General features: G+C 42.8%; 61 protein-coding genes. 11 read left to right on the top strand and 50 right to left on the bottom strand.

Annotated features, from left to right (window positions below; translation table 11 throughout):
- Positions 1-61: 61 nt before the first annotated feature.
- From E2R51_RS18405 to acpS, 16 genes are all read right to left on the bottom strand, one after another.
- Positions 62-532 carry a SprT family protein gene (locus E2R51_RS18405; protein ID WP_133378553.1) on the bottom strand — a complete coding sequence of 157 codons (471 nt, stop codon included), beginning with the start codon at positions 530-532 and terminating at the stop codon, positions 62-64.
- Between the two features lie 83 nt (positions 533-615).
- Positions 616-1,029, bottom strand: a complete 414-nt coding sequence (locus E2R51_RS18400) for a hypothetical protein (protein WP_133378552.1) — start codon at positions 1,027-1,029, stop codon at positions 616-618.
- Between the two features lie 17 nt (positions 1,030-1,046).
- Entirely contained in the window at positions 1,047-3,227 is a 2,181-nt protein-coding gene (locus E2R51_RS18395) for a Tex family protein (protein WP_133378551.1), read from the bottom strand.
- Between the two features lie 114 nt (positions 3,228-3,341).
- Entirely contained in the window at positions 3,342-3,935 is a 594-nt protein-coding gene (locus E2R51_RS18390) for a PP2C family serine/threonine-protein phosphatase (RefSeq protein WP_133378550.1), read from the bottom strand.
- On the bottom strand, positions 3,935-4,726 hold the full coding sequence (gene sigB / locus E2R51_RS18385) for an RNA polymerase sigma factor SigB (protein WP_133378549.1): 792 nt from the start codon (positions 4,724-4,726) through the stop codon (positions 3,935-3,937). Before sigB ends, E2R51_RS18390 begins: the two co-directional genes overlap by 1 nt.
- Positions 4,704-5,174 carry an anti-sigma B factor RsbW gene (rsbW, locus tag E2R51_RS18380; protein WP_133378548.1) on the bottom strand — a complete coding sequence of 157 codons (471 nt, stop codon included), beginning with the start codon at positions 5,172-5,174 and terminating at the stop codon, positions 4,704-4,706. Before rsbW ends, sigB begins: the two co-directional genes overlap by 23 nt.
- Complete coding sequence (locus E2R51_RS18375; RefSeq protein WP_133378547.1) at positions 5,174-5,509, bottom strand: anti-sigma factor antagonist; 336 nt, start codon at positions 5,507-5,509, stop codon at positions 5,174-5,176. Before E2R51_RS18375 ends, rsbW begins: the two co-directional genes overlap by 1 nt.
- Positions 5,510-5,582: 73 nt before the next feature.
- On the bottom strand, positions 5,583-6,593 hold the full coding sequence (locus E2R51_RS18370) for a PP2C family protein-serine/threonine phosphatase (protein ID WP_133378546.1): 1,011 nt from the start codon (positions 6,591-6,593) through the stop codon (positions 5,583-5,585).
- Positions 6,594-6,604: 11 nt separating this feature from the next.
- Positions 6,605-7,006 (bottom strand): anti-sigma regulatory factor, encoded by a 402-nt coding sequence (locus E2R51_RS18365; RefSeq protein WP_133378545.1) that lies wholly within the window; start codon positions 7,004-7,006, stop codon positions 6,605-6,607.
- A gap of 4 nt (positions 7,007-7,010) precedes the next feature.
- On the bottom strand, positions 7,011-7,367 hold the full coding sequence (locus tag E2R51_RS18360) for an STAS domain-containing protein (protein ID WP_133378544.1): 357 nt from the start codon (positions 7,365-7,367) through the stop codon (positions 7,011-7,013).
- Positions 7,364-8,194, bottom strand: coding sequence for an STAS domain-containing protein (locus E2R51_RS18355; protein WP_133378543.1), 831 nt, complete (start codon positions 8,192-8,194; stop codon positions 7,364-7,366). Before E2R51_RS18355 ends, E2R51_RS18360 begins: the two co-directional genes overlap by 4 nt.
- 126 nt (positions 8,195-8,320) lie before the next feature.
- Positions 8,321-8,671, bottom strand: a complete 351-nt coding sequence (locus E2R51_RS18350; RefSeq protein ID WP_133378542.1) for a type II toxin-antitoxin system PemK/MazF family toxin — start codon at positions 8,669-8,671, stop codon at positions 8,321-8,323.
- Between the two features lie 4 nt (positions 8,672-8,675).
- Positions 8,676-8,957 (bottom strand): antitoxin endoai, encoded by a 282-nt coding sequence (locus tag E2R51_RS18345; protein ID WP_133378541.1) that lies wholly within the window; start codon positions 8,955-8,957, stop codon positions 8,676-8,678.
- A 155-nt stretch (positions 8,958-9,112) separates the two neighbouring features.
- Complete coding sequence (gene alr / locus E2R51_RS18340) at positions 9,113-10,267, bottom strand: alanine racemase (RefSeq protein WP_133378540.1); 1,155 nt, start codon at positions 10,265-10,267, stop codon at positions 9,113-9,115.
- 68 nt (positions 10,268-10,335) lie between these two features.
- On the bottom strand, positions 10,336-11,352 hold the full coding sequence (locus tag E2R51_RS18335; protein ID WP_133378539.1) for a LolA family protein: 1,017 nt from the start codon (positions 11,350-11,352) through the stop codon (positions 10,336-10,338).
- Between the two features lie 1,084 nt (positions 11,353-12,436).
- Positions 12,437-12,796 carry a holo-ACP synthase gene (acpS, locus tag E2R51_RS18330; protein ID WP_133378538.1) on the bottom strand — a complete coding sequence of 120 codons (360 nt, stop codon included), beginning with the start codon at positions 12,794-12,796 and terminating at the stop codon, positions 12,437-12,439.
- Positions 12,797-12,871: 75 nt separating this feature from the next.
- On the opposite strand from acpS, the gene E2R51_RS18325 reads away from it, so the two are divergent.
- Positions 12,872-13,468 (top strand): rhomboid family intramembrane serine protease, encoded by a 597-nt coding sequence (locus E2R51_RS18325; protein WP_133378537.1) that lies wholly within the window; start codon positions 12,872-12,874, stop codon positions 13,466-13,468.
- A gap of 38 nt (positions 13,469-13,506) precedes the next feature.
- Here the strand turns inward: E2R51_RS18325 and E2R51_RS18320 are convergent, their stop codons facing one another.
- Together E2R51_RS18320 and E2R51_RS18315 are read right to left on the bottom strand one after the other, a co-directional pair.
- Entirely contained in the window at positions 13,507-15,024 is a 1,518-nt protein-coding gene (locus E2R51_RS18320; RefSeq protein ID WP_133378557.1) for a PH domain-containing protein, read from the bottom strand.
- The gene (locus E2R51_RS18315; protein ID WP_133378536.1) at positions 15,017-15,499 is read right to left on the bottom strand and encodes a PH domain-containing protein; all 483 of its coding nucleotides are present in this window, start codon (positions 15,497-15,499) and stop codon (positions 15,017-15,019) included. The genes E2R51_RS18320 and E2R51_RS18315 overlap by 8 nt, the downstream gene beginning before the upstream one ends.
- 251 nt (positions 15,500-15,750) lie before the next feature.
- Here E2R51_RS18315 and E2R51_RS18310 point away from each other — a divergent pair, with 251 nt between their 5' ends.
- A complete protein-coding gene (locus E2R51_RS18310) occupies positions 15,751-16,302 on the top strand; it encodes a hypothetical protein (protein WP_133378535.1) in 552 nt (183 codons plus the stop codon).
- Positions 16,303-16,353: 51 nt separating this feature from the next.
- Here E2R51_RS18310 and cshA read toward each other — a convergent pair whose 3' ends face one another.
- The 4 genes from cshA to E2R51_RS18290 form a co-directional block, all read right to left on the bottom strand.
- Entirely contained in the window at positions 16,354-17,835 is a 1,482-nt protein-coding gene (gene cshA, locus E2R51_RS18305; protein ID WP_133378534.1) for a degradosome RNA helicase CshA, read from the bottom strand.
- A 398-nt stretch (positions 17,836-18,233) separates the two neighbouring features.
- Complete coding sequence (locus E2R51_RS18300; RefSeq protein ID WP_133378533.1) at positions 18,234-18,953, bottom strand: alpha/beta hydrolase; 720 nt, start codon at positions 18,951-18,953, stop codon at positions 18,234-18,236.
- A gap of 293 nt (positions 18,954-19,246) precedes the next feature.
- On the bottom strand, positions 19,247-20,623 hold the full coding sequence (locus tag E2R51_RS18295) for a UDP-N-acetylmuramoyl-tripeptide--D-alanyl-D-alanine ligase (protein ID WP_133378532.1): 1,377 nt from the start codon (positions 20,621-20,623) through the stop codon (positions 19,247-19,249).
- A gap of 8 nt (positions 20,624-20,631) precedes the next feature.
- A complete protein-coding gene (locus E2R51_RS18290; protein WP_133378531.1) occupies positions 20,632-21,711 on the bottom strand; it encodes a D-alanine--D-alanine ligase in 1,080 nt (359 codons plus the stop codon).
- Between the two features lie 280 nt (positions 21,712-21,991).
- Between E2R51_RS18290 and E2R51_RS18285 the strand changes: the two genes are divergently transcribed.
- Positions 21,992-23,179, top strand: a complete 1,188-nt coding sequence (locus E2R51_RS18285) for a dicarboxylate/amino acid:cation symporter (RefSeq protein ID WP_133378530.1) — start codon at positions 21,992-21,994, stop codon at positions 23,177-23,179.
- A 43-nt stretch (positions 23,180-23,222) separates the two neighbouring features.
- On the opposite strand, the gene E2R51_RS18280 is transcribed toward E2R51_RS18285, so the two are convergent.
- The 3 genes from E2R51_RS18280 to E2R51_RS18270 are packed head-to-tail and all read right to left on the bottom strand — an operon-like array spanning position 23,223 to position 24,467.
- Positions 23,223-23,540: a DMT family transporter gene (locus E2R51_RS18280; protein ID WP_133378529.1), complete on the bottom strand. Its 318-nt coding sequence runs from the start codon at positions 23,538-23,540 to the stop codon at positions 23,223-23,225.
- On the bottom strand, positions 23,541-23,885 hold the full coding sequence (locus E2R51_RS18275; protein ID WP_133378528.1) for a DMT family transporter: 345 nt from the start codon (positions 23,883-23,885) through the stop codon (positions 23,541-23,543).
- Positions 23,886-23,906: 21 nt separating this feature from the next.
- The gene (locus E2R51_RS18270) at positions 23,907-24,467 is read right to left on the bottom strand and encodes a TetR/AcrR family transcriptional regulator (RefSeq protein WP_133378527.1); all 561 of its coding nucleotides are present in this window, start codon (positions 24,465-24,467) and stop codon (positions 23,907-23,909) included.
- 144 nt (positions 24,468-24,611) lie between these two features.
- Between E2R51_RS18270 and E2R51_RS18265 the strand changes: the two genes are divergently transcribed.
- On the top strand, positions 24,612-25,700 hold the full coding sequence (locus tag E2R51_RS18265; RefSeq protein ID WP_165967274.1) for an FAD-dependent oxidoreductase: 1,089 nt from the start codon (positions 24,612-24,614) through the stop codon (positions 25,698-25,700).
- A gap of 227 nt (positions 25,701-25,927) precedes the next feature.
- On the opposite strand, the gene E2R51_RS18260 is transcribed toward E2R51_RS18265, so the two are convergent.
- The 7 genes from E2R51_RS18260 to E2R51_RS18230 form a co-directional block, all read right to left on the bottom strand.
- The gene (locus E2R51_RS18260; protein WP_133378525.1) at positions 25,928-26,509 is read right to left on the bottom strand and encodes a CDP-alcohol phosphatidyltransferase family protein; all 582 of its coding nucleotides are present in this window, start codon (positions 26,507-26,509) and stop codon (positions 25,928-25,930) included.
- 19 nt (positions 26,510-26,528) lie between these two features.
- Positions 26,529-27,215 (bottom strand): TVP38/TMEM64 family protein, encoded by a 687-nt coding sequence (locus E2R51_RS18255; protein WP_133378524.1) that lies wholly within the window; start codon positions 27,213-27,215, stop codon positions 26,529-26,531.
- Entirely contained in the window at positions 27,208-28,203 is a 996-nt protein-coding gene (locus E2R51_RS18250) for an ABC transporter ATP-binding protein (RefSeq protein ID WP_133378523.1), read from the bottom strand. Before E2R51_RS18250 ends, E2R51_RS18255 begins: the two co-directional genes overlap by 8 nt.
- Complete coding sequence (locus tag E2R51_RS18245) at positions 28,200-28,997, bottom strand: ABC transporter permease (protein WP_133378522.1); 798 nt, start codon at positions 28,995-28,997, stop codon at positions 28,200-28,202. Before E2R51_RS18245 ends, E2R51_RS18250 begins: the two co-directional genes overlap by 4 nt.
- A 13-nt stretch (positions 28,998-29,010) precedes the next feature.
- Positions 29,011-29,877, bottom strand: coding sequence for an ABC transporter permease (locus E2R51_RS18240; RefSeq protein ID WP_240733138.1), 867 nt, complete (start codon positions 29,875-29,877; stop codon positions 29,011-29,013).
- Complete coding sequence (locus E2R51_RS18235) at positions 29,858-31,108, bottom strand: ABC transporter substrate-binding protein (RefSeq protein WP_240733136.1); 1,251 nt, start codon at positions 31,106-31,108, stop codon at positions 29,858-29,860. Before E2R51_RS18235 ends, E2R51_RS18240 begins: the two co-directional genes overlap by 20 nt.
- A gap of 177 nt (positions 31,109-31,285) precedes the next feature.
- Positions 31,286-32,056: a hypothetical protein gene (locus E2R51_RS18230; RefSeq protein WP_133378520.1), complete on the bottom strand. Its 771-nt coding sequence runs from the start codon at positions 32,054-32,056 to the stop codon at positions 31,286-31,288.
- A 332-nt stretch (positions 32,057-32,388) separates the two neighbouring features.
- Between E2R51_RS18230 and E2R51_RS18225 the strand changes: the two genes are divergently transcribed.
- Positions 32,389-33,570, top strand: coding sequence for an FtsW/RodA/SpoVE family cell cycle protein (locus E2R51_RS18225; protein ID WP_133378519.1), 1,182 nt, complete (start codon positions 32,389-32,391; stop codon positions 33,568-33,570).
- Between the two features lie 68 nt (positions 33,571-33,638).
- Here E2R51_RS18225 and E2R51_RS18220 read toward each other — a convergent pair whose 3' ends face one another.
- Positions 33,639-34,553: a diacylglycerol/lipid kinase family protein gene (locus E2R51_RS18220; protein ID WP_133378518.1), complete on the bottom strand. Its 915-nt coding sequence runs from the start codon at positions 34,551-34,553 to the stop codon at positions 33,639-33,641.
- A 148-nt stretch (positions 34,554-34,701) separates the two neighbouring features.
- Positions 34,702-34,830, bottom strand: coding sequence for an Lmo0850 family protein (locus E2R51_RS20090; protein ID WP_255509769.1), 129 nt, complete (start codon positions 34,828-34,830; stop codon positions 34,702-34,704).
- 250 nt (positions 34,831-35,080) lie between these two features.
- Between E2R51_RS20090 and E2R51_RS18215 the strand changes: the two genes are divergently transcribed.
- Together E2R51_RS18215 and helD are read left to right on the top strand one after the other, a co-directional pair.
- The gene (locus E2R51_RS18215) at positions 35,081-35,485 is read left to right on the top strand and encodes a CBS domain-containing protein (RefSeq protein WP_306462136.1); all 405 of its coding nucleotides are present in this window, start codon (positions 35,081-35,083) and stop codon (positions 35,483-35,485) included.
- Positions 35,486-35,626: 141 nt separating this feature from the next.
- Positions 35,627-37,933, top strand: a complete 2,307-nt coding sequence (helD, locus tag E2R51_RS18210) for an RNA polymerase recycling motor HelD (RefSeq protein WP_133378517.1) — start codon at positions 35,627-35,629, stop codon at positions 37,931-37,933.
- Between the two features lie 288 nt (positions 37,934-38,221).
- Here the strand turns inward: helD and E2R51_RS18205 are convergent, their stop codons facing one another.
- The 4 genes from E2R51_RS18205 to E2R51_RS18190 all read right to left on the bottom strand — a co-directional run bounded on the left by E2R51_RS18205 (position 38,222) and on the right by E2R51_RS18190 (position 41,753).
- Positions 38,222-38,644, bottom strand: coding sequence for an HIT family protein (locus E2R51_RS18205; protein WP_133378516.1), 423 nt, complete (start codon positions 38,642-38,644; stop codon positions 38,222-38,224).
- 46 nt (positions 38,645-38,690) lie between these two features.
- A complete protein-coding gene (locus tag E2R51_RS18200) occupies positions 38,691-41,099 on the bottom strand; it encodes a heavy metal translocating P-type ATPase (RefSeq protein ID WP_133378515.1) in 2,409 nt (802 codons plus the stop codon).
- Positions 41,100-41,183: 84 nt separating this feature from the next.
- Entirely contained in the window at positions 41,184-41,393 is a 210-nt protein-coding gene (gene copZ / locus E2R51_RS18195; protein WP_133378514.1) for a copper chaperone CopZ, read from the bottom strand.
- Positions 41,394-41,405: 12 nt separating this feature from the next.
- Positions 41,406-41,753: a metal-sensitive transcriptional regulator gene (locus E2R51_RS18190; protein ID WP_133378513.1), complete on the bottom strand. Its 348-nt coding sequence runs from the start codon at positions 41,751-41,753 to the stop codon at positions 41,406-41,408.
- Between the two features lie 365 nt (positions 41,754-42,118).
- Between E2R51_RS18190 and cls the strand changes: the two genes are divergently transcribed.
- Entirely contained in the window at positions 42,119-43,567 is a 1,449-nt protein-coding gene (gene cls, locus E2R51_RS18185) for a cardiolipin synthase (protein ID WP_133378512.1), read from the top strand.
- 48 nt (positions 43,568-43,615) lie between these two features.
- Here the strand turns inward: cls and E2R51_RS18180 are convergent, their stop codons facing one another.
- The 6 genes from E2R51_RS18180 to E2R51_RS18155 all read right to left on the bottom strand — a co-directional run bounded on the left by E2R51_RS18180 (position 43,616) and on the right by E2R51_RS18155 (position 50,903).
- On the bottom strand, positions 43,616-44,608 hold the full coding sequence (locus tag E2R51_RS18180; protein WP_133378511.1) for an NAD-dependent epimerase/dehydratase family protein: 993 nt from the start codon (positions 44,606-44,608) through the stop codon (positions 43,616-43,618).
- Positions 44,609-44,715: 107 nt separating this feature from the next.
- Entirely contained in the window at positions 44,716-45,579 is an 864-nt protein-coding gene (locus tag E2R51_RS18175) for a M15 family metallopeptidase (protein ID WP_133378510.1), read from the bottom strand.
- Between the two features lie 161 nt (positions 45,580-45,740).
- Entirely contained in the window at positions 45,741-46,892 is a 1,152-nt protein-coding gene (locus E2R51_RS18170) for a mannitol-1-phosphate 5-dehydrogenase (RefSeq protein WP_133378509.1), read from the bottom strand.
- Entirely contained in the window at positions 46,889-47,323 is a 435-nt protein-coding gene (locus tag E2R51_RS18165) for a PTS mannitol transporter subunit IIA (RefSeq protein ID WP_133378554.1), read from the bottom strand. Before E2R51_RS18165 ends, E2R51_RS18170 begins: the two co-directional genes overlap by 4 nt.
- Positions 47,323-49,425 carry a BglG family transcription antiterminator gene (locus E2R51_RS18160; protein ID WP_133378508.1) on the bottom strand — a complete coding sequence of 701 codons (2,103 nt, stop codon included), beginning with the start codon at positions 49,423-49,425 and terminating at the stop codon, positions 47,323-47,325. Before E2R51_RS18160 ends, E2R51_RS18165 begins: the two co-directional genes overlap by 1 nt.
- A gap of 23 nt (positions 49,426-49,448) precedes the next feature.
- Positions 49,449-50,903 (bottom strand): PTS mannitol transporter subunit IIBC, encoded by a 1,455-nt coding sequence (locus tag E2R51_RS18155; protein WP_133378507.1) that lies wholly within the window; start codon positions 50,901-50,903, stop codon positions 49,449-49,451.
- A gap of 229 nt (positions 50,904-51,132) precedes the next feature.
- Between E2R51_RS18155 and E2R51_RS18150 the strand changes: the two genes are divergently transcribed.
- A complete protein-coding gene (locus tag E2R51_RS18150) occupies positions 51,133-51,558 on the top strand; it encodes an organic hydroperoxide resistance protein (protein ID WP_133378506.1) in 426 nt (141 codons plus the stop codon).
- Positions 51,559-51,818: 260 nt separating this feature from the next.
- Here the strand turns inward: E2R51_RS18150 and E2R51_RS18145 are convergent, their stop codons facing one another.
- Positions 51,819-52,148 carry a hypothetical protein gene (locus tag E2R51_RS18145; protein WP_133378505.1) on the bottom strand — a complete coding sequence of 110 codons (330 nt, stop codon included), beginning with the start codon at positions 52,146-52,148 and terminating at the stop codon, positions 51,819-51,821.
- Positions 52,149-52,264: 116 nt separating this feature from the next.
- On the opposite strand from E2R51_RS18145, the gene E2R51_RS18140 reads away from it, so the two are divergent.
- Positions 52,265-53,404 carry an MFS transporter gene (locus E2R51_RS18140; protein WP_133378504.1) on the top strand — a complete coding sequence of 380 codons (1,140 nt, stop codon included), beginning with the start codon at positions 52,265-52,267 and terminating at the stop codon, positions 53,402-53,404.
- Positions 53,405-53,476: 72 nt separating this feature from the next.
- Here the strand turns inward: E2R51_RS18140 and pcp are convergent, their stop codons facing one another.
- The 3 genes from pcp to E2R51_RS18125 form a co-directional block, all read right to left on the bottom strand.
- A complete protein-coding gene (pcp, locus tag E2R51_RS18135; RefSeq protein ID WP_133378503.1) occupies positions 53,477-54,079 on the bottom strand; it encodes a pyroglutamyl-peptidase I in 603 nt (200 codons plus the stop codon).
- Positions 54,080-54,168: 89 nt separating this feature from the next.
- Complete coding sequence (locus E2R51_RS18130) at positions 54,169-54,426, bottom strand: hypothetical protein (protein ID WP_133378502.1); 258 nt, start codon at positions 54,424-54,426, stop codon at positions 54,169-54,171.
- Between the two features lie 191 nt (positions 54,427-54,617).
- On the bottom strand, positions 54,618-55,376 hold the full coding sequence (locus E2R51_RS18125) for a (S)-benzoin forming benzil reductase (protein ID WP_133378501.1): 759 nt from the start codon (positions 55,374-55,376) through the stop codon (positions 54,618-54,620).
- Positions 55,377-55,496: 120 nt separating this feature from the next.
- Between E2R51_RS18125 and E2R51_RS18120 the strand changes: the two genes are divergently transcribed.
- Complete coding sequence (locus E2R51_RS18120; RefSeq protein ID WP_133378500.1) at positions 55,497-56,063, top strand: maltose acetyltransferase domain-containing protein; 567 nt, start codon at positions 55,497-55,499, stop codon at positions 56,061-56,063.
- A 28-nt stretch (positions 56,064-56,091) separates the two neighbouring features.
- On the opposite strand, the gene yidC is transcribed toward E2R51_RS18120, so the two are convergent.
- Positions 56,092-56,859 (bottom strand): membrane protein insertase YidC, encoded by a 768-nt coding sequence (gene yidC, locus E2R51_RS18115; protein ID WP_240733135.1) that lies wholly within the window; start codon positions 56,857-56,859, stop codon positions 56,092-56,094.
- Positions 56,860-56,891: 32 nt separating this feature from the next.
- Positions 56,892-57,182: a hypothetical protein gene (locus E2R51_RS18110; protein WP_133378498.1), complete on the bottom strand. Its 291-nt coding sequence runs from the start codon at positions 57,180-57,182 to the stop codon at positions 56,892-56,894.
- Positions 57,183-57,671 lie beyond the last annotated feature (489 nt).

Raw genomic sequence — 57,671 nt, 5'->3', positions numbered from 1 at the left:
CCTTTTATTAACCTCTTATCTAATAAAAAATGTGCAGAGGATTAATCCTCTGCACACTCTCTTATTTTGCCTCGCCAAGATACCTTAGTGGTCCTTTGCATTTGCCGCATACATACTTTGTTAGATTCATCCTTACCTTTCGCACAAAACGCTGTTCACATATACTGCACTGATAGACGTGCCTTTTACGTACAGGACGCTTTTTGACCTCCTGGGAAGGCAGAGGTGTGCAAAACCGCGGAGCTGATACTTCTTTGATCAGCTCTCTGAAGTCACGGTCGCGGTGCTTAAACCCTTTGCCTTCTATGTGGAGATGGTAATGACATAATTCATGCTTAATGATGCCGATCAGTTCATCGCGGCCATGTTCGTGCAGGTAATGAATATTCAGTTCAATATTATGAGATGCCAGCATATATCTGCCGCCTGTTGTTCTCAGCCTGGTATTAAAAAAGGCTTTATGGCGAAAAGGCTTATTGAAGAATTCTAAAGAAGTGTTTTCCACAAGGTTTTGTATAGCCTGTTGATCCACCTTCACTACTCCTTACATTGCGGGTGTTTTTTAGATACTGTCACCTTTAGCTGACACTGTGACACTTCAAACACCAGCCAAAACTAAATAAAGATAAAGATGATCGCGATAATTGGGATGGATGTGATCAGCTGCATCGCCAGCAGTGAAAATGACCGAACTTGATTTTTTAATTCCGGCGGCACGTCCTGTTTCATCCGCATGGCCACCTGTGTTATGCCAAAAATCATTGCGGCAAATATAATAACAAGCGGAATCGTTGGCAAGCCGGTATCAGGCCGTTCAACTGACACGTACGTAATGATAATAAGCGCCAGAGGGACCAGTTCAATAATCGCAGTTGCAAAGAAAAACCGTGTCATGGCTGCCTGAACCGTCATTCCTTCCTGCTCCCCATCTTTGCCGATCTTTACAATCGTTCCTAAATGCGCAATGTAATTAAATGTTATTCCCAGTGTAGCTAAGACGGTTGCTGCTGTTATAATCGTATAAAACATGTGATGTCTCCTCGCATTTAATTACTTTCCTGCTGAGCCGGCGGAAGCATTGTCAGGGCTATTCTCCCCTTCTTGGAATCTACCTGCTCCACCCACACTGTAACTACATCTCCTAATGCAACCACATCAAGCGGATGTTTCACAAATCCTTTTTTAAGCTTTGAAATATGAACGAGACCATCCTGCTTTACGCCGATGTCGACGAATGCACCAAAATCGACCACGTTGCGAACGGTACCCTGAAGCTCCATTCCTTTTTCAAGATCCTCCATTTTTAAAACATCCTGTTTAAGGAGCGGTTTGCTTAACTCGTCACGCGGATCTCTTCCCGGGCGGATAAGCGCTTCGATAATATCCTTCATTGTGTGAATGCCAATGCCAATTTCATCAGCCCACTGCTCGGGTGTCTTCTCGATAATCTTTTCCTTTAACCCTTCGCTGCCGATATCAGATGGCGAAGAACCGGTAATTTTCAGCATTTCCTTCACATAACTATACTGCTCGGGATGAATGGCTGTGCGGTCAAGCGGGTTTTTGCCATCTGAAATCCGCAGGAATCCGATACACTGCTCATAAGTTTTAGCGCCTAATCTAGGAATCTTTTTCAGCTGGGTACGGTCCACAAATTTTCCTTCTTCGTCCCTTTTCTTTACAACATTTAATGCTACGGTTTTAGAAAGTCCGGCTACATATTGAAGCAGTGCCGGAGAGGCCGTATTAACATTTACCCCAACCTGGTTTACTGCTGTTTCTACTACAAACGTTAAGGACTCATTTAATTTTTTCTGAGAGACATCATGCTGGTATTGCCCAACTCCAACTGATTTCGGATCAATTTTCACAAGCTCTGAAAGAGGGTCCTGAAGTCGTCTGGCAATGGATACCGCACTTCTTTCTTCTACCTGAAGATCCGGAAATTCCTCACGGGCAATATCCGATGCCGAATAAACACTGGCGCCAGCTTCATTTACGATTAAATAATAAATATCCTGCTTCGCATCACGCAATTGCTCCGCTACAAACAGCTCTGTTTCTCTGGAAGCTGTTCCGTTCCCAATCGCTACGAGTTCAATGGAATAGTCGGATAAAATCTTTTTAAATATTTGAGCTGCTTTTGACGGGTCTTTGGTTGTGTGGGGGTAAATCACATCCACCTTCAGCATTTTTCCGGTTTCATCAACAACCGCCAGTTTGCAGCCGGTCCGGTATGCCGGGTCAACCCCCAGCACCCGCTTGCCTTTTAATGGCGATTGAAGAAGCAGGTTTCGAAGATTTTCGGAAAAGATGTGAATTGCCTGGTTTTCACCCTTCTCCCCCAGTTCATTTCGAATTTCTCTTTCAATGGATGGCTGAATAAGTCGTTTATATCCGTCTTCAATTGCTTCTTCAACAATTTTAGCTGTAAACGCGTTTGGATATTTAATGATTCTTCTCGTTAACTCCCTGACCAGACGGTCGCCATCAGGCTGGATTGACACTCGCAGCACATCTTCCTTTTCCCCGCGGTTTAACGCAAGCACTCGGTGAGGAACAATACGGCTGACTGGTTCTTCATAATCATAATACATTTCAAAGATGCCTTTTTCGTCCTTCTTCGCATCTTTTACCTGAGAACGGATCTTGGCATGCTTAAATGTTTCTTTTCGTATGTATTCCCGAAAGCCTGCATCGTCTGCAATCTGCTCTGCGATAATATCCTGTGCGCCTGCAACAGCCTCTTCAACAGAAGCGACTCCCTTTTCTTCTGACACATATTTCTGCGCTTCCTCTTCTGTCGATCCGTTCCGTGGAAATGAGCGCAGCCACTGGGCAAACGGCTCTAGGCCTTTTTCCTTCGCAGTTGTTGCACGTGTTCTTCTTTTTTGTTTGTAGGGACGATAGAGATCCTCCAGCACCTGAAGTTTGGTTGCTTTTGCAATGGCTGCAGAAAGCTCATCTGTTAATTTCCCCTGCTCATCAATCAGCCTTACCACTTCCTGTTTTCGCTCTTCCAGGTTCATAATGTATTTCCATCGGTCATCAATCTCTTTTATCTGAACCTCATCTAGTGCACCGGTCATTTCTTTTCGGTAACGGGCAATAAACGGGACAGTATTGCCTTCGTTTATAAGCTGTATCACCTGCTCAATTTGTTTTTGGTTTATCTCTGTTTCTTTTGCAAGTTGAGCAAGTAATTGTGTATTTAATTCACTTGACATAGATTTGCCACAGCCTTTCAGTTTAATAGGTGACCATATTGTATCATAAAATCCCCTTCCTCCTCATCAAGGAACGATGGGGATTGGAGAGCACATAAAAAAAAGAGACCACCCTCAAGGTAATCTCCCAATAACAAAAGTTGTATCATCCGCGCCGCTGACAAGCGATTCTAAATGCGCTGAAATATAATCAAGTGAATTCTGAGGCTGCAGTAAAGGCCGGACTCGTGTCAGTTCAAGACCATCTGAATGAATGAGAAAAGAGGATCCGTCTTCAAACGGAAATCGCTGAGTTTTAAACTTCTGCGGCCGGCCGGATAGATATCCTGATACTGGAAGTGGATATGTAAGTTTCCCAGCATGGGAATAAAAATAAAAACGAACATTTCCTACACAGCAATAGTGAACCTCTTTTGTATCAAACATTATCTTCACAATGGCCACCGCTGCGCCCCTTTTTTTTAACAGCGAGCGGTTGCAGCGCTCCATAAGTGATTCAATGTCTTCATCATGATGTATAGAAACTACATCGCAGGCTGCTGCGGATGACTCATGAGCAAACTCTCCACTCCCTAAGCCATCTGCTAATATGCATAAATAATAGTCTTCGGTGGCGATCATGTAATAGCTGTCTCCACAATCACCCTGTCCATTTTTAGCATATTGACCAGCAACAGCTCTGATATTTTCCTGGTGGAGCACATCCATTAAGAAAAGCCCTCGTTCTCATTTTCTTGTTGAATGGCATCACGCAATTTTTTTATCGCGCGTCGCTGCAAGCGGGATACATGCATTTGAGAGATGCCAAGCTGGTCACCGGCATCTTTTTGACTCAAGTTCTCAAGATAGGTGAACTGAATGATTTGTTTCTCTCTGTCTGTCAGCACGTGCAGCACTTTTTCAAGCACTAACCGCTGATCTGTTTTTTCATAGTTATTGTCCATACTGCCAACGATATCAAGCAGGGTTACTGTGCTGCCGTCGGAATCGGCTTCGATCGAGTGATCAACAGACAGCGCCTGATAGCTTTTGCCCATTTCCATCGCTTCCAGTATTTCTTCTTCTGAAACATCCAGATAATCAGCTATTTCATTTACTTTTGGTGAACGCTGCAGATCTGTCGTTAGTTCTTCTACAGTCTTTTTAATTTTTGGACCAAGCTCTTTGATTCGTCTTGGCACATGAACGCTCCACGTTTTATCACGTAAAAAGCGTTTGATCTCACCAATAATCGTTGGAATAGCAAAGGCTTCGAAGCTTTTTCCAAAAGTATCATCGTAACGGCGGATCGCTCCTAGAAGACCAATCATCCCAACCTGCGCAATATCTTCATGATAGGACTTGCCTTTAGAATACTTTCTGGCAATGGATTCAACTAAATTGCGATAATGCACCACAAGATTATGCTGTGCTGAGGCATCTTCATTTTCCTGATATGCCTTTATCCATTTTAAGACTTCGTCTTTGCTAGGTTGATTAGGTTGAGACAGTTTTCGCATCCCTCTCCACCTGCTCTTCCTCAATATACTTAGTCATAAAGACTGTTACACCTTCTTTATGATGAATTTTCACTTCGTCCATTAGACTTTCGATTAAATACAAACCGAGGCCGCCTTCACGCAGCATGTCTACGGATGAACTTTCATCATAAGGACCTACTTCTTCTTTTATTTTCATAAAATCAAAACTGCTTCCATGGTCGGCAACGATCACTTCTAATTTATCGCGATAAAGTGCAAAGCCTACGACAACTTCCCCGTTGTCATCTTCCCTATATGCATGCTGAACTGCATTTGTAATGGCTTCGCTGGACGCAATTTTCAAATCTTCTATATCATCATAGGAAAATCCCATGCGACTTGCAATTCCTGAAATGGTCAATCTCATTACACCTACGTATTGGGCCTTGGCGGGAATCTTCATCTCGATATAATCAAATGATTGCATTACTCCACCCCACCTTTAACTTCCGGATTGATATCCATAATCTCTGCAAGACCGGTAATATCAAACAGACGTTTTAAACGGTCAGACAATCCAACTAATTTCAGATGTCCTCCGTTTGCTTTTAGTCCTTTAAATAATCCGACAAATACACCAATCCCTGTGCTGTCCATATAATTTACTTCTGATAGATTCGCTACAAGATTCAGGTTTTCTTTTTGGGAAAACGAACCAAGTTCTTCTCTTAATTTTGGTGCTGTGAATGCATCAATTTCCCCAGCAATCGCTACATGCACTGTATCTTCTGTTTGTTTAGTGATATTTATATTAATATTCATTTTTTCCACCTCTTCTATATCTAAACGGAATGTACTTGTAACCTACCCTCATCCATTACTTTTAAAACGTTTTTTATTTTGTGCGCTTCATTATAATTAATGTAAAATCATCCCTGAGCTGAAAATGCTGAAGTTTTTCAAGATCACGGAAAATTTTATTAACGATTTCCTGAGGCGGCAGGGTAATATAATTATTAATAAATGAAATGAGCGTTTCCCGCTCAATAAACCCTTCATCTGTACGGCATTCCGTTACACCGTCGGACATCAGGATGATCATATCCCCAATCTCCACCTGCTGCTCATAGCGTTTATAGGAAGCACCTTTATCCACACCCAATAGCAGGCCTCTTGCTTCTAAATCTAAAAATTCTCCAAGCCGTTCTGAATAAAAAAATCCAGGCTCATGCCCGGCGGAGGCAAAGTGCAATATATGTTTCTTCAGTTCATACATACCATAAAACATCGTGATGAACATGGAATCATCGACATTTTGCTCCACTACACGGTTCAGGCTTCCCAAAACCGCACTAGGATCTTTTCTGTATTCAGGAAGGCTGTCCATTGCATATTTGATCATGCTCATGCACAGTGCAGCGGGAATTCCCTTTCCTATCACGTCTGCTATAGCGACGTTGACAGAGTGGTCCCCATCGTGAACGAAATGAAAATAATCACCGTTCATCTGTTTGGCAGGCACACTAATCGCGCCGATCTCCAGACCGTCAACAGTAGGAACAGAGGTCCCAAGCAGCGTTTCCTGCACACTGGATGCAATCTCCATTTCATTTTTAAACTCTTTTTGAGTATCGATCAGACTCTGATATTCTCTGAAGGCAAAGCCGTATGCCGTCATTACTTCAAGCAGAATGTCATAGGAATGCCAAACCTCATCAGGCAGATCCGGCATCAGTTTTTGCATAGCGCTTTTCTGCAAATTAACAATTTCCTCCGGAGGAATTTTTTGTTCCAGTGCCAGTCTGCTGAATTGCTGGCCTGCATATAATGATTGTTCAGATTGTGATTCCATGAACTGCTTAAGTATGTCGATATACTTCTCTTCCATCGTCTTACTAAAATCCATTTTTTACCCTCCTATCGGAGCCACTTTGTCGCGCGGATGTCAGTTCCTTCCCCAGGATTGGAGTCGATGTCAAAATCATCCATTAGTCTTCTAACGCCCGGAAGACCAGCTCCTAGACCTCCTGATGTTGAAAAACCATCTTCCATTACTTTTCTGATATCAGGAATTCCAGGTCCTTCGTCCACAGCGATAATGCGAAGTCCGGTCTTTCCCTGCTCATTTAATCGATCTATACAAAGCTGCCCCTGTCCGGCATATAAGTAGATGTTACGTGCCAATTCACTTATGGCAGTTGTGATTCGTGCCTGGTCGACAGTTCCAAACCCCAGTTCTTTGGCCACATTTCTACCAAGCTGGCGAGCAGCCACAATATCCCATTCATTTAAGATGGTTACACAGGATTGGATTTCCATATGGTCAATCCCCCAATTCCTGTTGAAGTTTCTCTAAACCCTTTTCAAGATCTAAAGCTGTCATCACATCATCTAATCGAATGCCAAGCTCAACTAACGTTATAGCAACTGCTGGCTGAATTCCAGTGATCACAACTTTCGCACCCATAAGCCTTGACATGTTAATTACATCACCAAGCACCTTTGCAATAAAGGAATCAATAAAATCAATTGATGTTATGTCGATAACAACACCGCGTGCATTCGTCTCATGGATTTTCTTTAATAGATCTTCCTGAAACTGAAGCGCAGTCTGATCGTCCAGCTCCCATTGAATCGATACAAGAAGACAATCATTTAATTTTAAAATCGGGATTCTCACAGGGCTCCCTCCAATCCAACAATTTTTCTGTTTGTCATTTCAAGCGCTTTTTCCATTCCTTTTCTCAGGGTGCTTGTGGTAACAAATTTATTTAAGTCAATTCCGAGGTTAACAATCGTCTGTGCAATTTCCGGACGAATGCCAACCAGCATGCAGCGGGCGCCTACTAAGCGCACAGCTTCAGCCGCCTGAATAATATGATGGGCTACCATCGTATCCACGACAGGCACTCCTGTAATATCAATCAGTACTACTTCAGCTCTGTGATCCACTACGCCCTCTAAGAGGTTTTCCATAATAAGCTTTGCCCGTTCTGTGTCAATAGTTCCTACCAGCGGCATAATTGATATATGTTCAACAACTGGAATAAGCGGAGCCGATAATTCTTGTAATGCCATCTTTTGGAGAGAAACCGTCTTTTCCCATGTAGATGCATATGTATGAATAATCTCATTTGACATAGGCGCCATCCATTTATCAAGAAATTCCAAATATTCTCCTTCACGTTCCTTTGAGATGACTCCCTGTGCAATCAGGTCATCATGCACAATATGCGTAAACGTTCGTAGACCGGCTACAACAAATGTCACCGGCCAGCCTAACCGTACCACTTTTTCTGAAAACAGCTGCAGCTTGTCCTGGTAATCAGCTTTTTCACTTAAGCTGAGCAAAATCAAATCAACAAACTCATAGCTCGTCCGTTGAAATACCTGTTCGGATACAACGGTAATCATCCGTTCATCCGCTTCTTCTTTCACCCGCTCAATCCACTCTTCAATGAGTGTCGTTTTACGGTCTTTTATATGAGAAATAATCTCATTATACACATCATCACCTCTAATTAATTCGTTCACTTAAGTAGTATATTTCAAATAGCTATTATCTATTATAAAGTAGGAATCCTGTTGGGTCTATCCATAAGAAAAAAACGCTCCATTAAGAGCGTTTCCACATTAGAGGTCAACTAATCCTAAACTGATCTGTAGAGCCTCATCTACCTTATCCATCATTTCATCATCAAGATGCGTTATTTTGTCTGTTAATCGCTGTTTATCCAAAGTCCTGATTTGTTCAAGCAAAATAACTGAATCCCTTTCAAAACCATTGCGTTTTGAATTGATTTCAACATGGGTAGGAAGCTTTGCTTTCTGGATTTGAGCCGTAATGGCTGCGACCACCACTGTGGGACTAAACCGATTTCCAATGTCGTTTTGGATGATGAGAACGGGGCGGACTCCACCTTGCTCTGAACCGACAACCGGAGAAAGGTCAGCAAAAAATACATCACCACGCTTAACAATCAAAGGGTTATCCTCCGCTTACCAATCGTTCCACGGTATGCTCAGCCTCGTACTCGGCCTGTAATGCTTCCGATGCCATAGAAAGATTAATTTTTGCCATTTCCATGTACCCTCGTCGCATCGCATCTTGAGTTTGTTTCTTACGCCGTTCTCGCATAAACATTTTCGTTGCACGATAGATGCACTCATTTTCGCTTAAATCTTCCTGCTCAGCAAATGCTTCCAATTCCACTAAAAGCTGTTTTGGTAATCGAACCAAAATTTGGGACGTTGCGCTGGATTCCGACACAAACTACACCTCCACCATCATTGCATACCTAATTCAATTGTCATTTCACTATATTAATGTTCGATCATCATCAAGTCCATTTTCATCTTACCATTAAAAAAGAGAAGTGGAAAGCACCATTTAGAAAATATCTGACAATTACCCCAAAGTATTGACTAATTAAGACTGTTTAATACAAAAACAGACTTGTTTTTTTTGCTGTAAATACGAGGTACTCTGGCTGCAATTGCACAAGCAACTTCATAATTAATGGTTTCCAGATGATCTGCCACCTCATCAATCAAAATCGCATCGCCGTTCTGTCTTCCAATCAGCGTCACTTTGGTCCCAACCGGATAGTTTTCCGGCATGCGGATCATACACTGATCCATGCAAACTCTCCCAACAATCGGAACTCTTTTCCCATCAATTAACACTTCAAATCCCTGCATTTTTCGTATCCAGCCGTCAGCATACCCAACTGGAAGGGTGCCGATCCATTCCTGGCCAGCTGCCTCATAGGTAGATCCGTAGCTGATTTTCTCACCCGGCTCTACTTTTTTCACGTGAACGACCGTGCTATGGAACGAAAGAGCAGGTGTTAACCGTGCTGGCAGCTTGTCTGCTATTTCGTTGGAAGGAGACAGCCCGTACATCGATATTCCAAACCGGATGATAGAAAAGAAAGAATCTCTCCGCATAAGTGCAGCAGCGCTGTTGGAGGCGTGAATAAGCGGCGGCTTTACTTTCATGTGATCAATCAGCTTCCGAAAGCGTTCTGCCTGCTCATCTGCATACCGTGTGTCGGTTTCATCCGCCGTTGCAAAATGTGTATAAATTCCTTCGATTTTAATCGTGTCATGTCTTGCTGCTTCTTGTTCAATCTCCCGTAATTCGTCCGCTGTTTTTAAACCGATTCTCCCCATTCCGGTGTCGCATTTCACGTGGATCAAGAGCGGTTTATTTTGAATATGCGGGACGGCCTGTACGACCCACTCTTTTGAATAAACGGTCAGTTGAATTTCATTTGCAGCCGCAATCCCTGCATCTTCAGGTCTTGATGCTCCCAGAACCATTATCGGAGCAGTGATGCCTTGTTTTCTTAAGAATAAAGCTTCATCGATAAACGCAACGGCCAGATGAGTAGCGCCGCTTGCAAGTGCTGTCCGTGCAACTGGAAGATAACCGTGCCCGTAAGCATTAGCTTTCACAACAGCCATGATCGCAACATCCAGACCAATCTGCCCTGCGATCTGTTGAATATTATGCTGTATCGCGTCAAGATCAACCTCGACCCAAGTATCACGGTGAAACTCATTACGACTCTCCATATTTTCCACACCCTCAGAACCATTTGAGGAGCGACTCCCTGGAAGCTGCTCCTCAAACAAAGATGTGGTTATTTTATCATAGTACCTTGAACTGATCGAGCGACTGACACCAATTCTTCCTGCGTTAAATCATTTGAAGCGAGCATGTAATCCACTCCATTAAAGCTCCACTCAACGGATTGCTCTGTCATCGAACCCACCGCAAACCCAAGATCCACGACTTCACCAGGTGCATCGGTTGTTGTAAGCATGACCGGTGCAGCCTCCAGTTTTTCCTGAATAAGTGTGTAATTCTTTTCCCCATTAAAGGTCATGATGACCCGCTTTCCGCCTTCAATTTCCACCTCTTGTTCATCGTGCATCGTTGTTCCTTCCAGCTCTTCTGTCGGATACAACACTTCAAAATTGTTTTCACCTTCTGCACCGTCCCCTAAAACAGGAACCTCAAGCTGAGCGCTCATCATATTTTTCTCTAAATTAAAATCACTTTTCTCAAATGAAGCATCCATATTTACATCTGTGAACGTCAGGCTGATCTTCACATTTCCATCAGCATCTTTCACTTTCACACTTGAAGGAGTTAGCGTCTTTTTATTAAACTTGACCTCCTGCATCGGGAACATATGCTGATGCTTGTACCTTGTTGCTGACTCAAACACATACTCCCCATCTTTTTCGGTAAACTTCGCTTTGTCATCCTCAGAGATATCTTTTACAAGCGATTCAATTAAGTACGCTTGACTGCCATTAGCGGGCCAGTCACTTTGGAATCGAAAGCTCTTATTTAATGCAGGCGTCAATACAAACACACCTTCATCATTGCGAATGATCATCTGGCTCTGCTTTTCTTCAGCATGCTTCAAATGAACACGGTAAAAATTAGGTTTTGAATACCAGACTTCCACATCATATTCTTGCGGCTCTTCACCCGTTTCAAATACCATCTTTGCCGTTGCCTTGTACGCTTCAACATCCTCAACCTTGTCCTTTAAATCATTTGTTGCCTCTTCTTTCGTCGTCTCTCCACATGCAGACAATAAAAGGACCATACAACCGATTAACAACGACCAAGCTAGCTTCTTCATGGCTTCCTCCCCTTTGTTGAGTCAACGCTCCGTTCAAGTCGGTGCCATATGATCATATGAGACAAGCATATTAAATATGCAAACTAAAAGCGGATGCGGCTATTTCAGCGGGACATGCAGATGGTGGCGTGTGATCATTGATTTTCGGAAGGCATCGCGGCTGTTTAATGTACTTTGTTGTGGAGTTTGGCTGGGCTGTGGTGGGGCCCTGGTGCCTGGCTGGACCCTGAAGCCTGGCCCATATATCGATCATCTTTTTCCGTTTATCGCACATCTCAGCGGGTTTATCGATCATCTTTCACAACTTATCTATCTACTTCCCTCGTATATCGGTCTGGCGGGGCTTTGATGGCGATATATCGCACATGTTTTCACTTTTATCGATCATGTTTGTTATTTTATCTATTAACATTTCGGTTTTATCGGCCTGGACGCGCTTGGTTCACACCACCTACAACCGGGTGACCGACATCCAGGAGCCTGGCCATATATCGTTCATTTTTTTCCGTTTATCGCACATCTCAGCGGGTTTATCGAGCATCTTTTACAACTTATCTATCTACTTCCCTCGTATATCGGTCTGGCGGGGCTTTGATGGCGATATATCGCACATGTTTTCACTTTTATCGATCATGTTTGTTATTTTATCTATTAACATTTCGGTTTTATCGGCCTGGACGCGCTTGGTTCACACCACCTACAACCGGGTGACCGACATCTAGGAACCTGGCCATATATCGTTCATTTTTTTCCGTTTATCGCACATCTCAGCGGGTTTATCGATCATCTTTCACAACTTATCTAACTACTTTCCTCGTATATCGGTCTGGCGGGGCTTTGATGGCGATATATCGCACATGTTTTCACTTTTATCGATCATGTTTGTCACTATATCGATCAACTTTTCGATTTTATCGTTCCCACCGGTCTCCTCGATCTCACCGGTCTCACATGTCCCACCGGTCTCCCGTTATGCTAGATCTGCTCGATCCCCTCCGCCCCCCTCGGTCTCCCCGTCCTCCTCTTAGCGCTCGTCCCATAATAAAAAAGCGCAAGGACCTATTTCTCGTCCCTACGCTTTATCCTATGAGCCGCTTTGTTCAATCATGACTTGTGCTGCAGCGAAATCCCGGCTGTGGGTGATGGAAAGGTGAACGGTGCCGGGACGATCTGTTTTGATAAAAGGTTTTCCGAATACATCCTTTACAATTTCTATATCCTGAAAAGAAAGCTCAGCCCCTATTCCGGTTCCTAGTGCTTTCGCATAGGCTTCCTTGGCGGCGAATCTTCCCGCCAGGTACTCAATTTTTCTTTTTCCGGTAACGGATAGGTAGTAATCCATTTCATAAGATGTTAATATACGTCTTGCTAATTTGGGATGGCGATCCAGTAAGGATTCGATCCGGTCAAGTTCAATTAAGTCCAGGCCAATGCCAGCGATCATCGTATCACCCTTTTGATCTGATTTATAGTATGATAGCACCAATGATGTAAGTTCTTAGAAGGAGGAATCACTTCATTGTTTGTACGTACAGAAAGCTTATCACAATTTTTAAAGCTGTATCCAGTTGTTTCAGCTCTTGTGCTGATTCATGCTGTTGTTTTTATCCTAACTTCCCTCCCCGGCCAGCTGGGCGATACGGTTATGAGCACGATGCTCGGGGTAAACTTCCTAATTTCTGCAGGAGAGTGGTGGAGATTGGTTTCGCCGATCTTTGCTCATGCTGATTTATGGCATGTGTTATTTAACACCTTTTCACTTGTACTTTTTGCACCGGCGCTTGAGCGGATGCTCGGTCATGTGCAGTTTATTGTTGTTTACCTGTTGACCGGAATTATCGCCAATCTGGTAACCTGGCTTATTCAGCCGCCTATCTACATGTCAGTTGGTGCCAGCGGGGCAATCTTCGGTTTATTTGGCCTCTATGCGGCTATTTTACTTATTTTTAAAGAACGCGCACCAATGGAGCTGAGACAGGTGATCCTGCCGCTGCTCGTCATCAGTGTGATCATGACATTCTTTTCAGCAAATGTAAATGTGACAGCCCATATTGCAGGTTTGGCTGCCGGCATGCTGATCGGGCTGTTTATCTTTAATAAATCAAATCAGAAGTAAAAGAAGCTTTTGCCTGCAATAGGCAAAAGCTTCTTTTTTTATTCTGCAGGTTGTTCTTTTTCAATCCCCTGCTGGCTTTCCGGGCGGTACCATTCCATCACTTTTTCAACATCTTCCACTTCAAGATGCCGGACGGAATTCTCACTGCCTGACACATAGGATTTTATGGTCGCAGATAAGGTCGCCACTCTGCCTCTTTTCTGGAACCATGTTTCACGCAGTTCAAGCGATTGAATTCTCTTTCTCTTCATAAACACAGTCTGTTTATCAAACACACGGAATTGCACGGTCAACTGATCATCGCTCAGCCGGTAGCCTGCTGAGCGGTACTGCATCCATGAAAGTCCCAAAACGAAAGGATAAAGAAGCAGAGACCATAATCCCAGCGGATAAAGAAAATAAGAAAGTGGAACTACAGCGATCGTGACCGTCAGCAAATTCCAGAACATGTAGCGGAAAATAGATCGTTTTGGTGCTCTTTTAAAATCCGTCTTCCACTCGTACTCTGGTAAAATCTGATTTAAAATGGGTGTTGTTTCACTGGCCTTGATCATCGGCAATAGGCGAATGGTGTTTGAATCCTGTTCCAATACCGATCCTCCAGCGCTTTCGATTGTTACGGAGGCAAACTTTAATGGTTCCCGCAGGATATTTTGGTTTAAACGAATGCCCTGAATACGGTTTATCGGGATGGTTGTTTGCTTTTTCTCAAGCAGCCCTCTGGTAATGATAATATCTTTATCTGCCAGCTTAACGGTAAAGTCCGCATACCGGAGAAATGTCAGTACCACAGCTACCAGCCATGCAAAAAGAAGCACCGCAAACAGAATGATTCCGACAACAAGAAGGCCGCTTTCAATCACTTCAGTAAATTCATTCATGACCGTTTCATATGGAATCATTTCACTGAATTGAGACAGGAAAATTAAAATCCCTGAAATGACAACACCAGCGCCGCCAGAGGTTGTCGCCATAACAATTAAATCTTTTGCACTCATTTTATAGAGTACTTTTTCTTCGACAAGATCCGTTTCTTCCATTGAATCTTCCAGGGATTCCATACCATCTTCTGCAGCTTCCAGATTCTTTTCTTTTATCCGTTTTTTTGCCTTTGAAATGATGCTGTTTAATTCATTTGCCTGTTCTTTTGTAATCGCAGTTAATTCAGCTTCTGATTCAGCAGTTGAAGAGCTCCCTGCCGTTTCCACTTTGATTTTCACCAATTTAAGCGGGCGGTGCAGGATGCCTTCTGAGTAATTGAGGCTTTGAATCCGCTCAAAAGGAATATAGCGCTTCTTTTTTACAAACAGGCCGTATTCAATGCGAAGCTCGCCCTCTTCTAACCGATACGTAAAACGCCACCATTTTAAGACGCCTAAAAATAAAATAATAATTAAATAAAAGCCGATTCCGATCAGCGGCAGATAATCCAAAAAGGATTCCTGTCCGCCCCTGTTTAAAAACAGGATAATAACTAAAGGGATAATGGCATCTTTCAATTGCTTGACAAAATTAATAATCGTTGAAATAGGGTGAAGTCTTTTTTCCTCAGACATCATCTTCCGCCACCCTTGCCAGAGCTGATATGGAGTCCCTCAAGGAATCAGCTTCATCAATGTCGAGCGCTGGAATTTGGTGAACAGTTGCTGCAGTTGATATGGAAATTGTTGCTAATCTGTATTTGCGTAAAATAGGTCCCTGCTCCGTATCCACATGCTGAACCCGAACCATTGGCACCAGCGTCCGTTTGACAATAAAGATGCCGTGCTGCAGTTCGATTTCTTCTTCACGAACTTCATAGCGCCATCTTCTCCATTTTAATGTCGGGAACACATACACGAACAATACAATATTAATGATCGGAATAACCACCGCTCCTGCAATAAACCAAAATGACCAGTTAAAAATAATGCTCAGTGTAATAACGGCAATGGCGATGAGACTGAGAATCGCAGCATTGATCCAGCCATACAGCTTCCATACCGTTAACGCTCTTTCTGAAATGCGTTTTTTCGGTTCTCTTCGATCCATTTATCTCTCTCCATTCTAAGGCTACTAACTATGTATATCATATACTATACTACGGTTGGATTTATAGAATGTTTCACTTTTCTTCCATATCTTTTTTACTGGTGGTTTTCCAAAAAACGTATATTTTTATTCTCAAGTTTCGTATAATAAAATGGTATCAATTTACGAAATATTCATTTATTTTCTAGTAATGTGAATCTTTTAGACCTGAAACCCGTAAAAAAAGTATCGTCAACTTAAGGAGGAATGCTATGAATTCGTTTAGTGAAGGAAATATGATTTGGGTGGTTTTTGGTGTAATAACGGTGATTGTCGGACTGCTGTTATCATTTATTGCACCAAATCTTATTCACCTTGTTCTCTTTAGTTCAGGTGATTTGATCTATATACATACGCCTACTATATCAAACATCTTATTTAGTGTCGGGGTATTGTTTTTAGCCCTTTTCTTTTTCAGTATGTACTTTCCCAGAAAAAAAGCAAGAATCGCCGCGATCAGTTTTATCGTTCTTTTTGTGGCGGCCTCTGCACTGAGCCTTGGCAATTATTCCGTCCTTCGAGACGAAAGAATCGTTCATAATAGCTTTTTTTCGTTAAATTCAAAGGAGTATGCCTGGTCTGATATTCAAAATGCCGTCCTGTTAAAACGCACTGACAGCATTCCATATGAAACGCTGGTGCTTACGATGTCAGACGGCGAAAAACTGTCATATGACCGCGATCCAAGTCTTCGCGCAGAGTTTGACAGGGTCGATTACATCCTGCAAAGCAATGGCATTTATTTTAATTTACAAAACCGTTAAAAATAAAAAAAGCTGCCTGAGAAATTCTCAGGCAGCTTTTTCTATATTTTATTAACCGTCTTGACGAGGTGTAGAAGGACGTCTTGGGGTACGTTGACGGCTGTTGTAAGGTTTTGAACCTCCGCCTCCGCCGCTTCTGTTACCGCCGCTGCGATTGCCGTATTTCTTGTCATCTTTACGGTATGACTTGCCGCCACCGCCGTGTTTTTTAGATGATAGTGGTTTTTCCGGTGTGATATCAACCGGTGTGCTGTCTGGCTCTTTCGTTAATGTTTTCAACGCTGCAGCGATTACATCAAGTGCATCGTTTTCATTCATTAGTTCACGTGCCAGTACTTTGTATTCTTCAAGATTGTTTTTCTCGATTGCTTCTTTTAATGATTCAACTGCTGCACGCTGCATTCCTTCAAGTGCTTCTGAAGAGCTAGGCGGACGAAGCTGAGTCATTTTCTTTTTCGTTGTTTGTTCTACAACGCGAAGGTAGTTCATTTCACGCGGTGTAACAAACGTCATTGCCATACCTGTTTTTCCTGCACGGCCAGTACGTCCAATACGGTGAACATAGCTTTCCGGATCTTGTGGAATATCGTAGTTGTATACATGCGTTACGCCTGAGATATCAAGTCCACGTGCAGCTACGTCTGTTGCTACAAGAACGTCGATGCGTCCTTCTTTAAATTTCTTAAGAACAGACATACGTTTTGCTTGAGTTAAGTCACCGTGAATTCCTTCAGCCATGTAGCCGCGGATTTCAAGTGCACGTGCAAGCTCGTCAACACGGCGCTTCGTACGTCCAAAGACGATTGCAAGCTCAGGTGATTGTACATTCAATAGACGGGAAAGTACATCGAATTTCTCACGCTCATGTGCTTTAACAAAGAACTGCTCAATGTTTTCCACTGTCATTTCTTTTGTTTTAACACTTACCGTTTCAGGGTTGCTCATGAAACGTTCAGCGATTTTGCGGATTGGTCCAGGCATTGTCGCTGAGAAAAGAAGTGTTTGGCGAGTGCTTGGCACGTTTTTCAGGATTGACTCAATGTCATCGATGAAGCCCATGTTAAGCATTTCGTCCGCTTCGTCCAATACAAGTGTTTGAACATTATCAAGCTTCAATGTGCGACGGTTGATATGATCCAGTAAACGTCCTGGTGTACCAACGATGATATGCGGATTCTTTTTCATTGCACGAATTTGGCGTTGAATATCCTGGCCACCGTATACAGATAGAACACGAACGCGCTTATCGCTTCCGATTTTGTAAAGTTCTTCTGATACCTGGATTGCAAGTTCACGCGTAGGTGCGATGATCAATCCTTGGATGTTTGAAGATTTCGCATCAATCTTTTCAAGCATTGGGATACCGAAAGCAGCAGTTTTACCAGTTCCTGTTTGTGCTTGACCGATAATGTCTCTGCCCTCTACTGATAAAGGAATCGTACCAGATTGAATTGGTGTAGCTTCTTCAAACCCCATACGTTTGATTGATTTTAAAATTGCTGGACTAATTGGTAAATCTGAGAAAAGTGTCAATTAATTCATTCTCCTTTGTTTTGTGAATCATCTATTTCATACACATCGCTATGATCGCTTAGAAGACTGCGATAGCTTTTTATTGTTGTCCTTATAAAGATATATAGGGCGTACTCTGCCCAAGTCGCAATGGACAAGTGACTATTTAAAGACGCTTGAACTAATAATTGGCGAACCTGCTTAGGATCAAAATGTTGTTAAGTACGTATGAGGCTAAGCAAAAAATAAGACCCGGTCATATGCCGAGTGCGCCAGAGATGCCAATTATTAAAATTGGTCTTACATGTTGATAAAGACAATCAACAAAAAAATACACTCTTCATTATGTCAAAAGAGCTCATTGCACAAAATGTACCAGATGTCTTTTATATCTTATCACGCGTTAAAGCAAAAAACAATCATCCATCATCCGGGTGATCGGTGCTTTGCAGAAAGAAAGCGATCTCATAAAAAAGGTCATCACAGTCCGACGCATAGCAGATAAGGTGTTTGGACGTTTTGGATAAATATAATTTTTTTTGATACGTGCCGACATTATCATAGACATATCGAGCTGCTCTTGGCGGAACGATGCCATCCATTTCTCCCTGGGCGATAAAGGTGGGAACCTTTACCTGGGATAAAAGAGGGATTGTGGTGGAGGCGATTTTCCGAAATTCCCATGTTGCACGGAGTGGTGTATTCACTAATTTATATTTATAATGACCAAACTCCTTGTTTTCATGCAGCCTTTTTTGCAGCAAATCTTTCAGCATTAAGTTCATGTCTTTAAGGATTTGTTTGGTGTTAATATACAGTGCAGCAGCGCTTAAAAGCACAAGTTTTGAGACGGGATAGTGAATGGCCAGATAGGCAGCGATTAAGCCTCCCATGGAAAATCCAATCACGTATACTTCATCGCAATAGTCGTATAGGCGTTCGAGGGCTTCTTCTGCGAACGCAAGCCATTCGTTCGCGCTTGTATTTTTTAATCTGAGGGTTCTCCCGTGACCCGGCAGCACCGGTACCGACACGATCCAGTCTGTATGGGCACGAAGATAGCGGGCAAGAGGATTCACTTCATAGGCACCGCCGGTAAATCCATGTATAAGTAAGCAGCCAACCTGACCCAATGTCATCACCTCTCCATTATTCTACCCATGTGTTTACCCGTTAGTCACTGGTTAAAAACAGAAAAAGACTGGGACAAATATGTCTCAATCTTTTCTAACCGGTTCACTGCGCTTCAGGCGGACGCTTTCCGCAGGGACGGCGCTGAGCCCTCCTCAGGCTTCGCCTCTCGGGGTCTCAGCTTGCCGTCATATCCTGCAGGAGTCGCCACCTTCCGCTCCATTCACCTCATATTTGGAATTAAAATAAGCTTACTCAATTCATATAACTTTTGGAGTTTTTTCCAATCCTCTATTAAGGACTATTTTAATGCTTCAACCACTTCTTCCAACAGCATTCCTCTTGATCCTTTTACGACGACCAGATCTTTTTCAGCTGTTAGTTCAGTGACAATTTTGATCAGTTCGGTTTTATCCAGTCCAAATGAACGGACTCTTCCTTTAGGGAAATGTTTGGATGCTTCGTCTGCAATCCAATCAGCCCGCTCGCCGAACGTAATTACATAATCGACGGTTTTTGGGTTCAGCTCTTTTCCAATCGCACGATGAAACGCTTCTTCCTCATCTCCAAGCTCAAGCATATCGCCTAACAGCAGAATTTTGCGTCCTTCTCCGTGCATTTCCTCTGCAAATTGGATCGCCGCTTTCATCGAGGTGGGGCTGGCATTATAGGCGTCATTGATAATGATCTCACCTTTGCCGCCCATGACGCGTTCCATTCTCATCGCAGTCAGTTTCATATTGGCAAAACCGCGGGCAATATCCTCATGGCTCATACCCAATTGGTAGGCAACACGAATAGCCGCCAGCGCATTCAGCACGTTGTGTTTTCCAAGTACAGGGACATCGATAAATTGTCCATCGTCTTCAGTCAGAAAAATTCTGCTGCCCTGCTCGGATAGCTGAACTTTTTTTGGATGAAGTCCATTGGATGTGTCATATCCATAGGAAGCCGTTTGAAAGCCGGTCGATTGTTTGACTAATGACTGCAGGAGCGGTTCATCTCCATAGTAAAAGAGAATCCCTTGATCTTTTAGCCCTTCTGTTATTTCAAACTTCGCCTTTGCGATTCCTTCTCTTGAACCCAGATCCTGCATATGGGATTCACCGATATTTGTAATGACTGCTATATCCGGATCAGCAATTTCTGTCAAAAATGCGATTTGGCGGAACCCGCTCATTCCCATTTCCAAAACCGATATTTCTGTATCGTCTTTGACATTCAGCAGCGTAAGTGGAAGCCCAAGCTGGTTATTGAAGTTTCCTTCTGTTTTTTGCACGCGGTATTTTGAAGACAAAACACCGGCTACCATGTCCTTTGTCGTTGTTTTGCCGTTGCTTCCCGTTATGGCAACCACCTTGAATTTGGCCTCGTGCCGATAAACGCGAGCAAGCTGTTGCAAGGCAAGTTCAGGATCTCTTACAATCAAAAGCGGCTTATCCTCAGGAGGTGAGTCCACCCCTTCCTGCCACAATGTTGCCGCAGCTCCCTGCTCAAAAGCCTGGGGAACAAAACGATGCCCGTCCACGCGTTCTCCTTTAAAAGGAATAAACAAATTTCCTTTTTGAAGAGTGCGGGTGTTGATGCTTGCTCCCTCTACCATCACATCTCGAAATGAATGATTTAGCAACTGAGCTCCAATCATTTCCGCAATTTGCCCTAAGGTTCTTTTCATAATCAGACTCCTTACACAGTGTATTTAAGTTTTTGTTTCTCCGCGTGGCGTTCGATTCCCAATGCCACCAGTTTCTCAATAAGCTCAGAATACGAAACGCCTGTATTTTCCCAAAGCAGCGGGAACATGCTGTATGGCGTGAAGCCAGGCATTGTATTAATTTCATTAATAAATATTTCATTATTGTCGGTCAGGAAGAAATCTGCCCGCACCAATCCTGAACAATCTACTGCCTGAAACGCAGTCTTCGCCATATTCTGGAGCTTTTCTGCCACTCCTTCCGGAAGCTCGGCCGGAATGATCATGACAGAATCGCCATCCACATATTTTGCTTTGTAATCATAAAAGTCTTTTTTGGCTACAATCTCACCAGGTACAGACATTTCAGGGTAATCGTTCCCAAGAACCCCAACCTCTATTTCACGGGCTTTCACACCCTGTTCCACAATAATTTTACGGTCATACAGAAACGCTTCTTCAAAGCCGGTTTCCAGCTCCTGACGGTTTGAACACTTGCTGATTCCGACGCTCGACCCCAGATTAGCCGGTTTGATAAAGCATGGGTAGTCAATATCTTTTTCCACTTTTTGATAGGCAGCATCGCGGTCATTTTCCCAAGTACTTCTAATGAAGGAAACATAATTCACTTGAGGAAGACCTGCTTCTTTAAACAGATTTTTCATTATTACTTTATCCATTCCTGCTGATGAAGCAAGAACACCATTGCCAACATAAGGAAGATTCAGCACTTCCAATAGTCCCTGTACGGTGCCATCTTCTCCGTTTGGTCCATGTAATAATGGAAAAATGATGTCGTAGCTTCCCGCTGAATCCTGTGCTGCAATAGCAGTGGATTGCAGTCCTTCTGTTGCAGACACGGATTGACCGGCGTCAAACTGAAGTGCCGCCACTTCTTCAACAGGACCTTCGAGCGGCATTCCTTTTCTCCAATCACCCTCCGGTGAAATAAAGACCGGATCAATTTCAAACTTCGTCATATCCAATGCTTTAATTACGGCTTTAGCAGTTTGAAGCGATACCTCATGTTCTGCAGATTTCCCTCCAAAAAGTAAACATAGCTTTGTTTTCATCTATTAAATCCTCCATCAGGTTCATTTTTTAAGAAAATATAATTTAGGCTCATTATGTTATTTTAACATGTTTACACGCTTTATAAATGAGATTGTTGTCTCGGATTTTCATTTTATCAGTATAACAAAATAACTACAGAACGCTAAAATGAGAAAGTATTTATATTACTATTCAGAATAAATTTATTATTCCAAATATAATTTTAGCTCTTAACAAAAATGAAATAAGGCGTTATACTCCTTCTATTAAATACAGTTGTACACTTCAGGAGGACGCATCATGAAAAAGATCGGCTTACTTCCAAGAATCATTTTAGCTATTGGGCTGGGTATTGCTTTAGGAAGTTTTGCACCTGACCCTGTAATTCGCGTTTTTGCTACATTTAACGGTATTTTTGGTAATTTTCTAGATTTTGCGATTCCCCTTATTATCATTGCTTTTATCGCTCCGGGTATCGGCGCGATGGGGAGAGGAGCAGGGAAAATTTTAGGTATCACAACAGGCATCGCCTACACCTCTACTGTACTTGCAGGGCTTCTCGCCTTTGCATCTGCAACCCTACTCTATCCTGTACTGATGGAAAGTCAAGCATCACAAGCCTTTGATGATCCTGAAAATGCACTGCTGTCCGGCTTTTTTGAAATCGAAATGGCCCCTCTGATGGGCATTATGACAGCATTATTATTAGCTTTCGTACTTGGGGTTGGAATTTCATCTTTAAAAAGCGACTTTTTATTAAAAAGTCTTGAAGAGTTCAGAGTCATTATTCAAAAATTAATTGAAAAAATTATCATACCACTTTTACCAATTCATATCTTTGGTATTTTTGCCAACATGACTCAAGGCGGACAGGTAAGCTCTATTTTAAGTGTATTTCTTAAAGTGTTTATCATGATCATTGCTTTACACTTAATTTATCTGTCGCTTCAATATACAGTGGCTGGGGGTCTCCATAAGAAATCACCTTTCACTATGATGAAACAAATGGCTCCTGCCTATTTTACTGCCCTGGGCACGCAATCATCCGCTTCCACTATTCCTGTGACACTTGAGCGCACAAAAAAAGTCGGCGTCCGCGGGCGCATTGCAGATTTTTGTGTACCGTTGCTGGCTACCATTCATTTATCTGGAAGCACGATCACATTGGTCAGCTGCGCGATGGCCGTCATGCTGATCAATGGGCAAAATGCAACTTTCGGACAAATTTTCCCCTTCATTCTTATGCTGGGTATTACCATGATCGCAGCTCCTGGTGTCCCTGGCGGCGCAGTGATGGCATCATTGGGATTACTTGATTCCATGTTAGGATTTACTGGTGCAATGACTTCTCTAATGCTTGCCCTTTATCTTGCACAGGACAGTTTTGGTACTGCCTGCAATGTTACAGGAGACGGTGCCATTAGTGCGGTTGTTGATAAGTTTTCCAGTACACACCCAGAGGATCTCACTGAATCAAAAATCGGATAAATAAATGAAAAACCAGCCAACATTTTATATGGCTGGTTTTTCTTTATCCAGAAACAAGCTTTAGGCCAATAACACCTGCAATAATCATCCCTACAAAGTACAGCTTTCTTCTATCCCTGCTTTCTTTAAAGAAAAGCATTCCGGCTGTCACACTTCCAACCGCCCCAATCCCTGTCCATACACCATATCCGGTACCGACCGGAATTTCCACTAAAGCCAGTGAAAGAAGGAAAAAGCTGATTGCTCCGGAAACAAACGAACCAATTGAATACTTGGTTATAGTAAAACCTTCGGACAATTTCATTGACATAACAAAAAGCACTTCAAATAACCCCGCAATAACCAGTAAAAACCATGCCATTTACTGTACACCCGCCTTTCCCTCATCTTTTGAATCAACCAGCTTCAACCCGACAATTCCGCTGATTAAAAGCAAAAGAAAAAAGATCTTTGCGATGCTTGCAATCTCTCCAAACAGGATCATGCCGACGATCGCAGTTCCTGCAGCACCAATACCCGTAAAGATGGCATAAGCCGTTCCCACAGGAATTTGTTTCATTGCCTTTGAAAATAAATAAAAGCTGATAAAAATAAATACGATCGTAATTGCAGAAGGGACAAGCTGAGTAAAGCCTTCTGAAAATTTTAATCCAAGTGCCCATACAATTTCAGTTACTCCCGCTGCAATTAAATATACCCACGCCATGATGCTCTTCCTTTCCCTTTTTTACTTTAAATTTTTCTTAAAAAATTCCCATGTTGCCTGAATTCTGTTTTTGTATTCATCTACTTCATATAAATGCGCCTGAACCGCCAAGCCATCTATTAAGGCATAGAAAGCAGCAAGTATGGTTTCCGTATCGCCGTGATTGCCGTTGATTTGTTCGATCAGTCTGCGTATGATTTCCGATGAACGACTCTCAAGCGAACTAAATAAAGACTGCATTTCCTTTTGAAGCTCGACAGGTGGATAAAATAACATCCGGTGAAGAAAATGTATTTCGTTGTTGGTTGTACTCGGATCATGCAACTGGATGTACAGATGATACAGCTGATCAACAGGATCCTCTAATTCCAGCTCCTTTTCAAGCTTCAGCATCCGTTCACTTTCTTTATGGACCGCGTCCTTGTATACTTCCAGAAATAATGAGGCTTTTGATTCAAAATGGGCGTAAAAAGATGACTTTCTTATTTCCACCTTTTTTACAATCTGTGCGATGGACGTTCCTTCATACCCATGTATCGTAAATAATTCGAGTGCAGCTTCCTTTAATCGATCTTCAGTCATCAACGGATCACCCTTTCTACTGAGCTTATTTTGCCTACCGATCGTTCGGTTCTAATTTAACACGGTTCTTCTAATGAGGCAAGTTTATTTAACTATTGCAGAGGTTTTTGTATGATTAATGTAACGCAACCCAAGGAGGCGCATATGAAAACAATCATTCTTGCAGGAGGCGGCCATGCCCACTTAACTATTTTAGAAAAACTATCTGAATCCCCTGTTCCGGATACGAAATGGATTTTGATTTCAAGTGACGTTTATCAATATTATTCCGGCATGTTTTCCGGGTTTATTGAAGGGCTGTATACACTTGAGGAAATTCGAATTGATCTAAGAAAGCTTGCCTTCAAAGCAAATTGTGAATTCTACGAAGCTTCCGTTGAAAAGGTGGATGCAGACAATAAAACACTTATTGCCGGCCATAACCATCTGTCTTTTGATCTGCTGTCCTTTGACATCGGTTCCCACACGGCCAATCCAGAAATAAAAGGGCTTGCAGAGTACCAAACAGCTCTTAAACCTGCTCACCTCTTCCCCCAATTCATTCAAACCCTGCAGGACTCAAAAAATGTCGCCATCATCGGCGGTGGAGCTGCAGCATGTGAAATAGCCCTTTCCCTTGCGGCCTGGAAAAAAGAACAACATCGTAAATGCGATCGCATATCCCTTGTCCACTCAGGCGAGCTGCTGGAGGCGCATGGACCAAAAGCCCGTCGGCTCATAACTGAGCGGCTCAATCGCAGTCATATTGCCAGATACCCGAACGAAAGAGCCGCACTGATTAAAAAAGAAACCATTTACACCAACAACCATACCGAAATTCCCTTTAAACAACTGATTTATTTAGGAGGGGCAAACGCACCGGAGATTTTCAGGAAATCCGGCTTAACCGTGAATGAAGATGGGTTCTTAAGCGTTAATACAATGCTTCAATCCATTGATGCGCCTTTTATATTCGGTGCAGGCGATTGTGCCTCCCTGACCGCTTATCCAGACTTAGAGAAAAATGGTGTTCACGCTGTCCGACAGGGTCCCATTCTCTGGCACAATCTGCTCGCTGCTCTAAACAGACAGCCACTGAAAGACTACCATCCCCAAAATGCCAGCTTAGCCATTTTATCAACCGGCAGTAAAAAAGGATTATGGCTACACGGTAATAAAGCTTTTTATGGCACTATGGTGTGGCATATAAAAAACAATATAGACCGTCGATTTATCCGGCGGTTTAAAACATAAGCAGTCCAAACCGCCGAAATTGGCGGTTTTTTTGTGGAAGGGTTACAATCTTCTACATCTCATGGCCTGACTTCTACACTCCAATCCGAAGCTTCTACAGCTTAAAGCGCCTCTTCTACACCTCCACTCACCACTTCTACATTTCCCAACGCAGCTTCTACATTTCCCGCCAGCAGCCACCCACTATCCATTTCCCACAACAACAAAAAAACCGCCATAATGGCGGCTTACGATAATAATTGTTTTGCTTCCCAAAAGCGCTGACCGGCTGTGAAAAGCTCGACTGCGAAAAAAGCGAGTGTAATCCATAAAACAGCAGAGGGAAAAATCATCATAGCGGTTAAAAAAATGAACCCTTCTGTTCTTTCTGCAAGGCCCGCCTGATAACGGAACGATTTCACTCCGTTGTTTTCGGACACATTGCCAACCGTTAAAAAGATCGTCATGGATACCACAATGGAAGCCATTAAGAGCAATGCTGCCCACATGATATCCGGATATAAAAATGCTACACCTAAAATCACGCTTATTTCCACAATCCGGTCAAATGTCACGTCCATAACCGTTCCAAATGGGGAGGGCTTCGTTGCTCTGGCCATTGATCCATCGACTGCATCCAAAAAACCGGATAGCCACAGGACAAGAACCCCCGCCCAGGGAAGACCCATATAAACAAATAAACCCGCCGTCGTACCGATAATAAAGGAGGCAACTGTTACTTGATTCGCCGTCATTCCAAGCTTTAGCAGCCTGTCCGCTGAACGCTGGATAACGGGCTGAACATATTTTCTTGCATGTGTATCGAGCACGAACAATCACCTCATTTTATCAACCATTATGTTTATTTTCCTTTCTTTCTATTCCCAGCCACGCGGCTACTTTTTTTCGATAGATTAAGGGAATAATTGAAATTAAACCAAAAACGATTAAACTGATTACGATCACCCGTACATTGCCTTCTACAAAGCTTGACCCCAAAAAGCTGTATGCAAATGTTCCGGGAATTATGCCAATGATGGTGCCTATGATGTATGCCCGCAATCTGATGCTGGATAGCCCTGCTGAATAACTGATCACATCAAAATTAATGATCGGAATAACGCGCAGTACAAGCACGTATAAAAATCCTTTTTCCTCAATCAGGTTTTTAATCCGGAAGAGTCTGCCCTCATTGCCCTGCTGTGTTTTTTTGATAAAGGCCTCTTGAAATAACCGGGAAACCAAAAACGCTATAATGGCACTCAGTGATGCACCAATTAAAATGTAAATGAAGCCTCCAAAAGCGCCAAAAGCCAGTCCTCCTGCCAAAGACAGGATAGAAGCCGGAAAAAGAATCAGAGGCCTTAGGGCATAGACCGCAATAAAAAGCAGCGGCCCCCATACCCCAAACGAGCTGATCCATTCCTGAATATCGTTTGGCCGGACGTTTATGTACCGGCTGCTAAACCAAAACAGCGCCAAAAGAATCGTGAAAAAAAGGATCAGGGGTATATATTTTTTTACCTTGTTATTCATCTGTCTCCTCCCTGCCTGTAAAGCGGTGGATCGCAGCCTTTCGTGCACAGATAAATCCCCGCTCCCCGTTTATCATTGCATGCTCATCAGACTGTAAAGGTACCACGTATCTTCGATTTGTTTTGAGCAGCTTTACATGCGCATACCTCTGTCCATATTGATACGTATCATTAAGCCATTCTGCTTCAAAAAACAACTGGTCATCTGCCGGGTTTGGATGGGCAGACCAGCTTAAATGCTGGTTTAAGATGTAATGATTCTGATCTACTATCAACGCATCTGAATAGAACCGGGCAACGAGTTCGTTCGCTGGCTCATCATAAACCAGGCGGGGAGGTCCGATCTGCTGGAGGGAGCCTTCAGCCAGAACCGCTACACGATCACCAAGCAGCATCGCTTCTTCGCGGTCATGTGTAACAAATATAGCGGTCATGCCTTCCTGCTTCAGCAATTTCAGCACCCAGTCACGAAGCTCCCTTCTTAAATCCGGATCCAGATTACTGAAGGGTTCATCCAGCAAAAGCAGCTTAGGCTTGACGATTAATGCACGGATCAGTGCCACACGCTGCTGCTGGCCCCCAGATAAGGAATGCGGGTATGCATCCTTATAATCGATCAGCCCGACTGATTGCAGGAAGCGCAAGCCTTCTATCTCTGCTTCTCTTTTTTTCTTCTTAAGCCGTAAGCCATATATTACATTTTCAAGGATGGTCAGATGAGGAAATAATAACGGCTGTTGAAATACCATTCCAATAGGGCGGTCCTTCATCTTCTTCTGGCTCATTGACACTCCATTTATATATAAATCACCTGAAGAAAGAGGCTCCAGTCCTGCTATACTGCGCAACAGTGTGGATTTTCCTGTACCGGACGGACCAACGAGAGACAATATTTCTTTTTGTTGAAGGGAAAATGAAACAGATTGAAAAATTGATTTTGTTTTAAATGATTTGCTTGCACCTTTTACTTCAAAATAAACTTTATTCATTTGACACCTCTATTTAATACCAGTCCATTGGCCCTGATCAATTTTGATACAATTTCCACTGCGCCTACAGCGATGATCGGCAGCAAAGCAAAAGCAGTCGAAAAGGCCGCCATTACTGTATCATCAACGGATTGGAGAAAAGGATAATAAATAATTGGAAGTGTAATGACACTCCCCCCTCCAATAACAGCTGTTAATACATATTGACTCATACTGATCGTCACGGTCAAAAATACGGCGCTGCGTATACTTGGCATTAACAGCGGCAACTCCACCGTCCTGAATATATATAACGGCTTTGCACCAAGCATTTGTGCCTGTTCAAGCATGCCGCCTCCCAGCCGGTCGTAGCCCGCTTTCATTACTTTTATGGTGTAGGGAACCGTCGGGACCAGATGCACGAGCACAACCCCGAACCATGTATTGGCAAGCCCCAGGCGAATCATTGTAATATGAAGCCCCAGTGCAGCTGCCATGACGGGTAAAAATAATGGCAGCAAAAGCAGCGTTTCAATCAGGCTTTTCCCCTTGAAGTTTTGATGTGATAAAGCTTTGCCGCTGATCATTCCAATTGCAAGGTTTATAAATGTAGCCGCTAATGCAATTAAAATTGACAGAAACAGCGCATGAAAAATCCGGTCATCCATTAAAAACGTTTCCCATCCCCTTAGTGTAAAAGTGAAGGAAAAGGCCTCTCCCCATTTCCAAACAGGCGTTACACTTTTCAGCATCAATAAAACGCCCGGAAGAAGAAAAAAGATGGCAGATAAACTATAAAATAAAGACTTTTTCATTTAGCCCTTCCTCCTAACGCTGATGCTGACTTTTTGATATAAGCCATCGCTTTCTGTTTAGCAGAATAAAAGAAACGAGTGACAGCAAGCCCATTACAAGTGCAATAAGAAACAAAAGAGCAAACGCATAGGAGCGTTCATCCCAGCTGATCCCATAAAACCAGTCATAAGCAAGAACTGCTGTCATCTGCGGGTATGAACTCCCAAGCAGAGCCGGCACTTCATAGGCGGTGAAAATAAATACGGTTAAAATAAGCAGCACCTCCACGAGCACCGGTTTAACCCATGGCCATTCAATCGTTGAGAATACATGCCGCCTGCTTCCACCTAATACCTGTATAACCTCTCCGTATTGCTTGGGGAGCTGGGCATAAACCGGAAGCAGCATCAGAAGCACAAATGGGATCTCTTTCCACAGATACGTAATGATAATCCCAAATCCGCTGCGGTCCTGAACGAGGATGGGAAAGTCCTCTCTGCTCTCGAGCCATCCAAGCTGAAAGAGGGCTGATGACACGATTCCGCTTTGCCCGAGCAGTAATAACACAAAGTATCCCCAGACAAAATGCGGAAAAAGCATGGGAATCCACACCATCCATTTACCGACACTTTTTTCGATGAAGGAATGGCAGGAACGAACAATTCCCCACCCGATTAAAAGAGATAAACTGACAGAAATGAATGTAACGAAAAAGCTATAGCTGATAGAAGCGTACAGGCGTTTTTCTTCAAAGAGACTGCGATAATATTCGAAGGTCCATCCGTCAGGGCCTCTTACACTTTCAACAAAGGACATTACAAGGCTGTAGAGGACGAACAGAAGAAATAGAAGCGCCGGGATCAGCGGGTAAAGGATTTTATTATTGGGACGCCACTTCATCAATCCACTTCTCCTGCAGCCACGGCACATATTCTGCATCAATTTCAGGCACAAAAGCATCCATTAAGCTTTCCTGATCCAGTACAGTGTCTCCCCGGTCGACTGCTTCAAACGCTTGACGGTCCTCTTCCTCGAGCTTGCTCACATCGATCGGCGTGTTTTCTCCCCAATAATCCGGTTCAAGCTTTGCCAACTGAGCTTCTGGCGACAGCAGCAGATCAATAGCGGTAAGGGCAGCTTCTTTGTTAGGGCTGTTATATGGAATGGATAAAAAGTGCGTATTTCCAATGGAACCCGGTTCTTCCAAGACAAAGGATTTTGTTGATTCAGGAAATACACCGTCTTTCACCAACACTTCTCCTCTAGCCTCGTTATAGCCCATTGTCATCCATACTTCACCCTGGCTGTATAATCTGTCCAGCTCTGTCAGAGAAGATGGATAGGTGTCTCCTTTTCTCCACAGATTCGGTTCAATGTCTTTTAAATAACTCCACACACCAGCTGATTCCTTATCTGCTAATTCCATTGAAAATGGTTCAGTAAAGAGGGTTTCTGCAGAAGTTGTTCCATATAATACGTGGCGGAGAAATGCGTCTCCTGTAAAATCACCAGCGGCAGGATAAGTAAATTTACCCGGATTATCTTCCGTCCATTGCTGAAGTTCCTCCAATGTGGCGGGCGGTTCACTTATTTTTGCAGAATCATAATGAAAAACAAACTGCACCTTCCCCCAAGGGGCTTCATAGCCTTCAGTCTCAGTTCCAAAGTCGTATTTAAAATCAAGGCTGTCTGCATCATAATAGGCATTATAATTTGGCAGCTGCTCAACAAAAGGGCCAAATAGCAAGTCACTTTCCTTGGCACGCTTAAAATTCTCGCCATTCATCCAGATCATATCAATCGTTCCATCATCCTGCCCCGCTCTTTTCTCGGTTTCAAGCTTTTGAAGGATCTCATTGGTGTCCAGTGGAATTCGTTCAAGCCTCACGCCGTAAGCATCCAGCAGCTGCGGTTTGACCCAGTCATCTATATACTGGTTAATCCCATCATCTCCGCCCCACATATACAGGCTGACGGTTTCGCCCTCAGCCTTTTCCTTGATTGAATCCCAGGATTGATCTTTAACATCTTCATTAGAGGACGGTTGGGAACTTCCGGCAGCACAGCCGCTTAAAACTACTAAACTGCTGAATAAAATCAACTTTTTTTTCATGTATTTCATCACTTCCATTTCACAATTGTCCCCCTGGTTCGCCAGGCTTTTTATGTATCTAAGTTTAGTCTGTTTCACTTTATAAAGATAACGTTAATACGCTCTGAACAGATCAATTCGCACTCCTGAAAAAGAAAAAGAGCTCCTTTACCACTAGTAAGGAGATCCCTCTTGACTTTTTATGGAATTGCTATGTTACAGTAGCCCGGTCCATTCCTTGGATTTAAGATCATAGACCAGCCAAGACGCAGGCTCCCTTTTCACTCTTGAGGCAAAATCCTCCTCAAGATCGTCCATGTTATCCCAGTCTCCAACTACCCATACAGGCACTTCCACTTTTCCTTTTGCCGATACTGCATTCTTCAGGGAAATCATAACCCCTTCGCGCATTAAGTGGGAGATCGTCATGACAACTTCTTTCGGAATCGCTGGCAGTGCTTTTTCTTTTTTCCACTTTCTTAAGCCTTTACCGCTTCGAAGCGTGCTCCATTTACTTGGAATCACACCGCCAAGCATGGTAAAGAAATCGCCCCATTCACGATAATAGGTTCGATTCATTAACCCGTCCTCTGTTGATAGATACACGAAGCGATTGTTAAGCTTTTTATAAAAGGGGACACGCAGATGACTTTTCATATGACCGATATAAAGCAGTTCTGCAATTTCCTGACCAGACATTTCATCCAGTCCAGCTTCATCGTCGAAGTCAATCCAGCAAAAATCACCATACGAAGAGACGTTGTCTTTAATAACATCAACGATTTCATCAGCCCGAACATATTCCAGATGCGTGTGCATATTAAATGAAGCGTTTTCGTATTGATGTTTTAACAGCAGCAGATGATGGAGATGGCCGGAAAGTGCACTATAAAATTCTTTTAATTCGATGCCATTTGACATCACGTAGTCTTGATTGGGATTAATGTGAACGTAAATCCATTCATGCGAACCCGTCTGTGATTTCAAACCATCATCTCCCTTCATTCGTGATCCTGATTTGGTTACCTTTTATTGTATCAAATTGTTTGAAAAAGAAGAAAAAGAAACTTTTTTATTTTTTATCCGTCTAATAAACTGCTGGAATGATTAGAAATATTTTCACACATTCAGAGGCCAATACATGGTACATTTACATAATGAGACTTCGAGCTAATTGTACAATAACAGGAAATTTGTTAGTCTAGTAGAAGTGCTTTATGAACTGTCCATTAGATGCTGTACCTTTATATTTTGAAAGCTTAACGCAACTACCAACTATTCATTACTGACTAAAGTATGAAAGAATTCAGGTGAATGATTTGAATACACAAAATCAATTTTCAGACCGGATCGATTGGGGTCTGGCAACACTGCTAATTTTGTTCATGACAGCCAGCATCCTTGCTATTTCTTCCGCTCAGACAACAGGTCAATACGCTGCCATAAATACGAACTTTGCCCTGCGGCAGGGTGTGATTTATATTGTAGGCTTCGGTATCATTGCCGGAATGATGTTTCTGGATATGGATCAGTTCCGCCGTATCGCATGGATATTATACGGCTTTGGGATTGTATTGCTTGTAGGACTTTTGGTAGCTCCTGAAGCCATTGTTCCCTATATTAATGGAGCTTATAGCTGGTATAGATTCCCTGTTATCGGAACACTGCAGCCATCGGAATTTATGAAGACCTTTACGATTATCGTACTGGCGCGGGTTGTTTCCTCCCACAATGAAAACTACAGTGACCGGACGGTAAAAACCGATCTTTTAATGCTTGGAAAAATCGGAGCAATTGTCGGTCTGCCGCTGCTTCTAATCAGCCAGCAGCCTGACTTGGGTACAATGCTTGTCTTTATGGCAATAACAGCGGGTATTGTCTTAGTGTCAGGTATAACATGGAAATTACTTTTGCCTTTCTTCGTCACGGTCAGCACGGCCGGAGCTGCGATCGTTTCTCTGGTTATTTTTGCACCTGATATCATCGGCCGCTATTTTGATGATTACCAGCTTCGCCGGATTTATTCCTGGCTGGATCCCCATACTTATTCTTCCGGGGATTCTTATCAGCTTACGACTTCCATGAGCGCCATCGGCTCGGGTGAGATATTTGGCAAGGGCTATTTGGATCGGCAGGTTTATGTGCCGGATAATCACACTGACTTTATTTTCAGCGTGGTGGGTGAGGAGTATGGATTCATCGGGGCAAGTATTGTTGTTTCATTGTTCTTCCTGCTCATTTATCATCTGACAAAGGTGTCGCTTCACACGAAAAGCCCGTTTAATGTGTATGTATGTGCGGGTATCATCAGCATGATTACATTTCACGCATTCCAGAATATCGGTATGACGATACAATTGCTGCCGATCACCGGTATTCCGCTGCCATTGATCAGTTATGGAGGCAGCTCGCTGATCGGTGTCATGTTTGCTCTTGGATTGATTTTCTCCATGCGCTTCCACCATCGAACCTATATGTTCTCTTCAGAACGTGAAGTGTAAAAAAGAGGCCAAACGGCCTCTTTTTTTGTGGAAACATAAGCTTATAGGCTCCATTGCGTCTGTCGGAGCTAGACGCCAGTTTCCGCTTTTAGATTAGGTGCAACGATTTTTAGATGACCTGGGAGAATGGTTATTTTTTGGTAGTCGCCTTCGTAGTGTTCTCCATCCATGTCGATGACTCTTTTGGATGATGTTTTGATTTTAATGGATGATGCCTGAAAATGGTCGATGGTTGATTGGTCTTTTTCCCAGTTAACCGTCGTTTTTGCTGAAAGTATTTCTTTTAACAGCGGGAAGCCGGATTCTTTAATGACCATGATGTCCATTAAGCCGTCGTCCAGTTGAATGCTGGATAATGGAAACTGGGTGGCGCCCAGAAATTTCCCATTTAAGACAATCAGCATAACCGCTTCATCTTCTATCGTTTGATCCCCGCTTTCTAGCGTAAAAGAAAACATTTCCTGGCCCGACAGCGTTTTAAATGCACTTATGTAGTAGCTGAAGCGGCCAAGTAACCCTTTCGATTGCTCATCTATGTTCTGCGATGCTTCTGCGATTAAGCCCGTTCCCCAAAAGTTGCTGAAATAGCGGTCATTTGTTTGAGCAATATCAATTCTTCTCTCTCTGCTGTCAGGAGAAATAATCAGCTCTGCAGCCTGTTTAATATTTAATGGAATTTCCAGTGCACGAGCAAAATCATTGCATGTTCCTGCAGGCAAAATACTAAATGCAGGACGACGGTCTAATGGGGATAGCCCATTGACACATTCGTGAACAGTGCCATCCCCTCCCAATACAATCACAATATCCACTTCTTCTCCATGCTGTCTGCAAAAACGTTCTGCATCTCCTGGTTTTTGAGTCTGCATTAAGGTAAGTGTTGGTATTGATGCGCTGAGAGGACCAATAATTTGAGATAGCGTTTTATCCACTTCTTTTTGACCTGCGTTGCCATTATAAATTAACAGTGCCGTTTCGTACATAAAGGACTTCTCCCTTCCCTGTGGAACTTCTACTCATCTGTATACCCTAATTACTTCGCAAAATAACAATAAAAAAAAAGGTCCTCATTTTGGTTCGATGAGCACCTCGGGAATCCGGATATAATTTATTCATTCTTGCCAACACCCATCAGTGGTTAGGGGCAGTGGTTTTTACGGATTCCATAATTTCAAGACGGGATTTGGTTTTCGTGATTTTGACACCAACTTCTGACAGTTTGACAATCATCTGTTTTAGACTTTCGCTATCTCTAGCCATGATCGACACCTCTCTTAAATAAGTGTAGTTATCTGTAGTACGTTTATACATCAAAATAGTTTCATTTATTTTTATTAGGAAATATCAATTTTTCTTAATCAGTATGGTTACGGTTATAATACCACCAAACCGATTAAGTTAATCCTGTTTTTACAAAAAATCAATAATATTTTTACTTCTAAAAGAGATGTATAATCCTCTCCCAATTCCTCATACTACTATATGTTTTATTAAAAGCGGAGGTGTAATCATGAACGTACGTGATGTAATGACAAAAGACGTGGTAACTTGTGATAAAAACGATACAATCGAACAAGTTGCTTCTATAATGAAAGAGCAGGATATCGGTATTCTACCGGTTCTTGATCAAGGGAAAATTATTGGAATGATCTCTGACCGTGATGTAGTCATTCGGGGAGTTGCAGAGCATCAGGGCAAGCAGATCGATCAGATAATGACGCATAAGGTTATAAACGTAACGCCGGATACAACTTCTCAAGAAGCTGCTGCATTAATGGCAGAACAACAAGTTCGCAGGCTTCCTGTTATTGAAAATGACAAGGTAATCGGCATGGTTTCCCTTGGCGACCTGGCCGTTTCCACTCAATCCAATGATCAGGCTGGAGATGCTTTAACGGATATTTCTCAGCCATAATAAAAGCAGGATAAGAAACCTCATGAGGAAGGCGGAAGATTTTACAATTTCCCCCTTCTTTTTATTTTGCCTGTGTGGTACGATTGTAAACGCTCTTTTTCGCGGCTGCGAGTATGAATAAGCGGATGAGGTGACAGCAAAATGACAAGCAACAGCAATCATTCTTCTCAACAACACCCCGATTACAAAAATGAACTGGATCGATTAATTTTCACCCGGCTTTATATTGACCAGGCATTAACTACGTCTAAAGAAAGTGCTGGAAGCGCACGCGAACATTTAAAAGAAGCCTATGAAACGCTGGATTCACTGGACAGCAGCTTAAGCTACATGAATCTTTTAACCGGTGCAAGCCTTCTTCAAATGAGCACTGATCAAACAAAACGGCTGGAAAGCGTCTACGACAAGCCTTATTTTGCCCGTATCGATTATCAAAAAACTGATGAAACAAAAGAAGAGCTCTACATAGGAAAAGCCTCACTTCATAACCCGGAAAACCAGTCTCAAATAATCGTTGACTGGCGTTCACCCATTGCAAATGTCTATTACGATGGCAGATTGGGTGATGTGGAATATGAAGTAAACGGCGAGACCACCCGGGGCTATTTATCTTTAAAACGCCAATACCAAATAGAAAAAGGCGAGCTGCTTACTATAAGTGACGTAGACCTGACGACAACCGACGAACTGCTTCAGCAATCCCTTTCAGGTACAGCGGACAACCGCCTGACAGAAATTGTTTCGACTATACAAAAGGAGCAAAACGATATTATAAGGGCTCCTTTGAACAGACCAGTGATTGTACAAGGAGCAGCAGGAAGCGGTAAAACGACAATTGCCCTTCATCGTATTTCCTATTTTCTATATGTAAACAGCGAAACCTTCCATCCCTCCAATCTTATGATTTTGGCACCCAACCAGCTATTCATCGAGTATATCTCCGAGGTGCTCCCTGAACTCGGGGTAGATAAAATTAAACAAACCACCTTAATCGAATACATGAAAGGCGCCATCGGACAGAACCTGCGCATACTGGATCCGGTAAAAAAACTCGTCTCCCTGATTGAACAGGACGAACAAAGTGAACAGGTGAAATGGCTCTCTCAATTTAAGGGTTCCCTTGAATTTATGCAGATTATTGACAGTTATCTTATTATGGTTGAAAACTCCCTCGCTCCAAAAGAGGACGTGATGCTCGAAAAATTCAGAATCGTACGTGGTTCCAGATTACATTCACTATTTTTAAATGATTATGATTATCTTCCTGTCTACAAACGATTTGATAAAATCAAAGGTGTTATACAAAATCATCTTCGAACCAAGAAAAAGCATGTCATAAAGAAAATTGAAGATGTCTATGATGAAGCCCTCGATAAAGCGCTCTATGGCATACGAAATGATAAAAAAAGAAGAAAAAAGGTAACCTTCATCATGGATACAAAAGCAGCACGGGTGGAAGGAATTAAAAAAGAAGCCAGATCGACGGTCAGAAAGTATATGAAAACATTCGACAAATTAACGGCTGCGGAATTGTACAAGGAATTGATGTCATCGCCTGAGCTTTTAGAATCAGCAGCTCCCGACATGAGCAAAAAACAGATTCTGATGCTGACCGAACACAGTGCTGCTCTTTTCTCAAAACGTTGCTGGGAATTAGAGGACCTTGCTCCGATTTACTATATCCATGGGCGTTTATATGGACTTGATGACGAATGGAAGGTAAAAAGTGTATTTATTGATGAGGCACAGGACTATAGTTATTTTCAACTGGCTTCACTGCGCAGGATTCTTGAAACCAGCCTCTTTACCATCGTTGGGGATTTGGCTCAGGGGATCCATTCTTATCGGGGAATGCGCGAGTGGCAGGTTGTAGAAAAGGAAATTTTTACTGAAGCGCATTACTATACCCTTCAAAAAAGCTATCGGACCACAATTGAAATTATGAACGCAGCCAATGATATTTTAAGCCAGATGGATGAACCGCTCCCCCTTGTTGAACCTGTAGTCAGAAAAGGTGATAAACCAGCTTTTCATCAGGTTTCAAAAGACAGATTGATCCATCAGATGGAGAAAGATATTCTGTCCTTGCGAAAGGAAAACCTAAAGGCGATTGCCATCATTGGCAAAACGCCTGATGAGTGCAAGCAGATCTTTGCATTATTTCGCTTCAGCTCTATCGAGGTGCAGCTCATTTCTGAGCATGAAGATCTGAAAAAAGATCATGTCACCATCCTTCCGGCTCATTTATCAAAAGGGCTGGAATTTGATGCCGTGCTTCTGCCAACATTAACTGAACACTATAAAGAAAATGAACTCGACCGCAAGCTTTTATATGTTGCTATGACACGGGCCATGCACAGGCTATTTATGTACAGCCCGCAGCCTGAAAACTTATTAATTCATCATGTTGGGAAAGATAAAGTAAACATAAAAAATGAAGATCAGTAGCGATTGAATTTCAAGCAAATAGGCTGGGGCAAGACTCAGCAAATTTACAAAGGAATGCCCTTACGAGACTTTTTCGTAAGGGCATTCTCTTTTAATAACACCATAAAATTCATAAGCTTAGGTTAATTGGAGCGGAAGGCGGGGACTCCAGCGGGATGCAGCGTGACAGGTGAGACCCCGCAGAGCTGCAAGCTCGAGGAGGCTCACCGCACGCCCCGCGGAAAGCCTCCGCCTGCAGCGGAAATTAACCGGCCCCTGAAAAAAAAACTATTTCAATGCTTCAAATTGTCACAGCATCCTTAATGCTTTAATAAATTTTCTCTTCGTCTCTTCTAATTTGTGTTCATCTTCAATATGGATTGCTTCATCTTCGGTATAAAATTCTGCGAAGTTTTGACCTTCATATCTCGGAACAACGTGCAGATGAAAATGCGTTAATTCATCAAAAACCCCGCCATTTTGACATACAGTAATTCCGTCCGGATTAAATAGCATTTTAATCACTTTTGATAAAATCTTAGTTGCTTTCATTACCGATTTTGCAGTATTTTCATCCATTTCATCAAAATATCGAATATGTTCTTTTGGCAAAATCAGCACATGCCCTTCATTATAAGGAGCATGGTCTAAGATGCAGCACACATTATCATCTTCAAATACTGCATAAACATTCTCTTTTTTATTTGCTAAATTACAACCCAAACAGTTGATTTAGATTTCCTCCTTTTTGCAGCATCGTACATTTTCTTTTTTTGTGCTAAAGCTTCACGCGCTGCAATCTCAGTGCATTTAGCACAACGGAAACGGAGCTGAATGCCATTGCTGCCCCGGCTACCCATGGCGCCAGCAGTCCAATTGCCGCAATGGGAATTCCGAGTGTGTTGTAGCCAAAAGCCCAGAATAGATTTTGCTTAATGTTTTTCATCGTTTTACGGCTCATGAGAATGGCGTCTGCGATGCTGTTTAAATCTCCCCGGATCAGAGTAATATCCGCTGCTTCCATCGCTACATCGGTTCCTGTACCAATTGCCATTCCAATGTCCGCCACAGCCAGCGCAGGTGCATCATTGATTCCATCCCCGACCATTGCCACTTTTTTGCCCTCTTTTTGAAGCTTGACAATTTCGTCTGCTTTTCCTTCCGGCAGAACCCCAGCAATTACCTTTGGGATTCCCGCCTCAGCTGCCACAGCTTTTGCAGTCCGTTCATTGTCACCGGTCATCATTATGACTTCGATCTCCATATCAAGCAGCCGTTCGATCGCCTTTTTCGATGTTTCTTTCATCGTATCCGCCACTGCAATTAAGCCAGCAGGTTTGCCATCGATGGCTGCCAGCATTGCTGTTTTGCCAGCTTCCTCAAGGGCAGTCATTTCATCTTCAAAATAAATGGTGTTAATCGAAGACTGTTTTAACAGATTTCTTGTGCCTACGAGGACTTCTTTGCCGTCAATGACTGCTCTCACGCCAAAGCCGGTGACCGATTCAAAATGGGCAGCATCTGAAACCTGAATTCCCCGATCTTTTACTCCAGCCACAATCGCCTGTGCCAACGGGTGTTCTGATCCATTTTCTGCTGATCCCGCATAGTAAAGCAGTTCGTCCGCTGTAAAGCCGTCTGCCGGTTTAACATCTGTGACTGCAGGTTCGCCCTTTGTTACGGTGCCTGTTTTATCAACAACAACGGTCGTTACAGATTGTGTGGTTTCCAGATGCTCTCCGCCCTTAAACAGAATCCCTGCTTCCGCTGAACGTCCGGAACCGGCCATAATAGACGTTGGTGTTGCCAAACCGAGTGCGCAGGGACAGGCAATCACTAACACAGCAATTGTTGCTTCCAGGGCTGCAGCAAAGTTGCCTGGTGATGCAAAGCTGATCCATACAATAAACGTTAATACAGCAATTCCTACAACAATGGGTACAAAAATACCTGAAATTCTATCGGCCTGCCGCTGAATAGGTGCTTTGGATCCTTGCGCCTGCTCCACTACGTTTATGATTTGAGCGAGCGCTGTATCTTTCCCTACCTTCGTTGCCGTTACTTTTAAGAATCCCTGCTTGTTAATTGTAGAGCCAATTACTTCATCTCCCGGCATTTTGTCCACAGGAATGCTCTCACCCGTCAGCATGGATTCATCGATGGAAGAACTGCCTTCAGCTATGACTCCATCCACAGGAATTTTTTCTCCCGGCCGGACAGCAAGCAGGTCTCCAGCCTGCACATCCTCCAGCGGAATTTCGATTTCTTGATTTTCTCTTATTACAGTAGCGTTTTTTGCCTGAAGTCCCATCAGTTTTTTAATTGCTTCTGAAGAACGGCCTTTTGCTTTGGCTTCAAATAACTTGCCTAATACAATGAGTGTGATGAGTACAGCACTCGTTTCAAAATAAAGACCCATTTGATGTCCAAGCATATTTACTGATTGATAAGCCAGATAAACACTATAAAAATAAGCGGCCGATGTCCCCAGTGAAACAAGCACATCCATATTGGCACTGCCGTTTCGAAGGGCTTTATATGCTCCGGTATAAAAAGATTTGCCAATAATAAATTGAACCGGTGTCGCAAATGCCATTTGCACCCATGGGTTCATGAAAACATCAGGAACATACAACCACGAAGTAAAACTAAAATGGCCGACCATTGTCCAAAGAAGCGGCAGAGATAAAAGAAGCGATACAAAAAATTTGCGCTGCTGCTTTTTTATGTCGATGATTCGGCGGTCTTCCTGTTCTTTGTTCTCCATTTTAGGCTTAGCTTTATATCCTAATTTATCAACCTGTGAAAGAATATCCGGAACCGTAACACTTCCTTCTATAAACTCAACTGTAGCCTGTTCCAACGCCAGATTAACGCTCGCCTCTTTGATCCCTTCCAATTTGTTCAGCCCTTTTTCAATCCTTGCTGAACAGGCCGCACAGGTCATTCCGCTGATATCAAATTCAGCTTTTTGTGTGGCAACCCCGTAACCCAGATCTTTTACTTTCTGTTCAATCTCCGGCAGTGTTAAAAGATCTGGATGATAGGACACTGTTGCTTTTTCAAGTGTAAGATTCACTGCAGCTTGATCTATTCCCTCAAGCTTGTTCAACCCCTTTTCGACCCTGGTTGAACAAGCAGCACAGGTCATTCCGGTAATATGAAATTCAGTTTTAATCTGCGTCATGGTCTTTCATCCCCTTTATACCCCACATAGGTATATTTCACAGTAAAAGAAAGTGTGCTGCCTTCGCTGCACACTTTGGGCTGTTTATTTAATTTTATAGCCCTGCTCTTCTATTTTCGCGCGAATTTCACTTAATGTTACGAACGAGTCCTGGAAGTCAACATCAACTGTGCCCTGCTGACGATTCACTTTCACTTCATTCACGCCTCCGAGATCCCGTACGTTTGTTTCAATTGCCTCTACACAATGCTGACAAGACATACCTTCTACGTTTAATGTAACTGCTTCTACCATGACTCATTCCTCCTATTTTTTCATTAATCTTTTCATCGTGGCTAATAGTTCGTCTACCACTTCCAAATCACCATCTTGAATTCTGTCAACGATACAGCTCTTCATATGACCTTCCAGCAATAGGTTTGACACGCTGTTGAGTGCTGACTGAGTTGCTGCGATTTGCGTGATGACGTCATCACAATAGGTGTCTTTGTCAATCATACCCTTTATTCCCCGTATTTGTCCTTCAATACGATTCAGGCGTGTGTTCAGGTTTTTTTTCATCAGATCTGAATGATGACTTTTACGGTTGTGACCGGGGGAACAGTGTTCACCATTAGTTTCAAGAAGGCTGTTTTCATCACCAAGTATATCCATGCCGCCACTCCTGCCCTGTTAGTTATTTTATCATTGGTTTTGCAATCAACGGTGTGCATCTCACATCAGCCGAGATGAACAAATTTTTATAGTTAAAGTATAACATACCCCATATGGGTATACAAAGAATAAACTTCTCTATCTAAAACACCCTCTTGGCACCTTAGCTTCAACTTACATCCAGGCTGCTTTTTCCACTCTTATCCTTTACGCATTTCTACACGTTCTTTATATGGTATTATATAAATAATTACTGCAGTTATTGTAGAAAAACACCGTTTAGCACGAATAGATTCGTTTTATCTATAATAGATAGGGAATACTGCTTTGTATCATAATCTATTTACAGATTGGCAGGGAAGCCTATGGACTGGATCTCAATTTTGGTTGGATTCATCTTCTTTTTAAACTTTATTTTTGCCGGCATCCTCATCTTTCTCGAAAGAAAAGATGCAAGCGCAACCTGGGCCTGGCTGATGGTCCTCTTTTTTATACCGGTATTCGGGTTTGCTTTATATTTGCTCCTGGGCAGGCAGCTGAATAGGAAACGGCTCTTTCACTGGGACGGTCAAAGCCGTATTGGAATTGAACAATTAATTCGATATCAGATCGATGCCATTTCGAATAAAACATTTGATTTTAAATCGAAAGAAACAGAAGACATGCAGGATCTGATTTTTATGCAGTTATCAAACAGTGACTCTGTGCTGACGCAGGATAACGCCGTTGATATCATTGTGGACGGCCAGAAAAAGTTTGAAGCCCTGTTTGAGGATATTGATAATGCAAAGGATCATATCCACCTTCAAACCTATATCCTTCGACGGGATGATTTAGGCAAACGGCTGCTGGCTCTGCTAATTAAAAAAGCAGAGCAGGGAGTAAAGGTACGGATTCTCTATGACGATATGGGTTCAAGAGGAATGACAAAACGGTTTTTTAAAGGCCTTCAGGCAGTTGGCGGAGAAATAGAAGCATTTTTCCCGTCAAATGTGCCTCTTATTAATCCAAGGCTTAACTTTAGAAATCATCGGAAATTAGTGATTGTGGATGGACGCGTTGGCTATATCGGAGGTTTTAATGTAGGGGATGAATACTTAGGTCTTGATCCTCGCTTCGGCTACTGGCGTGACACTCATTTACGTGTGGAAGGCAGCGCAGTCCACCCCATTCAAACCCGTTTCATTTTGGATTGGAATCAGGCATCCCACCGGTATGATATTGAATATGCCGATAATTATTTCCCGGCGATTCCGTTAAAGGGTGACGTTGCCATGCAGATTGTTTCAAGCGGACCCGATTCTGAGTGGGAGCAAATAAAAAATGGCTATATTAAATTAGTCACCAATGCCAAGAAGTATGTGTATATTCAGACCCCATATTTTATTCCAGACGCCAGTTTGCTGGATGCTCTGCGTATTGCTGCTTTATCGGGTGTCGATGTCCGCATTATGATTCCAAATAAGCCTGATCATATGTTTGTTTATTGGGCGACCTATTCCTATGTGGGTGAGCTGATGAAAGCCGGTGCAAGAATCTATATTTATGACAACGGTTTTATTCATGCAAAAACGCTTGTAACAGACGACGAAGCAGCTTCTGTCGGAACGGCGAATATTGACTTAAGAAGCTTCCGTTTAAATTTCGAGGTAAATGCATTTATTTATCATCAGGAAACTGCTACTACACTTTGCCAGATTTTCCTGGAAGATATGGTCTTGTCAAGGGAGTTAACACCGGAGCTTTATCAAAAACGTTCACATTATATACGTTTCAAAGAATCAATCTCACGGCTCTTATCTCCAATACTTTAAATTCAAAAAGCTTCTTCCGGATCCGGGAGAAGCTTTTTTCCTGATTCTTTATTTACTTCTCATATCCTGAAGAATTGCTTCTTCCTTTTCAGCCGATAAGCCAGCCTTCCATTTATGATGTTTTCTGGCTGATTGCCATTGGTAGGTATCCCTGATGGTTTCTTCTGGTGTCCGGAAGGTCAGTCCTTTTTGAATTGCTTCTTTTGCATCTGCCAAAATAAATCCATCCGGATAAGATTCGTTGCGCGGAATCCAGAATGGAAGCTCGACAAATGCTCCTGCATCATGTGCCAGCAGTATTTCGTCTTTGACCCACACCAGTTCAGCATCAGAGGCTGTAACCTCTTTAACCGTATGTAAATACTGTTCCATTGTGGGGTTCTCTTTCAGACCAGCCGCATTGTATGTGCCTGATTCTTTGTTCTCCATCATACGGATAATCCACTCAGACAAATCGCGTACATCAATCCACTGTATTTGTCTTGAAGGCTCTCCGGGGGCTGCCACTTGTCCGCCTCTTGCTACGCGATCAACCCAGTATGTAAACCGGTCCGTAGGATCATCAGGCCCTACAATCAGTCCTGGCCGTATGCACAGCGCCCTGTCTTCATAAATCTCTTTTATTACTTCTTCGCATTTTTGTTTAAGCGGGCCGTAATTTTCCCCACTAATCACTTCACTGTCTTCCTTCAGCTCTGCAAGCTTCGTTTTCCCCACACTTGCCGGACCATTGGCAAAGTCTTCGTAGACAGAAACGGTAGAAATGAAGATATAATGGCCGACTCGTCCGTGCAGCAGCTTCGCGGTTGCCTCTGCCTGGCTAGGTACATATCCTGATACATCGATCACAGCATCCCATTCCCCTTCTTCCAGCGAAGAAAGATCGCCATTACGGTCTCCCACCCGTTTTTCTATAGCGGGAAAAAGATTCTGATTTGTTTTCCCCCGATTGAACAAAGTTACCTCATGACCTGCTTGAATCGCACTTTCTGCCAAATGCCTGCCAACAAATTGAGTGCCTCCCAAAAGCAACAGCTTCATCCATTTTCCCCCCTGAAGTTTTTTAATTCTTTTAAATAGTATAACGAATCACCCTATTTAGCGGTATAAAAAAGTCCGGCTGAATTTTTCCAGCCGGATTTTATCTATTACATATTTAAGTATTCTTCCAATGTTAATCCGCTATTGTGAACTTTAACAGCGAGATCTTCACCAAGGTAGCGGAAATGCCAGGATTCATATTGATAGCCCGTAATATCTTCTTTGCCAGGTGGATAACGGAGTATAAAACCAAAATGGTGAGCGTTGTCAGCAAGCCATTTTGCGGCTTCTGTATCTTTAAAGCTGTCATCTGCCCATTGCGCTTCCTGGCCAACCTCCCCAATATCAAATCCAAGCCCGGTCTGATGCTCTGAGTAGCCCGGCTGAGCGCTGAATCGGTCGGCTTCTTCCTGACCGTGCTCATCCACATAACGATGATATAACTCATCCTGGTATTCATAAGAGCGATACGTGCTGAATGCAACGAGTTCGAAGCCTTCTAGCGCTGCTGCCTTTTCCATTTCCATATAGGCTGCTTTCGCTTCTTCATCTTCACCAGGAGCAAAGTCATCAGGCAGCGGATACTCTTTATTGGCAATTAACACGCCCTGCACATACGTTGGTTCTTTAACGGTTTCAGGCGTTAAAGGTTCTTCCTCTTTAACCGGAGGCGTTTCTTCCTTCAACTCATCATCTGATGGTTCAGGCGGATTTTCAGCTGGCGGTTCTTCTTCCGCATTGCCATCGTCCGGTTCATTCGCCGGATTGTTTTCGTCTGCCGGTTCTTCTGCTGCTTTGTCCGGCTCATTGGATGAACTATAAAACAACCCCTGAATCGCTTTGTCTACTGACCAATTATACGCACTTAACGCGCCAAGTGATGCTCCAATAAGAATGGTAAATAGAACGGCAAGTGTAATCCAAATTTTTGTGCCTCTTTTTTTCCTGGTATTCAATCGTTGATTTTTCATGATGAAACATTTCCCTTCCTTTACCACAAATCCTCACTACATTAGACTCCATTCTATCAAAAAAAGTTACATCAACACTAGCAAAGAAAATAAAATATAATAAAAAACCTGCATAAGTCTCATTATATGGACTTATGCAGGCGGAAATACTGATTCTCTTATTATTTTTGCTTTTGATATTGATCTGCCACTGCCAGTACGAGCGGATCATTTTCCTCAAGCCCTGATATTTGGGCAAATGTACGCTTGGCACCTAATTCGTTCATTTTTTGCTGAAGTGACTGGCTCTCCTCGTCACTTTCCTGTTCAAAATGAAGGGCTGACGCAATGGTTTCGATGAGCGCCTGTGGAACTGTTCCCTCCTGCATGAGCGAATGAGCAGGGTAAACCAGCCGTTCACGTTTGCCCAGCTTTCGCAGCGGCGCACGCCCTACACGAGAGAGTTCATCAGATAAATAGGGATTTTCAAACCGTTCAATTATTTTTTGAACATAGGATTGATGCTCCACCTGATCGAGATTATATTTTTTAATTAGAAATTGGCTTGTCTCTTCAAGCGCTTTTTCTACCTTTTGCTTAATCTCTGAATCCTCAATTGCTTTATCGACTGTTACAAATCCCTGCCGTAAACCAAGGTACGCTATGCTTGCGTGTCCTGTATTTACTGTTAACAGCTTCCGTTCGATAAACGGGGACAAATCAGCGACAAACTGAACACCTTCCATCTCGGGAACGGCGCCTCTCCAGCTGCCTTCTTCAATCACCCATTCAAAAAACGGTTCCACCTGTACCGTCAATGCATCCTCGTGATGCTGGATGGGCACAATGCGGTCAACTGCTGAGTTTGGAAAACCGACTGATGCATCAATCTTGTTTTTCACATCATCAGACACATGCTTGTCAATTTCTGCTTTTAAGAAATCTGTTGCATTAATCATATTTTCACAGGCTACGATATTCATCTCTTTTAAAATGTTTTGTTCAGAAGCGTAGGTTAAGCCTGCCGCGATGTCTTTGGCGATGATGGACAGCACCGATGGACCTACAGATGCTGTAATAAGATCTGCATTCGCAACCGCCTTTATCAGCTCTTCCCGGTCAGATAAACTGTTAATGCCACTGACGCCGATTACTTCAAAGGAAGCCTGTTCATGAGACGCAATTTGAACTGTGTATTGTTTCTTATCATTTAATTCATTAATCACCCGTTCGTTTACATCAGCAAATTGTACGTTGAAGTCTGCTTCTGACAAAACGGCACCGATAAATCCTCTTCCTATATTTCCTGCACCAAAATGAAGGGCTTTTCTCATACGTCAGCATCCTCAAAAATTTGAATGATCTCTCTCTCAGATGTTGCAGCTACCAGCTTTTCAACGTTCTCCATTTCAGAGCATACGATGGCTATTTGTGAAAGCAGCTCCAAATGCTCGCCATCTTTACCGGCAATGCCGATTACAAGCTTTACGGTTTCCCCTTTGAATTCCACTCCATCTGGAACTTGCAAAAAAGATAGTCCGGAAGAGAGTACTTCTGTTTTCGCTTCGTCTGTGCCATGCGGGATTGCTACAAAATTACCCATGAAGGTAGTCGTAATTTCTTCTCTTTTTTTCATTGCATTAATGTAGTCTGGCGTTACATAACCTTGCTCAACAAGGATCTTTCCAGCTTGCTCAATCGCTTCTTCCTGGCTTTTTAACGATGCATTCAATACAATGTTTTCTTCCTTAAATAATGTTGTCATCATGATCCCTCCAAAAATAAATTCATTTTTTTGCGTATAAATTGATCGCATTTTTGTTCAAGCAGTTCATAAATCTCGTTTTCTGTTCCATTTGTAAAGACAGCTAACTGCTCTTCATCTTCAATGATGGCTGCGCTGATCAAACTCATTAATTCATAGACTTCTGCGTTCATTTTATCCGGCGCCAGCAGCAATAGCATTCTGTTCATTTCAATCTGTGACTGGTCCATTGCGTTTACTGTCAGTGATGAACTAAGCTGAAAAATCATGAAAAGAGGCCGGTTAATCTCAAGTGACCGGGCATGATACAAAGCAAGCTCTGTGCCTGGTATGCCAAGCCCGCCCAGCGTCTCCCTGTCTTTTAAAAGGGCAGAAAGGACACCTTTTTCCTCTATTATGTTTTTTTCCACACAATGCTCATCTACAAACGTCAGAAGCTGCTCTTCTTTTAGTTCTTTCCTGATTGGAATGACGGAAAATTCTTTTAAAATCTGAATCATTACCGCCGTTACTTGCTGAAGCTTTTCCAAAGAAGCTATGACCGGCTCTTTCTTTTTTGGGTGTTTTTTAGTGTTAAATCCATTTTTCCCGGTAATAGCGGGCATGTTTTTCTGAAGAAAACGCCTGACCTTCTCTACTTCATTTTCAGGTAAAAGAGGGCTGACCAGTATATACTCCCGATTTACATCTGCCAGGCCAATCGTTGAAATAATGACATCGTATTCTTTTCCAGCAAGCACTCTGGCATCCTGCAGAGAAGCCTGAGTGATGTCGGTGATTTCCGGAAACTCTTTTTTCAGACGGCTGGCGAGCATTTTTGACGTGCCGATACCGCTTGAACAAACAACCAGTGCAGAAATTGAAACGAGTTCCTTTTGAATTTCAAGTGAAGACGCAAAATGAAGCACAAGAAATGCCAGCTCGCCGCTTGAAAATTCTGCCTGTGGAAACAATTCCCCCAGCACCTGCTCCAATGTGTGAAACAAAATGGGATAATCCTCTTTAATCGTTTCGGTTAAAGGATTAAATGCCTGCAGTCCTTCTTCCGCCCGATGAATCGCCGGCTCTAAGTGGGCAATTAACCCTTCAAACAATGAATGGTCATGGCTGAAGGATACCCCTAGCTGCTGTCCCACCTTTTGAATCAGCGTTTGAACGATAAATGTCCATTCCGTCTGTTCAATGCTTGTGACCGACATCTGTTCTCTTCTTTTTGCTCCTCTTAAATGAATGGCTATATACCCAACTTCCTCTCTTGGAATCGCTATGCTGAATTCCTTCGAAAGTGAATTGGCTAATGAATGCGCCACGGTAAACTCAATTTTTTCAGCCAGTTCATTTTTTACATTTTCATCGATTTCGACCTTTTCACCGCTTTGAATCCGCCCAATGGCAAGTGAAATATGAATCACAAGGGCAAGATAGGCATCGTCTGCGATGGTATATGGCAGTTCCTTTATTTCATCCATAAGCAGTCTTTCGACCCGCATTAATAATTCACGGCTGACCACTCCAGCTGCTTTATGATCGAGTATGCCAGGAAAAATAAAGTGTTCATCGACCATGGAGTAGATGGATGTTGTATCAATCTGTTCAATTAAAAGATTGGCAAGCGCCCGTCTTCTCTCCCGCTCCGACCCGACAAGCTGAATGCCGTATCCTCTTCTGCGAATAATCGTAAGCCCATAAGGTTCAATTGCTTTTTCCAGCAGGTCAAGATCATGAGTCAGCGTACCCATGGCACAATTCAGTGCGCGGGTCAGCACCGCTGTTTTCACGGGAGACTCATGGCGGATTAAGTAATGAAGCAGCAAAACCAGCCGCTCTTCCTGCTGCAGGTCATGTTCCTGTACACCGCGCAGAGCAGTATCCAGCTGCTGAAGCTGTTCAGGACTGCCTGAAAGCTGAATGCCTGAACCTGACTGCTTTACAAGGGAAACTGAGTAATCAGCAAGTGCCTTCTCGACTTTTTTTAATTCACGATGAATGGTTCTGGAGCTGACATCCATCCCATCAGCCAATTCACGAATCGTCGTAAATTGGTGCTGAGTGCGCAACAGCCATTCAATTAGCTTTCTTTCTCTGCCAGTTATATAGTCCATTGCGCTCTCAGCACCTCCTGTTTTTATTTTAAAGCTTCAATAATTTCATCGTATTTTGGACTGTTAAGGAAGTTTTCAACGGAAACATGATAAGCATCCGGCTTCTTGTTCATTGCCCGTTCCGTTAAATCCTTGTGAGTGATAATTAAATCAGCATCATCAGGAATCTGATTAATCGCTGTATTGGTTACATCATAAGATAAACCGGCTTTTTTCATTTTGTTTTTAAGAAGTGAAGCCCCCATTGCACTCGAACCCATTCCTGCATCACATGCAAAAATGATTTTTTGAACACTTTCTTTTGAAATCTCATTCGGTGCTACTACAGCAGGTGCTTCTTCCTGCGTTTCTTTTTGTGAGGCTGTCAGAGAATCTGATGCCTGACTTTTCTTGCCTTTCATTGCTTCCATTTTCGCTGTCGCATCCGTCAGGTCTTCCTCAGTTGATTTAGCTGTGCGAAGGAATATAGATGCTACTCCGAAGGAAACCGCTGTTGCAATTACCACGCCTGATGCAACTGCCAAATAATTCCCCGGCGGCGTCAAGGCGAGAATAGCTAATATACTACCCGGAGAAGGAGGCGCACTTAGTCCTGCATCGAGCAGAACAAATGTGAAAACTCCGCTTGCTCCTCCAGCGATAGCTGCTAAGATCAGCACAGGCTTCATCAGAATGTAAGGGAAATAAATTTCGTGGATTCCCCCTACAAAGTGGATAATTGAAGCACCGGATGCCGTCTGCCTTGCTGTTCCTCTTCCAAAGACCATGTAGGCAAGAAGGATACCAAGACCCGGTCCAGGGTTGGATTCAAGCAGATAAAGCACTGACTTTCCAGCCTGCGCCGCCTGATCCGTTCCAAGTGGTGTCAATATACCATGATTGATCGCATTGTTTAAGAAAAGCACTTTACCCGGTTCAATAAAGATACTGACCAGAGGCAGCAAGCCCGCACTGACCATAAGTTCTACACCGGAAGCTAAAAACCCTGTAAATAGGACAACAACCGGACCTATTCCAAATAATCCAACGACAGCTAAAGCAGCTGCAGCGATCCCCGCTGTAAAGTTATTCACCAGCATTTCAAATCCTGAACGCACTTTGCCTTCAAGAAGCTGATCAATCTTTTTAATAATAAATCCGCCCAGCGGACCCATAATCATGGCTCCAAGGAACATCGGGATGTCAGCCCCTACAATAACCCCCATAGTGGCTGTCGCACCTACTACTCCTCCGCGATGTCCGTGAACTATCCGTCCTCCAGTGAAACCAATTAACAGCGGCAGCAAGTAGGTAATCATCGGTCCTACCAGCTCATTTAATGCCGCATTTGGATACCATCCTGTCGGGATAAATAAAGCCGTTATCAGGCCCCATGCAATAAATGCTCCGATATTCGGCATGATCATACCACTCAAAAATGATCCAAAGCGCTGAACTCTTGCTCGAATGCCGGACTTTTTATTTTCAGTCTGCGTCATTTTATTTCCTCCTTATCATTATTTTCTTACCCTTATCTTAAAACGCTTACAACCCTTTCTCAATAAGATCTAATTCTGAATTTGTCAACGGCATTGTTGCCATTTGACCTGTTGGCAGGATTTTTTTGGATAACTATATGTTTAACTCCTTACAAAAGAGTGAACAGTATAGTGTGTTGTTTTTTACAACAAATCAGACGAGTCATAATTAATGAAGGAGATGAGATATATGCCAATCTTAACTACAGCAGCAACCGCTCAAGGTGGAAGAAGTGGACATGTTCGATCAGCCGATGATTTGATTCAGCTGGATCTGGCTATGCCGGGAGACGGACAGGAACCGGAAGGCAAAACAAATCCTGAACAATTATTTGCTTCAGGCTACGCAGCTTGCTTTGATGGAGCTTATGGCTTAATTGCTAAAAAAGCAGGCAAAGAGGTTGAATCAAAAACCACAGCGCATGTCAGTCTTGAAAAAGACCAGGAAGATGACGGAGTAAAGCTTTCTGTGAAGCTGGTTGTTGAAGTAACCGGTGTATCACAGGAGGAAGCAGAAGATTTACTTGAAAAAGCTCACAACTTCTGCCCTTATTCTAAGGCAACACGCGGCAACATTGATGTAGCGTTAGAAGTGAAATCACAAAATAAACTATAATTTATTCAAGCCGCAGCCGGGTATGGCTGCGGCTTTTTTGTTGTGGAAGCAAAGAGGCCCGCGGGAATGATAAAGGTGAGTTTATGATTGTTAATTTGCAACGGAGATCGGGACTGCGAGCGCAGCGTGAGTTGAGAATGATAAAGGGGAAATTATGATCGATATCCTCTCAATGTTGATCGATAAACGCTGAAAAAAGTAAGTTAAAAGTCTGGTGTGGACGGGGCTGACCGATAAAATGGAGATCGTGATCGATATATTCAAAAAGTTGATCGATATATGCGTCGGTTTGTTCGATAAACCTGTAAACATGATCGATATTTTTTGGTTGCAGTAACATGGGCCGGCAGAATGATATAAGCGTGAAGATGATCGATATCCTCGCAATGTTGATCGATAAACACTGTAAAAAGTAAGATAAAAGTCTGGTGTGGACGGGGCTGACCGATAAAATGGAGATCGTGATCGATATATTGAAAAAGTTGATCGATATATGCGCCGATTTGTTTGATAAACCTGTAAACATGATCGATATCCCACTCAACCGCCAACCACCGATACTCCCCAAGCACCCCATGCTCCCCTTCCACCCATACTTCCCCCCTTCTCTCCTAAACATCCAATCCCAATTTCCCCCCAGTAACAATTCGTCTGTTATACTAGTGTTCTGTTATTAGCTAGATGAATGCCTATGGAGTGATGTTAAATGAAACAGCAAGCTTGGTTATCTACCAACTTTTTTACCTTCTTTTTTACCTGGGGAATCTTTTTACCGTATTGGACCGGATGGCTTGTCTCTGAAAAAAATCTAAGCGTGGCAGCTGCCAGCTCCATTATCGCTGCGGGTTTATTTGCAAGGTCGTTTTCCACCCTGTTTATTTTCCCTCAGCTTAGCAAACGGTTTAGCCTGGCCGTATTGATGAAGATTCTGCCTCTGCTCTCGGCAGTGATCCTGCTTCTATTTATTCCAATTGACTCATTTTTTGGTCTGATGGGTGTCATGGTCTTATTCAGTTTTTTTTATCCGAATATTTTACCCACAATGGAGAGCAATGCAACTGTCCTGATGAGAACCAACAAGATTAATTATGGACGAAGCCGTTCATGGGGATCTGCGGGTTATGCCATTGGTCTGATTGTTATCGGCATCACAACCGCCATCTGGTCGGAATCCTCAATAATGACCGTCATGGTGCTTGGAACCCTTCTTATGATTACTGCTTCCTTTATGCGTGCGCCAGACGCTCTGCACAGCCGAATCAGCCCGCAGCGTGGAGGCTACCGTGCCATATTTGCCACACCGGGCTTTGCGATCGTTTTAGGAATCTGTATTTTAATTCAAGGCGCACATGCTTCCTACTATAATTACGGATTCATTTATCTACAGGAATTGAATGTGTCGAGTGTGTACATAGGGTTTATTTTAAACATAGCGATTATTTCAGAAATTGCATTCTTTGCAGTCGCAGATAAGCTATTGAAAAAAACGCCGGTCTCCACCATGTTTATTTTTGCGGGGGCTGCGTCCATTCTGAGATGGGTTTTAATCGGATTATTTCCTTCTTTATGGATCTTTATTGTCACCCAAATCTTTCATTCTCTAACCTTTGGACTGGCCCATTATGCCTTTATCCGGTTTTTATACCGGACAGTGGATAAACCTTTAATTCCAACCGCACAGGGGCTTTACGCTTCTCTTGGAATGGGATTGAGCACAGCCGTCCTTACACAGATTGGCGGTTATCTCTACGAAATTTCTTCAGGACTGGCATTCATCGGAATGGGGGCAGCAGCGGTTCCTGCTGTGATCCTCGGTTGGTGGATGTACGTGAGAAGAATAGGATAAAAACTATTCTCCTCCACTTAAAAGGGTTTTAAAATCACAAAAAGGTTCCTTTTTGTCTTTAACTGGCTTGTATTAATCCAACGCTTCAATGCAAATCCGAATGGATTGCAGCAAATCTTCCTGGGACCAGCTAGGCATTTTCCCTGCATCAATCGCAAGCTCATGGGAGGCCGGTATATGGATAAACCCTGACTGAATCTGATGATGGTCCTGGTTTAACGTATAAAGCATCTGGTACATCACATGATTGCACAAATACGTTCCGGCTGTATTCGAAATCCCCGCGGGGTATCCCTGTTCTTTCAAACTTTCAACCATTTTCTGAATAGGGAGAGTAGAAAACAGACCATCCGGTCCATCAGGGATAATTTTTTCACCCGCAGGCTTGTTCCCGCTGTTATCACGGTCTCCGTCATTGCAGTTAATCGCAATTCGTTCTGGGGTTATCTTGGTCCTGCCTCCTGCCAGTCCCAGTGAGATGACAGCGTCGGGCTGGGTCTCTTCATAGTAATTCAGCATTTCTTTTCCTGAACGGGTAAAATCCACTGACATGATCCGTCCAATTATGTTGTAGCCGTTAATGATTGTGCCGTTTAATGACTGTACAATTTCCATCGTGGGATTCGTTGTAAACTGAAGAAAAGGTTCAAATCCTGTTAACAATAGCTTTTTCATCTTTTCACCGCCTCAAAAATACGTTAGCATACCCCCTCGGTAATCAAAAGAAAAAAGGAACCAAAGATCGGTTCCTTCTGCATAGAATCTTATTCGTTTGAATCCTCATCCTCGTTATCTAACATAGAATCATCGTCTGTATTTTCCATATCGGTGTCATTTTGATTTTCCTCTTCAGTGTCTGTTTCAGCATCATCGTTGTTGTCATCATTCATATTTCCGTCCTCGTTTTCTTCCACTTCTGGATCTTCAGGGGTATCTTCTGTGTCATCATTTCCGCACCCCGCTAAAACTCCAAGACTCAAGACGCCAGCTGCTCCAATTTGAAACCATTTTTTCATGTCCATTTGAAAAAACTCCTTTCCCAGGTAAGGTAGAATTTTCTAGCTTGGTATACAGTACATATCTACCCGGCAGGTATAGGACTAAACACACCGAATGTAAGGATAACGTTAAGAAATTGTTAATCCATTTACCATTATTTCTTCTCTTTTAAAAAACTCCCCGCAGCCGGCTGGCTGCTAGGGAGAATTTATAATTAATGCAATAGATCATTAATATGATACAATTTGCCGCTTTCTATTTGATCTTCCATCAGCAGCCTGACTAAAGCTCCGCCTACCTCATCCGGCTTTCTCAGCTTGCCGTCTTTTTTAAATTCCTGAAAACGTTCAACCTGTGAAAATGCGGATGCTGATGATGAACGAATGACCTCCTGCATCTCTGTATCCATGATACTCGGACTAAACGAAATAATGGTATTTTTGGAGCCTTGTTCAACTTGTTCTAATGCAGCAGTTTCTGTAAATAAGTTAAGCGCTGCTTTCGTACTTCCATAGACACTCCAGCCATGATTTGGTTTTTCTGCAGCTCCTGATGTTATATTCACAACCGTTAAGCTAATATCAAGTTCATTTGAGCGTTTAAACGCAATATTGGTTAATACAACCGGTGTTATGTAATTGAGGTGAACAGCCTGATCGACAAGTTCATTATCCAGATTTCCCACTTTTTCAATCGGTTCAACAGTGCCTGCATTATGGACAATCATTACCTTTTCGGGTGGTATTTGAGTAATTTTATCAAACCAACTGGTTAGAAAGGAAGCTGCCTGATCGGGTGAACGTAAATCGATCTGAGCGTGATCATAGGTCAATTCATTTTGCTCTGCCTTTTGCTGAAGCCGTTGATTTCCTGAGCGTGAAACATCAATGATGTGATAAGAATGATCGATCAAATGGTCAGCAACTGCTTCCCCGAGTCCCTTAGATGCTCCTGTTACAATGGCATAATTCATTAACAAGACCTCCTGATTTTTTCTTAAGTATACAACGATGATTTAACTCAGGCTAATGATACGGTTATGGTTATTATTCTGGTAAACTGTTTATGATAACTCGTCATGGAGGAGAATGATTTGGAAACTGAAAAAGATAAAATGATAGCTGGAAAAATGTATGAAGCCTGGCACCCGGAACTGGTTGCAGACCGTGTAAGAGCCAAAAAACTGACTGGAGAATTTAATCAGCTGAGCGCAACAGAAGAGCAAAGAAAAAAATTGATCCAGAAGCTCTTTGGTACTGCAGGAGAAAATATTTATATTGAACCATCCTTCCGCTGCGATTACGGCTACAACATTCATGTTGGTAAAAATTTTTATGCGAATTTTGATTGTCTTATTCTGGACGGATGCAAGGTGGAAATCGGAGACAACTGTATGCTTGCACCAGGGGTCCACATTTACACAGCAACTCATCCACTTGATCCCGATGAACGAAACAGCGGCAAAGAGTTTGGCAAGCCGATTACAATTGGAAATAATGTATGGATTGGAGGCAGAGCAGTCATAAATCCCGGCATTGTGATTGGAGATAACGCCGTAATAGCCTCGGGAGCGGTTGTAACTAAAGATGTGCCTGCAAATACAGTCGTTGGGGGAAATCCCGCCCGCTTCATTAAAACAATTCAAAAAAAAGAAAGGTAAGCTGCAGCGGCAGCTTACCTCTTTTTAATTATTGAACTGCCTCAACCGCTTTTTCCGGATGTTTTTGGTAGTATTTTTGACCAATCAGCGTTTGAATGATTAAAAATACCCCGCCAACCGTCCAATATAACGGCAGAGCTGCCGGAGCAGAAAATGAAATGAACATGATCATGACAGGTGAAATAAAGGTCATAATTTTCATTTGTTTTTTCTGGGCTTCCGGCAGATTATTTAATGTGACAAAGCCCTGCACAAAATAAACTGCGCCGGCGATCACCATCATCACAAGATCAGGTGATCCTAAATTGAACCATAAGAATGAATGGGTCGCAATTTCTTCTGAATAAGAAATGGCAAAATATAACCCCATCAGAATTGGCATTTGGATCAGAAGAGGCAGGCATCCCATATTCAATGGATTGACTCCATGCTTACGGTAGAGACCCATCATTTCCTGCTGAATGGCCGTTTGCTCTTCTTTTGATTTCGTTTCTTTTAAGCGTTTTTGAATCTCGTCCATTTCAGGTTTTAACACATTCATTTTCTCTTTCATTACCTGCTGATTTTGATAGTTTTTCAACATAAACGGCATTAAAATCAACCGGATAATCAGCGTTATGATAATGATGGATAACCCGAAGTTACCGTCAAAAAATGTTCCAATTTCATAGATCCCAACTTCAAATGGGCGCACAAACAGGGTGTAAAAAAAGCCTGTCTGATTTTGAACACTTGCACAGCCTGTTAAAAATACAGCCGCAAGCGATCCAATTAATAATATAGTTAACTTCTTCAAAGCATTCACCGTTCCTTTTCTTTTAAATTAAATCAATTTAATAAGAAAAGAGGTGACGCTGCTTCATCCGAATCATCTGGACAATCTTTACGTTTGATCGTTTTACCAAAAATCATTCTGCTGCAAATGGCTTCAACGGCCCGTAAGTTATTGGTGACTACCTGATCTGCAATGGGCAGAGTGCCCTTATTGCCTGACCACTTGCTGCTTATCCCCTCAAGAGTGAGAGGGCAATTCCAGCTCCATATGAGCAGGAGGATATACGCAAAAGGTACTGTTCCTTCATGTAAGGATTCCATCAGGGCTTGTACTAATATTTCCATTAACAAGACTCCTATTGTTTAAGTTACTTAGATTATAAGTCATGTTTGGAATAAAAACAAAAATTTCTTCATCCATTACAAATTCAATCTAGAATTTTTAAATGGAGACCGGTTCATTTCCGCTTCAGGCGGACGCTTTCCGCGTGGCGGGAGGTGAGCCTCCTTGATGCTTTCGCATCAATCAGTCTCACCCTTCCCGCTTTATCACGCTGGAGTCGCCACCTTCCGCTCCAATGAACCTAAGTGTTCAAAAGCTTACGAAAGAGCCAAAAAAATAATTCTGATAAAATAAAGAAGAGGTTGGAACATAACTCCAAAATTATGTGAATTGAGCCTATTTTAATTGCAAAGATGAGGTGAACGGAGCGGAAGGCGGCGACTCCTGCAGGATTTGACGGCAAGCTGAGACCCCGCAAGGCGAAGCCTGAGGAGGGCTCAGCGCCGTCCCTGCGGAAAGCGTCCGTCTGAAGCGCAGTGAACCGGATTGAA

It is taken from the genome of Jeotgalibacillus sp. S-D1, from assembly GCF_004358665.1.
GTDB lineage: Bacteria > Bacillota > Bacilli > Bacillales > Jeotgalibacillaceae > Jeotgalibacillus.
Note: the sequence above shows the minus strand (reverse complement) of the source record. Positions and strands in the feature narration are given on the sequence as shown.

What these genes read in the sequence shown, in the direction of transcription:
- E2R51_RS18150 (WP_133378506.1), top strand. Translation starts at nt 51,133, where the DNA reads ATGCCAATCTTAACTACAGCAGCAACCGCTCAAGGTGGAAGAAGTGGA.
- rsbW (WP_133378548.1), bottom strand. Translation starts at nt 5,174, where the DNA reads ATGCAATCATTTGATTATATCGAGATGAAGATTCCCGCCAAGGCCCAA.
- E2R51_RS18170 (WP_133378509.1), bottom strand. Translation starts at nt 46,892, where the DNA reads ATGAGAAAAGCCCTTCATTTTGGTGCAGGAAATATAGGAAGAGGATTT.
- alr (WP_133378540.1), bottom strand. Translation starts at nt 10,267, where the DNA reads ATGGAGAGTCGTAATGAGTTTCACCGTGATACTTGGGTCGAGGTTGAT.
- E2R51_RS18285 (WP_133378530.1), top strand. Translation starts at nt 21,992, where the DNA reads ATGAAAAAGATCGGCTTACTTCCAAGAATCATTTTAGCTATTGGGCTG.
- E2R51_RS18275 (WP_133378528.1), bottom strand. Translation starts at nt 23,885, where the DNA reads ATGGCGTGGGTATATTTAATTGCAGCGGGAGTAACTGAAATTGTATGG.
- E2R51_RS18390 (WP_133378550.1), bottom strand. Translation starts at nt 3,935, where the DNA reads ATGGATGTGCTCCACCAGGAAAATATCAGAGCTGTTGCTGGTCAATAT.
- E2R51_RS18300 (WP_133378533.1), bottom strand. Translation starts at nt 18,953, where the DNA reads ATGACATTGGGTCAGGTTGGCTGCTTACTTATACATGGATTTACCGGC.
- E2R51_RS18245 (WP_133378522.1), bottom strand. Translation starts at nt 28,997, where the DNA reads ATGAAAAAGTCTTTATTTTATAGTTTATCTGCCATCTTTTTTCTTCTT.
- E2R51_RS18180 (WP_133378511.1), bottom strand. Translation starts at nt 44,608, where the DNA reads ATGAAGCTGTTGCTTTTGGGAGGCACTCAATTTGTTGGCAGGCATTTG.
- E2R51_RS18335 (WP_133378539.1), bottom strand. Translation starts at nt 11,352, where the DNA reads ATGAAGAAGCTAGCTTGGTCGTTGTTAATCGGTTGTATGGTCCTTTTA.
- E2R51_RS18240 (WP_240733138.1), bottom strand. Translation starts at nt 29,877, where the DNA reads ATGAAGTGGCGTCCCAATAATAAAATCCTTTACCCGCTGATCCCGGCG.
- E2R51_RS18280 (WP_133378529.1), bottom strand. Translation starts at nt 23,540, where the DNA reads ATGGCATGGTTTTTACTGGTTATTGCGGGGTTATTTGAAGTGCTTTTT.
- E2R51_RS18160 (WP_133378508.1), bottom strand. Translation starts at nt 49,425, where the DNA reads ATGGACTATATAACTGGCAGAGAAAGAAAGCTAATTGAATGGCTGTTG.
- E2R51_RS18370 (WP_133378546.1), bottom strand. Translation starts at nt 6,593, where the DNA reads ATGGATTTTAGTAAGACGATGGAAGAGAAGTATATCGACATACTTAAG.
- E2R51_RS18110 (WP_133378498.1), bottom strand. Translation starts at nt 57,182, where the DNA reads ATGGAAATATTAGTACAAGCCCTGATGGAATCCTTACATGAAGGAACA.
- E2R51_RS18315 (WP_133378536.1), bottom strand. Translation starts at nt 15,499, where the DNA reads ATGGATCGAAGAGAACCGAAAAAACGCATTTCAGAAAGAGCGTTAACG.
- cls (WP_133378512.1), top strand. Translation starts at nt 42,119, where the DNA reads ATGGACTGGATCTCAATTTTGGTTGGATTCATCTTCTTTTTAAACTTT.
- copZ (WP_133378514.1), bottom strand. Translation starts at nt 41,393, where the DNA reads ATGGTAGAAGCAGTTACATTAAACGTAGAAGGTATGTCTTGTCAGCAT.
- E2R51_RS18375 (WP_133378547.1), bottom strand. Translation starts at nt 5,509, where the DNA reads ATGAATATTAATATAAATATCACTAAACAAACAGAAGATACAGTGCAT.
- E2R51_RS18290 (WP_133378531.1), bottom strand. Translation starts at nt 21,711, where the DNA reads ATGAAAACAAAGCTATGTTTACTTTTTGGAGGGAAATCTGCAGAACAT.
- E2R51_RS18140 (WP_133378504.1), top strand. Translation starts at nt 52,265, where the DNA reads ATGAAACAGCAAGCTTGGTTATCTACCAACTTTTTTACCTTCTTTTTT.
- E2R51_RS18320 (WP_133378557.1), bottom strand. Translation starts at nt 15,024, where the DNA reads ATGTCTGAGGAAAAAAGACTTCACCCTATTTCAACGATTATTAATTTT.
- helD (WP_133378517.1), top strand. Translation starts at nt 35,627, where the DNA reads ATGACAAGCAACAGCAATCATTCTTCTCAACAACACCCCGATTACAAA.
- E2R51_RS18310 (WP_133378535.1), top strand. Translation starts at nt 15,751, where the DNA reads ATGAATTCGTTTAGTGAAGGAAATATGATTTGGGTGGTTTTTGGTGTA.
- E2R51_RS18365 (WP_133378545.1), bottom strand. Translation starts at nt 7,006, where the DNA reads ATGGAAATCCAATCCTGTGTAACCATCTTAAATGAATGGGATATTGTG.
- E2R51_RS18235 (WP_240733136.1), bottom strand. Translation starts at nt 31,108, where the DNA reads ATGGAAGTGATGAAATACATGAAAAAAAAGTTGATTTTATTCAGCAGT.
- E2R51_RS18200 (WP_133378515.1), bottom strand. Translation starts at nt 41,099, where the DNA reads ATGACGCAGATTAAAACTGAATTTCATATTACCGGAATGACCTGTGCT.
- sigB (WP_133378549.1), bottom strand. Translation starts at nt 4,726, where the DNA reads ATGCGAAAACTGTCTCAACCTAATCAACCTAGCAAAGACGAAGTCTTA.
- E2R51_RS18165 (WP_133378554.1), bottom strand. Translation starts at nt 47,323, where the DNA reads ATGACAACATTATTTAAGGAAGAAAACATTGTATTGAATGCATCGTTA.
- acpS (WP_133378538.1), bottom strand. Translation starts at nt 12,796, where the DNA reads ATGATCGCTGGCATTGGCCTGGACTTAATTGAACTTGACCGGATCGAA.
- E2R51_RS18190 (WP_133378513.1), bottom strand. Translation starts at nt 41,753, where the DNA reads ATGGATATACTTGGTGATGAAAACAGCCTTCTTGAAACTAATGGTGAA.
- E2R51_RS18155 (WP_133378507.1), bottom strand. Translation starts at nt 50,903, where the DNA reads ATGACGCAGACTGAAAATAAAAAGTCCGGCATTCGAGCAAGAGTTCAG.
- E2R51_RS18265 (WP_165967274.1), top strand. Translation starts at nt 24,612, where the DNA reads ATGAAAACAATCATTCTTGCAGGAGGCGGCCATGCCCACTTAACTATT.
- E2R51_RS18220 (WP_133378518.1), bottom strand. Translation starts at nt 34,553, where the DNA reads ATGTACGAAACGGCACTGTTAATTTATAATGGCAACGCAGGTCAAAAA.
- E2R51_RS18270 (WP_133378527.1), bottom strand. Translation starts at nt 24,467, where the DNA reads ATGACTGAAGATCGATTAAAGGAAGCTGCACTCGAATTATTTACGATA.
- pcp (WP_133378503.1), bottom strand. Translation starts at nt 54,079, where the DNA reads ATGAAAAAGCTATTGTTAACAGGATTTGAACCTTTTCTTCAGTTTACA.
- E2R51_RS18250 (WP_133378523.1), bottom strand. Translation starts at nt 28,203, where the DNA reads ATGAATAAAGTTTATTTTGAAGTAAAAGGTGCAAGCAAATCATTTAAA.
- E2R51_RS18395 (WP_133378551.1), bottom strand. Translation starts at nt 3,227, where the DNA reads ATGTCAAGTGAATTAAATACACAATTACTTGCTCAACTTGCAAAAGAA.
- E2R51_RS18400 (WP_133378552.1), bottom strand. Translation starts at nt 1,029, where the DNA reads ATGTTTTATACGATTATAACAGCAGCAACCGTCTTAGCTACACTGGGA.
- E2R51_RS18255 (WP_133378524.1), bottom strand. Translation starts at nt 27,215, where the DNA reads ATGAATAACAAGGTAAAAAAATATATACCCCTGATCCTTTTTTTCACG.
- E2R51_RS18125 (WP_133378501.1), bottom strand. Translation starts at nt 55,376, where the DNA reads ATGAATTATGCCATTGTAACAGGAGCATCTAAGGGACTCGGGGAAGCA.
- E2R51_RS20090 (WP_255509769.1), bottom strand. Translation starts at nt 34,830, where the DNA reads ATGGCTAGAGATAGCGAAAGTCTAAAACAGATGATTGTCAAACTGTCA.
- E2R51_RS18215 (WP_306462136.1), top strand. Translation starts at nt 35,081, where the DNA reads ATGAACGTACGTGATGTAATGACAAAAGACGTGGTAACTTGTGATAAA.
- E2R51_RS18130 (WP_133378502.1), bottom strand. Translation starts at nt 54,426, where the DNA reads ATGGACATGAAAAAATGGTTTCAAATTGGAGCAGCTGGCGTCTTGAGT.
- E2R51_RS18175 (WP_133378510.1), bottom strand. Translation starts at nt 45,579, where the DNA reads ATGAAAAATCAACGATTGAATACCAGGAAAAAAAGAGGCACAAAAATT.